Source organism: Hymenobacter pini (assembly GCF_020421205.1).
Classification (GTDB): domain Bacteria; phylum Bacteroidota; class Bacteroidia; order Cytophagales; family Hymenobacteraceae; genus Hymenobacter; species Hymenobacter pini.
Genome location: NZ_JAIZZH010000003.1, coordinates 975,254 through 1,023,215, shown reverse-complemented (window position 1 = coordinate 1,023,215; position 47,962 = coordinate 975,254). Strand labels below are relative to the sequence as shown.

Sequence of the window (47,962 nt, the reverse complement as noted above, 5' to 3'; positions counted from 1 at the left end):
CACAAGGAACTGATGGCCCAGGCGGCGCACATGGGTTCCTTCATTGTGCTCACGCGCGACCGGGACGGCGGCCACATCAGCGTGGACCGGCAAGGCGCTCCGCTGATTAATTACACGCTGAGCGAGTATGACCGGGGCCACCTGCTGCGGGGCGTAACCGCCGCCGCTAACATCCATGTGGCCGCCGGTGCCCGGGAAGTGCTATTGCCCCACGGCTCATTGCCGGTGCTGCGGGCCGAAAATGGCCGCGCCCTCAACCCGGAGGTACTCAGCAGCCTGCCCCATCTGGGCTGGAAGGCCAATCAGTTTGGCTTGTACAGTGCCCACCAGATGAGCTCCTGCCGCATGGGCGGCACAGCGGCTACGCACCCCACCAGTCCTACCGGCGAGCTGTACGAGTTGCGCCACCTGTACGTGGCCGATGCCTCGGCTTTCCCGGCCTGCAGCGGCGTAAACCCCATGCTCACCATTATGGCGCTGGCCCACCACACGGCTCAGCACCTGAAAGCTAGTTTGCCTAGTCGTACTGCTCCGGCCGAGGCAGTGGCCGCTTACAAACAATAAGGGGAGAGGTGTACCCGTTGGGCGGGTTTTCGCGTAGGCGCTACAACACGCCTTGTTCCTTTCCCGCTATGTACTCCCTGCGTTTTACCCTTACTGTGCTGCTGGCCACTAGTTTGCTGGCCGGCTGCGCCCGTCGTAATAAAGCTAAAATTCCCACCGCCACGGCCACTACCCCAACGGCTCCAGTGGTGGCACCCACCGCCGCCCGCGACCTGACCGATGTACTCACCGAAGAGCTAAACCTCACCAACGACCAGCGCGCCAAGGTGCGGGCCGTATTTACGAGTACCACCGAACAGGCCAACAGCGCCAAGCAGCGCTTGGGTAGCAACCGCCCCGCCCTGATGGCCGAGCTGAAGCGCATTAATGCTTCCTCTGAGCAGGAGCTGAAAGGGATTCTGACACCGGCCCAGTACCAGCAGCTCAAAACCAAGCAACGCCAGGTACAGGCCCAAATGCAGGCCCGCCGGGCGCAGTAACTCTGCCAGGCAACCCTTTGCTAGCAAGCTACATCTGACCTGCCACGGGACTGCTCACAGGGAGCCGGCCCGTGGCAGAATCTTTATTTCGGGTGTAGCATGAAAACGTACGTACTGGCTCTATTGCTGAGTGTGCCTGCCGCGGGCTGGGCGCAAACCATTTCGTCGGCTGCTCTGGCCCAGCGCCTCAATCAGCTGATGCGGGACTCCCAGGAGCCGGAAACGGAGGTGCGCGTGTCTTTCACAGATTGCCATTTCACGCAGGTAATCCGGAAATACCGCACCAAGCCCGCCAACGAGGCCACCGCCATTCAGGTCAGCCACCAGAAAAACGGTGCAGAGTGGGCGGTGAAGACCGATGACCGGGTAGAATTTGAGCTGAAACTGGGCTCCGACTGGGCGCAGGTGCAGGAGCTGACGTACGCGCCCGCCCACTGTGACAAAACCCACGAGCTGTACTACAAAATCAACATCCGGCGGCAGCAAAAAACGGCTCAGTCATCCAGCAATACCACGTTTGAGCTACCCCTCTACACCACAAACGAAGCGGAAGTGCAGCGGCTGGTGAAGCAGCTAAACCAGCTGCGCAGCAACTGCGGCGGCCGGTAAAAAAACATCCGGCCGTTGGCCTCGTTTGTAGCCTGTACCATTTTCAACCCTGGTGTATGGCTGCCAACGAATACACGCTGCGCTTCAACCCCAAACTCAGCCGCAACGCGGAGGGCGACGATGTGCGCGACGGGCTTTCGGCAGCGGTGCTGACGGGTGAAAACCTGTGGCTCTGCTGCGACGAAAGCACCACGCTGGAGCGGCTGCGGCGCACGGGCCCGCGCAGCTTTGGCAAGCACTGCCAGTATGCGTTGGCTGACTTAGTGAGCCTACCCGACAAAACCACCGAGGAAATAGACCTGGAAGGGATGGGCGAGGCCGAAAACTACCTGTGGGTAATTGGCTCACACAGCATCAAGCGCCGCAACGCCAAATCCGACGACCCTAACGTGGCCAAGCAAATTAAGAGGCTGGCCAAGGTGGAAGTAGCCCCCAACCGCTGCCTGTTGGCCCGTATTCCGCTGGTGCTCAACCCCCAGTCCGGCGACTATGAGTTGCTGAAAACGGCCTCGCACCCTACCGCGCCCGGCCAGAAATTGCGGGCCGCCCAACTGCGCAGCCGCAAAGTCGGTACCAACGAACTGCTGGACGTGCTCCGCCAAGATGAGCACCTGGGCCCGGCCCTGCAGGTGCCCGCCAAAGACAACGGCCTTGATATCGAAGGACTGGCGGCCTCGCCCGATGGACGGCTGTTTCTGGGGCTGCGGGGGCCGGTGCTGCATGGCTGGGCCGTTATTCTGGAAATCCGGCCCGAGGACCACAGCAAAGGCAAGCTACGGCTGGGACAGATGGAGGGGGGCAGCCACCCACTCTACAAAAAGCACTTTCTGGACCTGCGCGGCATGGGCATCCGGGAAATCCGGCAGCAGGGTACCGACCTGTTTGTTCTGGCCGGACCCACCATGGACCTAGATGGTACCATTGCCGTGTACCGCTGGCGCAACGGCCTGTTTCAAGCCCACGACAGCCTTACCCCCGCCGCGCAGCTGGAGCGGTTGTTTGACGTGCCGCACCTGCCGCACCTCGACCGGGCCGAGGGTATGGCCTTGCTCAGCAGCCAGGAAATGCTGGTGGTATTTGATAAGCCTGCCCCTGCCCGCAAGCCCCGCCCCCACACCATTCTGGCCAACACTTACCCGCTGCCCGGCTAATTGCGCACCTTTGCGCCCGTATCACCTGCCTTACCCTTATGGCTGCACCGCTCATCCGCACCCCCGAAACCCTGCACCGCATCCGCTTTCAGGATTGTGACATGCTGGGCCACCTCAACAACGCTCGTTTTTTTGACTACTTCCTGAACGCCCGGGAGGAGCAGGTGCTCCAGCACTACGCCCTGAATATGGGCGCTCTGGCCCGCGAGGCCCAGGCCGGCTGGGTAATTACCAAGCACCAGATTGCCTACCTGCGGCCCGCCAACCACGCCGAGCAAGTACGCATCCAAACCCAGCTCATTCATTTCGACAACTCCAACCTGGTAGTAGAAATGCTGATGCTCAGCGAGGATGGCCTGCGGCTGAAAGCGGTGCTGTGGTCGGAAATGGCTTTTGTAAAGATACCCGGCGGTACCCGCACCGAGCACTCCGATGAGCTGATGGACCTGCTGGAACAATTGGATGTGGAAGAAGTCGACTACGACCCTGATGGCTTTGACGAGCGGGTAAAGCGCCTCCGCAAAGCCCTCAAGCGGGAGCGAAACGAGCAGGAGTAGTCCCGAAAAGCCAAAATTCTGCCCTAACCGCCCGCGTCAAACCTCGTTAAAACAGAAGCGGTAGCCAGCCTGGCTACCGGTTTTTTTGTACCTGATTTCTACCAACTCACCCCTCTGTACTCATGAGTATCTTTGGAAGCGACGCCTTGAAAGGCAAGAAAATAGCCATTGTAGCTACCGACGGTTTTGAACAATCGGAACTGGAAAAGCCCAAGAAGTTCCTGGAAGGCGAAGGCGCCGAAACCCACGTAATTTCGCTGAAAAGCGGCTCGATTAAGGGCTGGGACGAAAAAGACTGGGGCGATAAAGTGGACGTGGACAAAGTAATTGGCGACGTGAAGGTGGCCGACTATGATGCCTTGGTGCTGCCTGGCGGCCAGATGAACCCCGACGTGCTGCGCACGAAGCCCGAGGTAGTTAGCTTTATCGGCGAGTTTGTGCGTTCTGGCAAGCCTGTAGCCGCTATCTGCCACGGCCCCTGGACGCTGATTGAGGCCGATGCCGTACGCGGCAAAAAGCTCACCAGCTGGCCCAGCCTGAAAACCGACGTGAAGAATGCCGGCGGCCATTGGGTAGATGAAACCGTGGTAGTAGATGGCAACATCATCACCAGCCGCAACCCTCAGGATATTCCGAACTTCAACGACAAGATCAAAGAAGCCTTGGTAGGCAAAAAGTAAGTCCTCGGCCGCCTGATAGGGCGGCTACTGGCATAACCGCCCCACCGGCCTTAGTTGCTGGTGGGGCGGTTTTTTGCGTTCAGGCGCAGCAGCTATGCCCCCGCAGCAAGCAGTTGCGCGGCGTACGGGTGATACAGCAAATACAGCCCAGTGTCAAACACGACTAGAAAAGCACCTTGCAGTACTACCGAGCGGCCGAAGCCCTCCAGGCGCTCGGGCCGGATGGCCGTGGTGGCCCGGCGGCGCAACCACAGGCCAAACAGCACGTACCCCACATCCAGGGCGGCATTCACCAGCAAAATCTGCTCGGTGCGGGCCTGGGCAGCCAGGCTTTCGGCCAGGGTAAGGCCGGCTACCTGCTGCGGATGGGCCTGCAGAATGCCCCACACGGCAATCAGGGCATTCACCATGTTCCACGCCACATTCATCAAGTGAAAGTGGTGGGCCACGCTGCGCCGGTCAGTACGCGCCACGTAGTAGCCGCTCACCAGTAGGTTCAGCAGGGCCCAGGCGCCCAGCACGCCCATGCCGCGCTCAATGAGTAGCTCTCGGGCATGGTTGATCAGGGGCAGAGTGGCGTCAGCTGTCATAGGGTGCGCAAACAAGGAGGTACACAAAAAAAGGAAGCCCCTCAGGACTTCCCTTTATGCAAGCAAGCGACGGGCTGCTTAGTTAGAAATGCCCAGTCCCAGGTATACCTGGAACATGCCGTTTTTGATGTTGTTAATGGCCGTTTGCCCGGTTTTCGACAGGTTCTGGTCCTTGATGATGTCGTTGAAACCAGCCGTGTAGCGGCCACCCAAACGGGCCGGGCCGATGCGGGCCTCCAGGCCAGCGGCGAGGCCGTAGTCGAGGCTGTTGTAGCTGTAGCCGTAGGTGTTGTTTTCGTCGGCAATCTTGCGCTCCTTATCACCTTCCTTCACTTTCGTCAGCAGCGAAACCTGGGGGCCTACGTGCACGCTCACGTTGTCGAGGAAGTTGTACACCAGCAGCACCGGTACCTGAACGTAGTCGAGGCGGGTGGTGAAGGTGCCGGAGGGGGCTGTAGAGGCCGGGCTGTCGCCTTTGAAGCCTTGGCGGCTATACAGAATTTCGGGCTGCAGCGAGAAGCTGTTGTTGAAGCCAAACTGCGCGTAAGCACCCGCGTGGAAGGTGTTGTAGATGCCTTCGTTGCCGAAGTTTTTCTTGTCGTCGCCGCGGAAGTTGGAAGCCGTGAAGCCGCCTTTAATGCCGAAGCCGTTGTTGCGCGAATCGGAGGTGCCGGAAGCGTAATCAGCCGAGGAGGGAGTGCCGCTTGGGCCGTTGGTTTGAGCCACAGCCGTAGCGCTCAACGCGCAGCCAGCCAGCAGGAGTGCAAAGTGTTTCATGGGGTGGTAACGGTGATGCAGATGGGAGAAAGCACTGCCGCGGCCGACTGGCGCAGCATCTGTATGCCGCTATACTTGCCCGCGCTCAGAAGGTTACAGCGGGCCCTGGGGCAAGGCCAAAATCTTATGAATCCCGGAAACGTGTAATCAGCCCCGAAAGGCTATATTTGTCTCTTTACGGCCGCCGCCAGCCGGTTTTGTGCGGGGTGTTAGCTCAGCTGGTTCAGAGCACTACCTCGACAAGGTAGGGGTCATCGGTTCGAGCCCGATACGCCCCACCAGCAAAACCACCCGAATCCGAAAGTAACCGCCCCAACCGGCGGTTATTTTTGTGTGCTGCCCAGCTGTTGCGGCCCGTGCTGCGTAGTTTGCCCGTATGCTTTCTGTTGCCTGGGCTCCGCTGTACGCCCACCCTCTGCCAGCCAACCACCGCTTTCCGATGCTCAAATATGAGCTGTTGCCCGAGCAGCTGCTTCGGGAAGGCATTGTGCCGGAAAGTGCCTTCTTCGTGCCCGTTGCGCCATCAGCGGCGGATGTACTGCGCGTACACTCGGCCGATTATTACCACCGCCTGCAAGCGGGCCAGCTTACGCGCCAGGAGGAGCGGGCCACCGGCTTTCCGTGGAGCCCGGAGCTGATAACGCGCGAAGTCACCATCTTAGGCGGTACGCTGGAGTGTGCCCGCCGGGCGTTGGGCACCGGCGTAGCCTTCAATATTGCGGGCGGTACCCACCATGCCTTTCGAGACCGGGGAGAGGGTTTCTGCCTGCTCAACGACCAGGCCGCCGCGGCTGCCATGCTACTGGCCGAACCTGCGTTGGGCGTCAGGCGGGTGCTGATTGTGGATCTGGACGTGCACCAGGGCAACGGCACGGCCAGCATTTTCCAGGATGAGCCCCGGGTATTCACGTTCAGCATGCACGGGGCCCGTAACTACCCGCACCGCAAAGAGCATTCTAGCCTCGACCTGGCCCTGCCCGATGGTACCGACGATGCTACGTACCTGCAGCTACTGCGTGATACGCTGCCCCAACTGCTAGAGGAGTTTGCCCCCGATTTTGTGTTTTACCTGAGCGGCGTCGATGTGCTGGCTACCGATAAGCTGGGCCACCTGAGCCTCACGCCCGAAGGCTGCCGCCAGCGCGACGCCACAGTGCTGGACCTGTGCCACCGGCACGGGCTCCCGGTAGTCGTGTGCATGGGCGGCGGCTACTCGCCCCGCATTGCCGATATTGTAAACGCCCACGCCGCCACCTTCCGCGTAGCGGCCGATTTATGGTCGTGAGTACCGTGGGCCGGATGTAGCGCGGCTGTACCAGCGGGCCGAATGACCACTTGCCAGCGGAAGGCCCAGCGCCAGCGGAGCTCGTACTGCTGAACTCCGGCTTGGCGCAACAATCCTTGCCAATCGGCGCGAGTGAATGCCCGCGCTACTGATAAAGGTGCATCGTGCCGCACAAGGCGGGAGCCACCCAATAGCCGCGTCAGCCACTGAATGCTATAGTAGGCCATCGGGTGGCGGTGCAGGTCGTTGATGATGACGGCAACGCTAGCCTGCTGCTGCCACTGAGTAAGTAAGCTGGCCAACTCCGCGTCCGTGAAATGGTGGCAGAACAAGCTGGCTGTGACGATATCAAAAGGCTGTTGCTGAAACTCGGCGGAAAATATATCGGCCTGCACAAACCGGATTTCGGGATACTGCTGGCAGCGCGCAGCGGCGTAGTCCAGCATGAATTGGTTGGCATCGACGCCAATTAACTCCACCGCCACGCCGCGGCGGCGGGCCCAGCGGGCAATCTGGCGCAGCGTGTCGCCACCACCACTGCCTAAGTCGGCTAGGCGCAGGGGGCGGCCAACCGGGAAATGTGCCTGTAGCCGGGCCAGTGCCTCAAGTACCGGAGCATAACCCCCCAGCCACGTATTAATGGTTTCCAGCTCCTCCAGATTCTGCCGTAACTCCGCCGAAGCCAACGTCAGGTCATCCATCAGCTCTGGTTGCGTGGAGCGGAGGCTAAAATCGGGCATGGCAAGGAGGGCAACAGGCAGGTAAGATGCGGGAGAAATTGTCTAGGCGGTCAACGCTGCTAAGCTTATTTCTTCCACTGTATTTTCTTCCGCTACTTCCTGCGCCTGTTCGTAAGCCACCGTCAGCAGCATAGCTTCCAGCGTAAGGCCGGGGCCAAAAGCGAAGCTGAGTACCGGCTGCCCGGCGTCAGCGGGAGTGAGGGTTTGTAGCAAAGCCTGCAGCACGTACAGCACCGTCACCGACGACATGTTGCCGTAGTCGCGCAGTACCTGATAGGCAAACCGGTTGTCGTGCGCCGTAATGCCCAGCGCCTGCTCAATGGCTTCCAGAATTTTGCGTCCGCCCGGGTGAATGGCAAAGGCCCGTACATCGGCCAGCTGCACCGGCAAATCGGCCAGCAGGCGTTGCGTAAGCTGGCCAATGCCCTGTTGAATCATGCGTGGCACGTACGAGGAAAGGGTCATCTCAAACCCAAAATTGTTGATGTGCCAAGCCATATCGGCGTGACCATCGGGCTCCAAGTCACAATGAAAGGCCGTCAGCGCCAGGCTTGGTCCCTGTTTGGCGGGCTGTCCCTGCACCAGCACCGCCGCCGAGCCATCCCCGAACAAAGCGTTGGAAACCAGATGGTCGTCTTCCAGGCTTTTCTGAAAATGCAGCGTGCATAGCTCCGTGCACACAATCAGCACCCGCGCTTCAGGGGTGGCCCGGCAAAAGGCGTCGGCCAGCTTCAGGGCATTTACGGCCGCGTAGCACCCCATAAAGTTTACGCAGGTTCGCTGCACGTGGCCCGGCAGCCTCAGAGCCGCCACCAGCTCAATATCTAGGCCCGGCGCGTACATACCGGTACAGCTCACCGTAATCAGGTGGGTAATGGAGCTGGGCTCTACTTCCGGCATCTGCTCAAAGCAAGCCTGCGCCGCCTGCACCGACAGCGGCAGGGCGTGGCGGCGGTATTCGGCCATACGCTGGCCCACGCTGGGGAAGGGCTCCAGACCCGGGGTATTCGGGAAGAAGGAGAACTCGCCGTTTGCGCGGCCGTAGTCGGGCAGCACGGTGTAGCGTTGCCCAATGCCTGAAACACGGTACAGGGCGCGGAGCTTGCGGGTGCCAGCCTCATCCAGTTCCAGGGCCTGGGCCATGAAATCGGCAATCTGGAGTTGCGGAATACGGTGGGGCGGATTGGCCGTGCCAATGGCACATAAGTAGCTGCTCATTGGGGCAGTTTACGTAAAAAACCAGGGTGCAGGGTTACAGGTTTTAGGGCTCCGGCGTGAAAGCTCAACCACAGCCATAACAACACTGGCGAAAAGCATATTTTCAGGCCACGGCGCTGCCTTGCCGGCCTGCTTAAAATGGCACGCCATGCGTGCGCCGGATGATTTGCCGTACTGCCGCTGGCCACAGGCGCAAGCTGTTTACTACCAGCTCACTGAGCACGGGCTGGCCAAATAAGCGCTGCACGGCCCGGCCGGTTTGGAGGCGCCGACCAAAGTGCTGGCGCCAGCCGGCGGTGTACCCCGCTTCCAGTATCGCACGTGTGCAGTGGTTGCGCAGAAAAATATCGGCGTGGGCGGCCGCCAAGCTCGCCCCGTGCATGGCCATAGCCATACCGTTACCGCAGAGGGGCGTAATCAGGCCGGCCGCGTCCCCGCACATGAGCACGTGGTTTTCCACGCAGGATTTCGGGGCGAAGGATATTTCGTTGATGACCTCGGGTTGCGGGTATAGCACCTCAGCGTGCTCTAATATGTGACGCAGGTGCGGGTTGCGGGTCAGTACTTGCTGCTCCAGCTGCGCAATGGTGCCATGAGCCTTCAGGTTGCGGCGGGTGGTGAGGTAGCAGAAGCAGGCCTTGCCGTCTTCGATGGCTGAAAAACCAGCGTAGCCATCCGCAAAATTGTGCAGCGCAATTACGTGGGGCTGCAAGTGCGCGTACCGCACATGGTATTTCACGCCCAGGTAAGGAGAGCGTTGCGTAAAAAACGGCCGTTCCAGCTGGCGGTCCAGGGTGCTGCGCTTGCCGTACGCGCCCAGTACCACCCGGGCCTGCAGCTGCTGTCCATTGGCTAGCGTTACCCGGTGTTCATTGGCAGCCGCATCGAAGATAACGGCTGTAACGGTGGTTTGCTGCCGTATTTCTACTCCCGCCTGCACGGCCCGCTCATACAGGAAATAATCCAACGCGTAGCGGCTCACGCCAAACCCACCCAGCGCTAGTGGGGCCCGCAACAGCCGGCCAGCCGGCGAGCTAAGCTGCAGCTCATTGATATGCGCCGTGCCCAGCTCTGCCAAGTCAACTCCCAAGCGGTGGAGGTAGGGCAGCACCTCGTTGGAAATGTACTCACCACACACCCGGTGAAACGGATAGTGCTGCCGCTCCACCAGCACTACGGCGTGGCCGCGCTGCCGCAGATCCAGGGCCGCGCACAAACCAGCCAAGCCTCCCCCAATAATGACAACGTCCAACTTATTTTATCGGGTAAAAGGGTGAGAAAGAAGATGAAATGAGTTGTTTTATCGAAGATGCGTTATATTCCGCTGGCTAACTCCGCTACATCCGTATTTTTGCAAACCTAAATCATTGCCCGCCGTTATTAGATATTCCGTTCGGGCATATTTCCTCCCACCTCTTACGTATTCTATGATGCAACGCTTACGCTTTTTCTCTTTACTGTTACTTCTTGCCACCGGCCTGCACGGCAGCCCCCGGCCAGCGGTGGCGCAGGGAACGGCGGCCGTAGCGCGGCCCATAGCACGGCCGGGCGGCGAGGAACGGGCTCTGCTGGTATACCCCAACCCGAGTACCGGTATAGTACACGTTTCCATCAACGGGTTCGAAGGCCGCAAAATCGAACTGAGCGTGCTAAACGTCATTGGTACGGTGATGTACCGCGAAACGCTATCGGAGCTGAATGACCGGTACACTCGTACGCTGGATTTGAGCAAGTTCGCCAACGGCCTCTACTACGTAAAGCTGGAATCGGACAACACCAGTGAAATGCGCAAGCTGGTAATTCGCTAGAGCATCTTACACCGTATAACCCATATAAGAGTAGCCCCAGGCTGCTCTTTTTTGTGCACGAAACTGCCGGAATGCAAAAAAATACCCTTGCCCCACGTAAATAGGGCAAGGGTGATGAGACAAGGCAAGGCGCCAGACTTAGCGGCGGTTACGGACCCGTACGGGTACCGGCTTCAGCTCGGCTTTCAGATTACGCAGAGCATCGAAACCCAGCAGCGTAGTGGCCAGAGCAATTCCAAAAAAAAGAACGAGTGTCATACGAAAGGAAATAACGAAAAAAGAAAAATAACCGGCCCGTTGCCGGGTGCTACCCGGTAGCGGGCGGTTACTATTATAAACCACGACAACAACGCCGAAGTTGCAGTATAATTATGGGGTTTTCTATAACTGCTCTTTTAGTGGCCAGTAGCAGAATTATTCTGGAAATTCTGTTCGTAACTGCGCAATAGTGGCCTCTATCAGTTGCCGTACCTGTTGCACCAACTCCGTTAGGTGTGGCCACGTAACAGCTTCAGGGTTGTGACCAGCGGCTTCCAGCTCACGCAGAACGGGGCGCAGGGCCTGCACCTGCAAGCCATCAACGGAGCTTTTGAGGTGATGCGCAGCAGCACTTAGGGCCTCCAGCTGCTGCCGGGCCACATGCTGCTCCATTTCGGCCACCACCGGAGGGGTTGTAGTGATGAACAACGTCACCAACCGCCTGACAAACGTCTCATCGTTGTTGGTCATGTTGCGCAGCGAGGTCAAATCGTACAGCGGCGAGCCGGAGGGCGTGGGTTGCGTTTGCAGCGGTGCTACCGGAGCAGGCACAGGTGGGGTCACAATGGGCTGGTGTTTCAGTAAGTCCGCAACCGTCCGGAATAGGTCTTCTTCCCGGAACGGCTTTGATACATATGCGTTGAGGCCCGCCTGGCGGTAGCGTTCCGCCTCACCCTGCATGGCGTGGGCCGTAAGGGCTACCACGGGCGTGGCCGCCTTTTCCTGATTGGGGTGCTGCCGCAGCAGCTGCGTAGTAGCCACCCCATCCATACCCGGCATCTGAATGTCCATTAGCACCACGTCGTAAGGATATTGCCGGAATAGGGCCAGGGCTTCGGCTCCGGAGGAGGCCGTATCTACGTGCATGCCCCAACCTTTCAGCATCACCTGCACCAGCAGCTGGTTTACGGGGTTGTCTTCGGTGAGCAGCACCCGGTAGCCCTCCAGACGGAACTGGGCAGTGGCTGGTACCAGCGGCAGTGCCGGGGGCTGCGCGCCCACAAAAGTAAGTGTGAACCTGAAGGTGCTGCCGTGGTGCAGGCGGCTTTCAGCGGTGAGCTTGCCGCCCAGCAGTTCCACCAACTCCCGCGAGATACTCAGGCCCAGGCCGGAGCCACCGTACTCGCGGGCCGTGCTGGCCGACGCCTGCATAAACGGCTCGAACAGCTGCTGCAATTGCCCGCTGGGTATGCCAATGCCGGTATCCATCACCGAAAACTGGTATTGCCGGCTACCATTGGGGGACGTCAGCTGGCGACACGTCAGGAGCACTTGGCCCTTTTCGGTAAATTTGATAGCATTGCTGAGCAGGTTCAGCAGCACCTGCCGCAGGCGGTATGGGTCGCCCAGCACCCAAGTGGGGCCGGGCTCATCGGGGAGTTGCAGCCGCAGGGTAATTCCCTTTTCGGTGGCTTTGGGCATCAGGGCCTGGCAGCTGGCTTTCAATACTTCCTGCAACTCAAAGGGCACTGTCTCCAGCCGAACACGGCCCGCACCCAGCTGGGCCATGTCTAGAATGTCGTTGATGACGACCAGCAGGTTATCGGCGGAGTAACGAATGTGGTGCAAATACTGCTGCTGCTCATCAGACAGCGGCGTTTTGGCCAGCAGCTCCGCCAAGCCCATAATCCCGTTCATAGGCGTGCGGATTTCGTGGCTCATGTTGGTTAGGAAAGTTTGCCGGGCCTGGGCGTTCTGCTCGGCGGTTTCCTTGGCTTGCTGCAGGGCCTTTTCGGTGTGCTTCAGCTCCGTAATGTCGTTATCTACTCCCAGCACCTGCACGGTGCCGTCGGCCTGCACGAAGGGCCGCTTCACCGTCCGGAACCACCGGAGCTGGTTGTATGCGTCCACAAACGTGTCCTCCAGGTCCACTTCCTTGCGGGTGCTGAGCACTTCCTTGTCTTTGCTGTGATGCCTTTCCAAATCCGGAAACCGGCGCAGCAGCTCATCGGCCGGCGTTTGCAGCAGGGCTTCGTTGGACAGGTTGTAGAGCTGGGCCGTGGCTTGGTTGGCCAAGATGTAGTTGCCCGCCGCGTCTTTGAGGTAGATGGGGTTTGGAACGGTATCGATAACCTGTCGGAACAAGCGGTTTTGCTCGGCAAGGCGCCGGTTGGCGGAGCGCCGCTGCTCATCGGCAATTTTCCAGCGGGTAATGTCCTCCGCTGAGCCCACAATCTGGGTAACGCGGCCCTGCTCGTTGCGGGCAAAAGGCGTGTTGCTGATGCGCAGCCAGCGAATGGAGCCACTGCGGTGGTAGAGCGAGTACTCCAGGTGCCGTACCTCGTCATCCTGGCAGTGAGTTACCTCTTCAAAATGCTGTCGCAGGCGCTGGCCTTCCGTTTCTGAGGTTAGCGTATGGATCATACTACCGCCCATCTGCTGTAAATCAGCGGCGGTATAGCCCAGCATGGTTTCCACGAACCGGTTGCAGTACACATTGGTCTGTGTATCCACATCGTAGATGTAAATCAGGTTGGGCGTGGTGTTGGTGATGCGCTCCACAAACAGTCGGCTTTGGTGCAACTGCTCCTCGGTTTCGCGGCGTTCCGTCACGTCTGTGGCGGAGCCTACCAATTGCCACACCCGCCCGTTGGCGTGGCGCGTGAAGCAGGTAGTTTTCAAGCTCAGCCACCGCCACGAGCCATTGCGGTGCCGGAACCGGTACTCCGAGGCCAGTACCTCGCCGTCGTGCAGCACATGCCGGCGCCGGCTTTCCAACTGGGCCAGGGGCAGGTCGTCGGGGTGCACAATTTCCCGGATCATGTAGTTGCCCAGGGCCAGTACTTCTTCGGCCGTGTAGCCCAGTATGTTCTCCGTCTGCTTGTTGCAGTACTGCAGGGTTTCCGTCTGCAAGTCATAGATGAACACAATATTGGGGACAGTTTCGTTGATGCGGGCCGTAAAGAGTTGGTTGCGGAGCAGTTCGGCCTCCGCGTGGCGGCGTTCCGTGATGGTGGTTAGGTAGAGTGTGGCCTCCTGCTCGCGGGGCAGGGGCGCAATGGTCCAGAGGTAAAATTCCGCGCCCAGACGCAGCTCCACGGTACGGGTTTCACCCGCCAGCAGCGCCTGACTAATCTCGCGCTGAATCCGGCGGCGGCAGTTCAACTCCTCGGGCAGGGCCAGGGCCGCCAGCACGGGAGCCGCCGCCGGGTTGGCGTATAAAGCCTCGGCTTGCTCGTTGAACCGGATGATGGGCTGCGGGCATTGCTCGGCCAGCTGGCTGAATTCCCGCACCCGCCGCAATGCCAGCTGCTGCTCGGTTACATCCTCGTAGCTCCAGATGTGCAGTACCGTAGCACCGTCCTGCACCACCGGCAGGTAGTCCTGCTGCACAATGCGCCCGTCGCGGAGGGCAATAAGCAGCCCGCTGCTGCGCTGCTGCGCCGCCACTATCTGCAGGTTCTGGGCATGAATGGTAGCGGAGTCATCCAGCAGCTCGTAGCCATCCTGCACCAGTTGCTGAGTACGCTGCCCCATGTAGGCCGCCGCCGGCTTGGGCATGCAGAATAGGTCACACAGCCGCTGATTTATCAGGGTGATGATGCGGTCTTGGTTTTCGGCCAGAATAGCCGTGGTCATGGTCTGGAGCAGGGCGCTGGCCTGGGCCGCAGAGGCCTGCGCCCGCATCTGTAACCCGGCAAGCTGCTGTTGTGCCTCGTGGCAGGCCTGCTGGGCCTGCTTCCACTGCTGCTGCGCTTGGCGAAACCGCCGCTGCCAATGTCGCTCCTGAATAGACCCCATACGATACAATGCGAAGCCCTAAGCGCGGCACCGGTTAGCGTAGCCGCACCTCGTTGTTCTGAACCATTCGATAAATAGTTGATTTCCCGATTTGTAGCTTGGCGGCTACCTGCAAAATGTTGCCGTTATGGGCATCGAGGTAGCGCTGCACAATAGAGGCCGTCTGGGTACGTAACGACTCGTTGCCCGTCAGGGTTGGCTCGGCGGTGGGGGCCTGCGGGTGGCGTAACGGCAGGTCAGCGGGCTGAATCTGGTCGTTTTCGGCCATCACGGCGGCCAACTCCATCACGGCCTTCAACTCGCGCACGTTGCCCGGGAAGGCGTAGTGCAGCAGCTTCTGGCGGGCTGCTTCCGACAGCGCACAGGTAACCATGCTATTCTGCTTGCAAAACTCCTGCAGGAAAGAATCGGCCAGCAGCAGCACATCCTGGCCTCGCTCCCGTAGCGGTGGCAACTGAATGGGCAGGCCCAGCAGACGGTAGTACAAGTCCTCCCGGAAACGGCCCTCTTTTACTTCCTTGGCCAAGTCGCGGTGCGTGGCCACCATCAGGCGGGCATCAAACGGAATGCGGGTGTTGCCGCCCACGCGCACAACTTCCCGCTCCTGCAGTACGCGCAGCAACTTGGCCTGCAGGCTTAAATCCAGCTCCGAAATTTCGTCCAGAAATAGCGTGCCTTTGTGCGCTTCCTCGAACCGGCCAATCCGCCGGTTTACGGCACCCGTAAAGGCACCCTTTTCATGGCCAAACAACTCACTTTCCAGCAACTCCCGCGGAATGGCCGCCACGTTTACGGCCACGAAAGCCGCTTCGCGGCGTTCCGAGCGGAAATGAATGGCCTTAGCTACCAGCTCTTTGCCGGTACCGGTTTCGCCGCTGATAGAAACGGTGATGTTGGTGCGGGCGGCCTTATCGATAAGGGCGTGGAGTTGCTGAATTTGTGTGCTGTTGCCCAGAATAGCCCGTTGTGGGTCGAAGCGCTGCCCAATCTGCTCTTTCAGCCGGGCGTTTTCCTGCCGCAGAGCCAGCTGCTTCCGGATGTTGCCCACAGTATTCCACAGCCGGTCGGCGGTTTCTTCGTCTTTGACCAGGTAGTCGTACGCGCCCTGGCGCAGCAGGCCAATGGCCGTTCGAACATCTTCCTGCCCCGAAATGACAATTACAGCTACTTCCGGTAGGCGCTCTTTAATCTGGAGAAGCACTTGGTCGCCCTTACCGTCGGGGAGGGAATAGTCCAGGGTGATAATATCGGGGCGCTCCGACAGGTTGCTCAGGCAGGCTTGGGCTGTGGTAAAGCGGCGGATGCTGTAATCCGGGTTCTGGGCAAGTTTGTATTCCAGCAACTCGCCATACCAGGCGTTGTCCTCTACAATGAAAATGGTGATGGGTAATGCAGTACTCATAGCTCGAAATGGAACGGAAAGGGCGGAACAGTAGGCTGAAAAAATATAGCACAACACACCGGCTACCAGCAGGCCACGCTTTTTGTTTTTGGGAAAACAGCCCAGACTGCGAGTATAGCGGGGTTTTTTCTGGGATACTAGCAATTCTCTATTTAGGAACAGGAGTCTCTAAATGAGAATATATAGTGTTGTGCTATATTTTGTAAATAATTGTTTAACAATAACTTATGTCTAATAATTAAAACTGGCCATCATATTGCCTCTGGTGTACGCAGGTGCCAGCGCAGTGCGGGTACCTACTTTCTCAACACCTGTTTGCATATGAATCAGTTTTACTTTTCAGCCTCACGGCGTCTGTTTTCCACCGTTGCACTGGCTGTATTTGCCGGAGTGCAAGCATTCGGGCAGGGCAGTAGCCCCGCCATTTATTCCAACTCTGGGATATCTGGGGCCACACCCATCCGGGAGTGCAATACCGTCTTGAATGTTACCACCTGCTTTGGTTCAGTTGACAACCCCGGGTTTGCCACCGATGCCAGCTTTACTACTGCTGCCACCCTGAACGTACCCGCCAGCGTGCTGGTAACCCAAAGGCTAAAGCTGCGCATGGACATGGATGGGCTGGTACCAATTGGTCACCGGGCCGGTGTAGTGGTATCGCGCGGTAGCAACGTGCTGAATCTGCTGGGGGTGGATCTGGCTTCGGCCATCGTCATCCGCACGTACTTAAGCAGTAATTCGGGCCCATCACAGCTGCAGGAAACCAAAGTGATTGATGCCCGCTTGGCCGGCTTGCTGCTGGGTTCCGACACAGGGCCAATGCCGCTGGAGTTTATTGCGGGCAAGCAGTTTGATCAGATTGAAATTGAGGCGGCTTCGCTGGTCTCGTTGGGATACGCGCTGAACGTGCACTACGCCTACGGGCTGGGCGTAAACAACATCACGTCGGCCAGGGGATACGTTTCCCGGTTTGCCTCGCCCAGTGCCAGCAACTACAGCACGGCGGCCGTCGACAACAACATTACGGTGTGCGTGAACTCCAACGTGAGCCAGCCGCTGAATGCCGTTGACTCGGACCTGACCAACTACGCTACTATGGGGGCTCTGGTGGATCTGAGCTGCCCGACCTCCCTGCAAACGCAGTTGGAAGGAACGGCACCGGCCGGTTATTACGCCGGCTTTGTGCTGGGTAGTCAGGGGTTGCTGGATGCCTCCGCACTGTCCGGACTGCGGCTGACAACGTATCTGGGCTCTACGGTGCAGGAGGTGGGTACCGGTGCTGGCTTGCTGAGCCTGAGCGTGCTTCCCGGCGGCAAGTACAACATCCGCATGAACACCATCAAGCCCTTCGACCGGGTTGAAATCCGGCGGGTGAGCCTACTAGGCGTGTTGGACAATCTGCAGGTGTACTACGGCTTTGGCGTGGAGCCCCGCGTGTACCGTGACCAGAACGCCCGATTCTCTAACTTCTCCGACCCCACAGGCAATTACCAGCTGAACGGCAGCAGCCTGGCATGCGTGAACTGCGGCGTAACCTCGCCGGAACTGGCCGTTGATCAGAATCTGACCAGCAACTACGCCACTTTCAACTCGCTGGTAGCGGTAGGCGGCAGCACCCGCCTGAAAATGAAGCTGAACGGAACTGGTACAGGTGGCAACCGTGCCGGGGTAGTACTGGGGCTAGCCACAGGTTTGCTCGATGCGCAATTGCTTAAAAATGTTCGGGTAAAGACCTACATCGGAATTAACGGCGCGGAACTGGCCGAATCCATAACCGATGCCTCGTTACTTTCCCTGGAATTGCTTTCGAGCGGTAAGCAGGAACTGTCGTTTCGCACTACGCGTGACTTCGAGTGGGTAGAGCTGGAGATGCCTAACGGTGTATCGGCGCTGGCTGACACGCGCATCTACTATGCCTTTGCCGATGATACTCCCAGCGGATTCCCCTCCACCATCACGCCGCCCGTATCTGCTGCCGTAGCGCTCCAAAACCTGCGCGCCGTGAACGGTGATGGTTCCATAGACGTAAGCTGGCAGACCACTTCCGAGGCCAACAGTAGCCACTTTATTGTGGAACGCTCCTTATCGGCGTCGGGGAGTTTCCAAGCGCTGGGCCGCGTAAATGCCGCCGGTAACTCTGCCACCACCCGGCAATACTTGTTCCGTGACTACAACGGTATTTCTCAGAACGCCTCAACGCTGTACTACCGCCTGCGCATTGTGGATTTGAGCGGGCAAGAGTCGTACTCCAACGTGGTGTCCGTGACGGTACGCCCACCGGTAGTGGTATTCGATATGTACCCCAACCCGGCCTCGCAGGCACAGCCGCTGCGCATGCAGTTGCCCGCCAGCGACCGGCCTGGCAGTGCCAAATATGAGGTAGCTTTCTATGATCAGATGGGTAACGAGGTAAGCCGGCACACGGTGAGCAATAGCCGGGCGGTAGTATCGGCGGCGTCTTTGCGGCCGGGGCTGTATCAGGTGGCTCTGTTCGACAAAGCCGGACAGCGCATAGGTAAGAGCCGTGTGGTAGTGCAGCCCTGAACGGAGTTCTTATTTTATACTCAAATATCCACCCTATTAGTTTATTCCTCGTGAAATGAGGCCCTCATCGTTGCAGGTCGGTGAGGGCCTTTTCATGTTTAGTCAAATCCTGTGCTCAACGGTGTGGAGTGTAAAATTATGCTATTGGACACAGGCAATGAGAAGTAAATGGGCATTGCTGCGCTGTAAAGGATATTTTACAAGTTGCGGAATGTAGTAAGTGTCATATATAGAGTATGGTAGTAGGTGTTGGTTCTCAGAAAATTGTCATTTTAGCACAGTCTTCCCGAATTTGGAAAATGATAATGTTCCGGTAACATCCAACTGAAAACAGGCGCTCATTTTTGCGGCCGCTAAGCAGCACTTTTCCTTCCTCAACCATCACACCCTCTTTCCATCATGCAGCGTACCCTACTCCGTATTCTCAGTCTGGCCACACTGGCTAGTCTGGCCGTTTCCTGCTCCAAAGATGCTGTTGCGCCCATAGGCACTCCCAGCGCCTCTTCGCAAAGCGCCGACGCCACCGCCACCCGCGACGGGAACATGGCCTTGGGTAACCCTAGCGGTGCTACTACCAGCACTACTAATTACACTAACTACCTTATGAACAAAACCCAGTACTCCATGTCGTATCACCGCGACCGGGGTATTCCTAACTGGGTTAGCTGGCACCTGAGCAGTGCCTGGCTGGGCAGCACGGCCCGGCAGGATAACTTCTCGGCCGATGCTTCCTTGCCCTCAGGATGGTACCGGGTAGGTAGCACCAGCTACAGCGGCTCGGGCTTCGACCGGGGCCATAACTGCCCCTCCGCCGACCGAACCGGCTCGGTGGCCGACAACTCGGCTACGTTTCTGATGACGAACATGATGCCCCAGGCCCCCAACAACAACCAGCGTACCTGGGCCAACCTGGAAAATTATTGCCGTACCCTGGTTGATGCCGGCAATGAGCTGTACATCATTTGTGGCTCCTACGGCAAAGGCGGCACGGGCTCGGCGGGTTACAAAGAAACCATCGACGGCGGCCGCATAACGGTGCCGGCCCGTTGCTGGAAGGTAATTGTGGTGCTGCCCGTAGGTACCGGCGACGCCGCCCGCGTAACCACCAGCACCCGCGTTATTGCCATCAACACGCCCAATGATAACTCGCTGAGCACTACCTGGGGCTCGTACCGCACCACGGTTGATGCCATTGAAGCGGCCACCGGGTATGACCTGCTGTCGGCCGTGTCTGCCTCGGTGCAGGCTACCATTGAAGCGCGCGTTGACAACGGCCCTACCAGCTAAGCGTCATCAGGCTTGCCAGAAATAACACGGGCCCGGCATGTATCGGGCCCGTGTTGTTAGTACGAGGCACGCCGTTGGTCGAGCATAAGCTGGCAGTCAAGTTTACTTTTGTGTTACTTGGTAGAATACTCCCCCTGAAAGTACCTGAGGTAGTGTAATTTTGCCGCGTGAGTTGAGTGATAGACTTCAGGTGGGTAGATAAGTAAGAAGCCGCGCTGCAACGCGGCTTTTTTTATGCGGAGCTGTTAGCAGGCATAACAGTTTCATAATTGGCCCATAACGCACGGCTAATATCTGCTTTGGAAGTTTGGGAGGAGGAGTCAGGCTATGTTATGAGGCTGGCTCCGGCATTCTATGGCATTACTTTCCAACTCAGTTCCGGGGCTGACAGCTGCCGCCGGTGCGCGCACTTGGTCGCCCCTGCGCCCGTTGTGGCAATGGCTGACGCAACTGCGCGACTTGCAGCAGCTCTATGACCGGCACTGCCACCTTACGGGCCGCGAGTTTATTGGGCAGCTCCTGCGGGACTTACAGATTACCGTACAGTACACCCCCACCGATTTGCGCCGCATCCCCACGCACGGGGCCTTTATGGCCCTGGCCAACCACCCATGCGGTATGCTGGATGGGCTGGTACTGCTGTACGTGCTGGGTGAAGTGCGGCCCGATTTTGTGGCCGTAGCCAACGAGATACTGGCGCCTCTGCTGCCCAACCTGCCCACGCAGTTGACCCTGGTGAGCCCGGAACGGCAGGATGCCGGCCGCAACACCCCTAAGGTGCGGCAGCTGCTCCGGTACCTGCACAACGATGTGCCACTGGGTTTCTTTCCGGCTGGTGAAGTAGCGCACCGCACCTCCGCGCTGCGCCCCGCCACCGACTCAGAATGGCACCCCACGGTGGGCCGGCTCCTGGAAGCGGCCCGGGTACCCGTAGTGCCCGTGTGGATTAGCGGGCAAAATAGTGTGGCCTTTAGCTTGCTGGGCGCCGTGCACCCGCTGCTGCGCACGGCCCGGCTGCCGGCTGAGCTGCTAAACAAGCGGGGCCAAACGGTGCGCGTCCGAATCGGCCAGCTGATTCCGGCCACCGAGCTTGGCCAACTACCGACTTCTGACCGACTGCCCTACATCCGGGCGCGGGTGCACGCGCTGGGCTCTGCCTGGCAGCCCGCCGGGGAATTTGCGCTACCCACGCTGCCGCCAGCTGCCATTGTGCCGCCCGTAGCCCCCCAGTTGCTGGCCACCGATATTGAGCAGCTTCGGCGCAGTAGCTGTTTGCTGCGGCACCAGGAGTGGGAGGTGTACGTAGCCAAGAAAGCAGAGCTGCCGCACATTCTACCCGAAATTGGCCGGTTGCGCGAGGTGTCATTTCGGGCAGTGGGCGAAGGCACCAGCCACGAAACGGACCTCGATCAGTACGATGAGTATTACCGGCACCTGTTCCTGTACAACCGAGCCACCGGGCAGGTAGTGGGGGCGTATCGTATTGGGCGGGGCCGAAGCATTGTGCGAGAGTTTGGGAAGCGCGGGTTTTACCTGCATTCCTTGTTCAGGATGAGCAAAGAGCTGCTGCCGTTGCTGCGCGAATCTCTGGAATTGGGCCGGTCCTTTGTGCGACCGGAATTTCAGAAGCACCCGCTGCCGTTGCTGCTCCTGTGGAAAGGCTTGGCCGAGTACATTGCCCGGCACCCGGAGTACCGGTACCTGATTGGGCCCGTAAGCATCAGCAACCAGTTTTCAACGGTGTCCAAGCAGGTAATGATGGGCTTTTTGCAGCAGCACTTCGCCGACGACGCTTTGGCGGGCCTGGTGAAGCCCCGTAAGCAGTACAAGTTCCGGCCTCTGCCCAACACTGATGCCGAATTGCTGCAGCGGAGGCTGCACAGCCTAGAGGACCTGCAGCAGCTGGTGGCGGAGCTGGAGCCCATGGGTATGGGTATCCCGGTGCTCTTACGCCATTACCTGCGGCAGAATGCCCGGATTATTGGCTTCAACCTCGACCCTGGTTTCAGCAATACCCTCGACGGCTTTATGGTGGTAGATGCCCGGGAGCTACCCGCCCGCACGCACCGGCTGCTAAGCCGGCTCTAGCGTCTGAAACAAAACAACCGCCCCAGCGGGCCAGGCACTACTTGACCAACCAAGGCGGTTGTTGCAGAAAAAACTCGGGAGCGGCTAGTTCTCGGCGCCGGCCCCAACCTGGCCCTCGGCGGGCTGGCTGTTCATGTAGGAGCGGAAGGACATGGCTACTTCGCTGGCAATAGAGTTAGCCTGAGCGGTGATGCGCCGGTCGTTTCGCATTTTATCGTTGCCCCGCTCCGCCTGTAGCTGCGTGCGGTAGTCATCTATGGAGACCAGCTGGGTAGGCTGTTTGTCATCGGGCATCACCTGAAACGAGCCCACCGTGTACGTGTAGTTGTTATCGGTGCTTTGGAAGGTGAAGTCGAATAGCACTGTAACCGGCTGGTCTTTGCCTTTATTATCCACGCGCTTCACAGTGCCAGTACCCGAAATGCGGATAGTGCCAGCCGCTTCGTTCGCCTTCAGGCCGGAGGTGGGTTTGTAGGAAAATTTGTTCTGCGCCCAGCTCAATGCTCTGTTGTACAGCATAGTGCGGCCAGAACCTTCGGCGGGCACGCGCTCAGTATACTCAATGGGTGCGAGTGGGGTAGCTTGAGCCCATGCCCCGGCGGGTACTACTGCCATCATGCCGCACATCAACAAACCAAGTAGCACTTTCTTCATAGCGGACAATGTGAGGGGGTGAAGAGAAGAAAAGAAAAAATCGTGACAGCAAAAGTAACGCGTGGCTGTCGGATTGAATAAAAGCCAGCGCATTATGAATATGTTAAGCCGAATTGGCTAACCCTGTTGGGCACCCACACCTACGGAAGCAGAACAGTATCTGGATCCGTGCATCTGTACTTTCTTTGGCCCGCAGTAAATGCCGATGCTATATATAGTGTGAATTAGCAATTTATTTTGTACATTTTCAATAGAAGGGCATTCGGGTTATGTTAATGATCAGCGTATTTTTGTGCAGTCAGTAAGCGAATCGCGGCATTACCATAAAAGTTATTTTATGGTGTAAAGTTCCTGATAGTGCTGCTTTTCAATAAGATATAGTGAGTACTCGTGGTTGTGCTTAATGCAGAAAGACACAGTAGGTGATAACATTTTGGTAACACAAAGTTAATCTTGGTTCTGTTGTTATAATTGGATGAAGTAGTACTTTTGCGACGTGCTTCACTTCAATCAAATTGCTCTGATGAAGCGTGGGACCTTTTACAAAAGCGTCCTGCGAGATGACCGGAAGGTTGTCTCCCCTGCCGACTCTTCTGTTTTTTCGGTTGTTAGCCCGTTCGCCGCTTCGGTTTTCGAAGCGGTTTTTTTGTGCTCTGCCGGTTCGGCGGACGTAGCTGAAAGCAATCTTCACCTGCACATTTCTTGGCCTTTGTATAACCACCATACCGGACCACCCCTGCACGCCACTACCCCGGCTCAGCAGCTAGTAGCTGCCACCCGGCACGCAAACACGCATACGGGTCCGGCGCATGGTCTTTAACTAGTTTTCATGTTGCCGATTCTCAGCTGAGCGCGTGTCGACAATTGGCAACTCACAATCAAACAACGAGCAACCCGTTCCCACCCAATGCGGCAACGGGGCGGGGTGGTGCAAGGAGCGGGGTGATAGAAAATCAGGGGGGATTCTGACATACATGTCAGTCCGCAAATTGACCACCCCGCGTGTTCGGGACCTTTCATAATAACGTGCAGCTAGCCGGGCTTCGGCCCCGGGAGCTTTTTACCTGGTTTTGCTGGTTGTTGAAGCCGCAAACGGCTGGAGTGGCCACAAAACCATAGCATTTACCACCTATGCAACTCGGAACTTTCACACTGCAGAACCCCGTATGCTTGGCCGCCGCCTCGTGGCAGCTTGAGGGCACGGGCTACGAGCGGCTGGGCGCAATTTTTACCCGCACCGTGACTATGGAGCCCAAGCCCGGGCTCTACGAAGAAGGCATCTGGCAGGTAGCCGATCAGACCCTGCTCAATGCTACGCACATGCGTACCGAAAGCGCCGAAATTCTGGTGCAGGAGTATTTGCCCGCGCTGTGCCGGTTTGGAGTGCCCGTTTTTGTAAGCATTACGGCCCCGGGCATTCCCGGCTTCCGCAAAATTGCCCGCTTTCTGGCCCGGGAAGCCGGAGCGCTGATTGCTGGGGTAGAAGTGTACATGTCCCAGCCCGACACCGAGAAAGGGGAGGAGCTGAACGCCAAATTTGTGCGCGAGGCCACCCAGGCAGTACGCAACGAGCTACCCCCCGAGGCGGCCGTCATAGTGAAGCTGCCGCCGTGGCCGGAGCATATTCGGGCGCTGGCCCTGGGGGCGCAGGAAGGCGGCGCTACTGCCCTGGCCGCTACCAACCTGCTCAAAGCCCTGCACCTGCCCGACGACGCTACTGCCGCCCCGGTAGTAGGCGGCCTGTCCGGCGAGGCGCTGCGGCCCGTGGCCCTGCGCTGCGTGTGGGAGCTGGCGCACGATGAACGCCTCACGCTGCCTATTTTCGGGACGGGCGGTGTGTTTACGGCCGGCCACGTGGCCGACTACCTGCGCTGCGGGGCCAGCGCCGTGCAAATTGCCAGCGGCGAATGGCTGGAGCCCGGCCTCACGGCCAGGTTAGCCACCGAATGCGGACATTTAGTATCGGCGAGCCTGTAGAGTAGCGCGTGGCGCTTCTGCGGCACAGCATCCAACAGCTGTTTTACCTCTCCTCCTACCTTCCCACCCATGCAAAAGCTCATTTCCCGCGTTCAGATAGCCAACTCCCTGCTCTGCGTCGGCCTCGACCCCGTGGGGGATGATGCCCAGGTAGAACGTCGCCTGGCTGAGGTCATCGACCAGACCAGCGCCTATGCCGCTGCTTTCAAGCCTAACCTAGCTTTCTTCCTGAGCCGGGAGAATGGCGTGCAGCTGCTGCGCAATACGGTGCAGCGCATCCCGGAAAGCATTCCGGTGATTCTGGACGGTAAGTTCGGCGACATTGCCAACACCGCTGATCACTACGCACGCTTCGCCTACGACGTGGTGGGGGCCGATGGCGTGACGGTGAACCCCTATATGGGCGACGATGCCATTGTGCCTTTCGCCCGGCCCGATAAGCTGGTGTTCGTGCTGGCCAAAACTTCCAATAAGCCCGTGCATTCCCTGCAGGATGTAGCCCTCACCCGCGGCGGCACTCTTTCGGATTGCGCCGCCAGCGTAGCCCGCAAGCTGGATGCCCAGCACGGTAATATTGGCCTGGTGGTAGGTGCCACCAACGCCGAAGCCGTGGCCCGCATGCGCAGCCTTACGCCTGAACAGTGGTTCCTGGTACCCGGCGTAGGCGCCCAGGGCGGCGACCTGGCGGCCACCCTCAAAGCCGGCCTACGCCCCGATGGTGCAGGCCTCCTGATTAATACCTCACGCGCCCTGTGGCAAGCGGCTGATGCCGGTGCCGCCGCGCGGGAGCTGGTAGAGCAAATCAACCAGTTCCGGTCGGTAGCGGTGTGAAAGTGTCAATGCTAGCCAACTACAAACCAGTTCAAGGACGATTCAGTGTAATAGACAGCTTTGCTATTCCACGACGCAATGAGTTTTATCTGATAGGACAGATTGCGGAAGGAATGATACAGGAAGGCTGGTATGCACATATTTCCCTAAACGCCTCACTCGCATTATCCATGAGAATCGAACGGATAGAATATGCGTTGATGAAAGCACGGGAAGAATATCCAGTGCTGGTTATTGCGGCTGATGATGAGGAAGTGAACTTGTTACTGTCACTTTCAATTGGTTCCGAACCAATAATGATTTCCACTGAAGGACCCGAATAAACGCTTAATGACTTCTCCCCAAACCACCCTCACCTCCGAAACCCTGGAGCAGCAACTGCTGCAGGAAGACGCGCTGCTGCGCGGGCACTTCCGGCTGTCCTCCGGTCTGCATTCCGACACCTACGTGCAGTGCGCCCGGTTTCTGCGCCGGCCCGATCTGGCGGCGCCGGCCGCGGCCGAGCTGGCCCGTCGGATTCAGGAGGCAGGGTTGCAGCCCGATGTGGTGGTGGGCCCGGCCATGGGCGGTGTGGTGATTGGCTACGAGCTGGCCCGGCAGCTGGGAGTACCCGGCATCTTCACGGAGCGCGACGATTCGGGGCAGATGACGCTGCGCCGTGGCTTTACCATTGAGCCCGGCCAAAAAATTGTTATTGCCGAAGATGTGGTGACTACCGGCAAGAGCACCAACGAAGTAGCCCGCGTGCTGGAGGGCCTGGGGGCAAAAGTTTTGGCCGTGGCCAGTTTAATTGACCGCACGGGTGGGCAAGCCTCGCTTTCTTTTCCGAACTTTGCCCTGCTGCCGGTAACGGCGGCCACCTACGCACCCGATGATTGCCCGCTTTGCCGGGCAGGTATTCCGGTGGTGAAACCCGGCAGTCGGCCGGAAAAAGCGTTTTCTTAAACCTACCGCGGCGGCAACCGGCCCCGGCGGCAAGGCATTTTCGGCGTACCCCCGCGTGGGGTGTGCTTCCCACGCCCGGCGGCGCGGACCCCGAAAAATAGAAAATCAGTCAACAGCTCTCTTTTGGAATCCAGCCAAAGAACCATTCAGCTTCTGCTCAAGCCCGGCCAACATGATGGCGAGGGCCACCGTGTAGCCGAAGCTGCCCAGCGCCACCTCGGCCTCTCGACGGGCCGGGTGCAAAGCACCACCCTCTACACGGTGCGCTACCCCGTGAGCGACGAGCAACTGCGCGACTTCGCCACCCATTGCCTGCAGGACCCCGTGCTGCACGAGGTAGCCCTCGACGAGTTCCGCCACGGTGCCGAGTACAAAAGCTACATCCTGGTGGCCAAGCTGCCCGGCGTGACGGACGACGAAGGTATTTCGGCGCAGAACGCCCTCGGCGACTTCCTGAACCAGCCGCTGGACACGCATACCCAGCACATCTTCAGCAAACGGCTCTATTTCCTGGAGCACGAGCTGCCGGAGAGTAGTCTGCGCCGCCTGGCCGAAGAGCTGCTCGGCAACAAAATGATTAACCGCTTCGAGGTCGGCCCCATAGCCCAGATACGCGACTACACGCCGCGGCCGGGCGGTGGGGCCGAATCCATTACAGACACGGTGCGGTTGGTGGGGCTCTCGGACGAGGAGCTGCTGAAGCTGTCAAAAGACAACCTCTATGCCCTGAACCTGGAGGAAATGCGCGCCGTGCGCGACCATTACACCAGTATTGCCGAGGAGCGCCAGGCTGCTGGCCTACCCCAGGACCCCACCGACTGCGAGTTGGAAATCATAGCCCAGACCTGGTCGGAGCACTGCAAGCACAAGGAGTTTTCGGCCGTTATCAAGTACCGGGATGCGGACACGGGCGAGGAGTTTGAAGTGGATTCCTTGTTCAAGACCTACATCAAAAACGCCACCGCCGAGGTAGACCGCCAGCTGCGCGCCAACGGCAACGACTGGCTGATTAAGGTATTCAGCGACAACGCCGGGGCTGTGCGCATCAACCCTGAATCGTTGTTTGTGTGGAAGGTTGAAACCCATAACTCTCCCTCGGCCATTGACCCCTACGGCGGAGCCATTACCGGCATTCTGGGCAACAACCGTGACCCGCTGGCTACCGGCATTGGAGGCGCGCGGCTGCTATTCAACACCAACGTGCTCTGCTTCGGCAACCCCGAGTTCAACGGTACCCTGCTGAGCAACCAGCTGCACCCGCGCCGCATTTTCGAGGGCGTGCGCAAGGGTATTGAAGACGGCGGCAACAAGTCGGGCGTGCCCACGGTGAACGGCGCCATTGTATTTGATGACCGGTACGCCGGCAAGCCGCTGGTGTATTGCGGCACCGGGGCTGTAATGCCCATGCAGCTGGCCGGCCTCGACTCGTGGGAAAAGAAGATTGACGCTCAGGACCGCATCATCATGGCTGGTGGCCGGGTGGGCAAAGACGGTATCCACGGCGCTACCTTCTCCAGCATCGAGCTGGACGAAACCTCGCCCGCCACGGCCGTGCAAATTGGCTCGCCCATCACCCAGAAGCTGGCCATGGACTTCCTGATCCTGGCGACCCGCCGCGGCCTGATTAAGTGCAGCACCGACAACGGCGCGGGCGGCTTGTCCTCGTCCATCGGCGAGCTGGCAACCATCAGCGGCGGGGCCGTGGTGGAGCTGGAGAAAGTACCTTTGAAATACCCGGGCTTGCGGCCTTGGGAAATCTTCGTGTCGGAGTCGCAGGAGCGTTTCTCCCTGGCCGTGGAGCCCGCTAAAATGGACGAGCTGCTGGCCCTGGGCCGGGAAATGGAAGTCGAGCTGACCGATATCGGCTACTTCACCGCCGACGGCAGCCTCGACGTGCGCTTCGACGGCAAGTCGGTGGCCCGCATCGACATGGAATTCCTGCACAACGGCGTGCCGCGCAAAGTGCTGGAAGCCGAGTGGCAGAAGCCTACGGTCCAGGAGCCCACGCTGCCCGCCGACCTGGATTATACCGACGTGCTGAGCCGCTTGCTGGGCAGCCTCAACATCTGCTCCCGCGAGTCGGTGATTCGGCAGTACGACCATGAGGTGAAGGGCCGCACCATTATCAAGCCCCTGATGGGCGCCACCGGGCAGGCTCCGCAGGACGCCGCCGTGGTGCGCTTCAACTTCGAGTCCTGGGAAGGCGTGGCCGTGAGCAACGGTATTCTGCCTCGCTTCGGGGATTTGGACGCCTACGATATGTCGGCTGGGGCCTTCGACGAGGCCGTGCGCCAGATTGTGGCGGTAGGAGGGAAGCTGCCCAACCTGAGTTACGGGGACGGCAACTTCTGGTCGGTGAACGACAACTTCTGCGTGCCCGACTCGGTGTACGACCCCGCCACCAACCCCGATGGCAAGCACAAGCTAGCTAAGCTGGTGCGCATGTGCCAAGCCCTGCGCGACGCCACGGCGGCCTACTGCATCCCGCTCACGAGCGGCAAGGACTCGATGAAGAATGACTTCAAAGCCGATGGCGTGAAGATTTCCGTTCCGCCTACGGTCCTGTACTCCATGACCGCCAAAATCGAGGACGTCCGCCGCACCATCACCTCCGACTTCAAGCAAGCCGACGACGTGGTGTACCTGCTGGGCGAAACCTACGACGAGCTGGGCGGGTCGGAGTTCTACCAGCTCTTCGGTGAGCTGGGCGCCAACGTGCCCAAGGTTCGGTTCGAAGAAGCCAAAGCCCTCTACACGCTGATGGGCGAGGCCAATGAGCAAGGCCTCATCCAGTCCTGCCACGATTTGTCGGATGGTGGCTTGGCCGTTGGCTTGGCAGAAGCTACGTTCGGCAACGGTTTCGGGGCCGAAGTGGAGCTGCCGGCAGGCTTACCGGTGCCGGTGCAGCTGTTTTCCGAGTCGCACTCCCGGTTTGTGGCCACGGTGGCCCCCGAGGATGTGGTGGCTTTCGAGCAGCACTTCGGCCGCCGTGCTACCCGTTTGGGCGTGGTAACGCAGAACGGCCAACTCACGGTGCGGCAGTCGGGTAAAACCATCATTGCGGCCAGCACGGCGGCCCTGCGCCACGAGTGGACCAACGGCCCGGTAAACCGCATCATCGGCTTCGGCCAGCACGAAACCGCACAGTAAGTATGAACGAGAAACCATTGTTTCCTGATTTGAACTCGCCGCCCAAGCCGCAGCGTGACGAAACAGGCCCCGCGCAAACCAACGCCGATGGCACGGTGACGGTGCTCGGCTACAAGAGCATTGATGGCGGCCACGAAAGCACCGAGCCCCTAAAAAGCCTGGAAGAACAAGCTGATAACCGGCAACTGGTAACTGGCAACTCAAAAGTCCGCGCCCTCATCTTGACGGGCTTCGGTATCAATTGCGAAGAAGAGTTTGCCGCCGCCTACAAGCTAGCCGGCGCCGAGCCGACCATCGTGCACCTGAACCAGGTGTTGCACGGCCACGTCAGCATCCACGACTTCGACATCCTGAACTTCCCCGGCGGCTTCAGCTTCGGCGACGACCTGGGCTCGGGGGTGGTGCTGGCCAATAAGCTGCGCTACCGCAAAAACGTCGAGGGCCGCACCCTGCTCGACGACATCAAGCAGTTCATTGCCAACGGCAAGTTTGTGATGGGCATCTGCAACGGCTTCCAGGTGCTGGTGAAGCTAGGCCTGCTCCCTAACCTGAGCGGCACCGTAACGCCGGAAGTAACCCTGACGCACAACGCCTCGGGCCGCTACGAAGACCGGTGGGTGCGCCTGAAAGTCAACCCCAAGTCGAACTCGCCCTTCCTGAAAGGCATTGATACGCTGGAAGTGCCCGTGCGCCACGGCGAAGGCCGCCTCATCATCAAGGGCGAAGAAACCCTGCGGGAAATTGAAGCCCGGGGGCTGAACTGCCTGGCCTACACCGATTTCGACGGCTCACCCACGGACGTGTACCCCTTCAACCCCAACGGCGCCGATCTGAACTGCGCCGGCCTGACCGACACCACCGGCCAGGTATTCGGGCTGATGCCGCACCCCGAGGCCTTCCTGTCCCTCTACAACCACCCCGACTGGGCCCGGCGCAAGCGCCAGAACCCCGGCCTGAGCGAGGAAGGGGATGGCCTGCGCCTGTTCCGCAACATTGTGGAGCATGTGCAGAGCCAAACTGCCGCCGTTCCGCAGGAAGCCAGCCAGTTTTCATCCTAGACACCTCCGCCGCCTGCAGCCTCGTGCCGGCTGCTACCTCGTCGTATGAACACCCTTAACAACTTCGATACTCCCCAGCTCGAACTTCTGCACCGCGGCAAAGTGCGCGACTCGTTTCGCGCGCCTTCCGGCCAGCGGCTCATCGTGGTAACCGACCGGCTGTCGGCCTTCGACTCGGTGCTGGAAACGCCGGTGGCCCACAAAGGAGCGGTGCTGAACGGGCTGGCCGCTTTCTGGTTCGATAAAACCCGGCACATCATCCCCAACCACGTTATCAGCCTGCCCGACCCGAACGTGACGCTGGCCCAGGAAGCCGAGCCAATTCGGGTGGAGATGGTGGTGCGCAACTACCTCACGGGTTCCATGTGGCGGGGCTACCAGCAGGGCCAGCGTACTTTCTCGGGCGTGACCGTGCCGGACGGCCTGACCAAGCACCAGAAGTTTCCCGAGCCCATCGTAACGCCCACTACCAAGGAAGAATCGGACCGCGAGATTACGCCGGAAAACCTGGTGGCGGAAGGCTGGGTAACGGCGGAGCTGTACGAGCAGATGCGGGTGAAGGCCCTGGAGCTGTTCAATTTTGCCTCCCAGTGGATGGCGGAGCGCGGCATCATTCTGGTGGATACCAAGTACGAGTTTGGCCTGCTGGATGGGGAGCTGATTCTGATTGACGAAATCCACACGCCCGATTCCTCGCGGTTCTGGAGCGCCGAGGACTACGCCAAGAATCCCGAAGGCGTGGAGCAGATTGACAAGGAATACGTGCGCCAGTGGCTGATTGCCAACAAGCAGAACGGCCAGTACCCCCGCGCCCTCACCCCCGAAGTTTCCGCCGAAGCCACCCGCCGCTACCTCGATATTTACGAGCGTATCACGGGTAGCCCACTGGTTACCGGCAATGAGGCTGCTGACGACGACGTGCAAAAGCGGATTGTGGATAATCTGGTGCGCGCTGGTATCGTGCAGGAAGCCTAGACACAGCCCATGGACGCTGCCAAACAGAAGCAACTCGTGCAAGACTACATCGAAGCGTACAACCGCTTCGATGTGGATGGCATGTTGTGCCATCTGCACGAGGAAGTGGTGTTTCGCAACATCTCCAACGGCGAAGTAAATCTGACCCTAACGGGCAAAGAAGCTTTCCGCCAGCAGGCACAGCAGGCGTTGCAGTACTTCTCCCAACGAGAGCAGCGCGTCACGGATTGGCAGCTAGATGCCGATACAGTGGAAGTGCTGCTGGAGTATTCCGCCGTAGCGGCTATGGACTTCCCCAATGGCCTAAAAGCCGGTGACACGCTGCACCTGCAGGGTAAATCGGTTTTTGAGTTTCAGGGTGGCCATATTGCCTCCATCACCGATATCAGCTAATGCCAGTGCCCTTCACTATTCGCCGCCTCCAACCCGCCGATGCTCCGGCTTACCGCCAGTTCCGGCTGGCGTGCTTGGCGCAGTATCCGGCCAGCTTTGGCTCGTCGGCGGAGGAGGAAGGGCAGCAGGAGCAGCTGGCTTTTGAGCAGCATATTCTCACCAGCAACCCCGATGCCTTCATGATAGGAGCTTTTGAAGATGCGACACTGGTAGGCATTTGCGGTTTTGTGCGGGCCACCCGGCAAAAGGTGCGTCACCAGGGCGACATTCGGCAGGTATGCGTAAGCCCTAACCACTCGGAACGTGGTATTGGCCGCGCGCTAATGGCAGAAACGCTACGCATAGCCTTTGACCTTCCAGGATTGGAGCAGATTTCTCTGGGCGTAATAGCAAATAATACTACTGCTGCATACCTCTACGAAAGCCTGGGTTTTGTGGAGAACGGGTTTCAGAAGCAGTATTTAAAGATTGATAATCAGTATTTTGATCATCGGTTGATGGTCTTGTTTCGTTCCGATTACCTGGCCACGCTTTAGCATGAACGCACCTTCTTCCCCCATAGTACTCCTCGGCGGCGGGGCCCGTGAACACGCCATGGCGTGGAAACTCACCCGCGACGGGGCCACTGTGCACGTGCTGCCCGGCAACGCGGGCATCCCCAACAGCCACCCCGAAATTAGCGCCACCGATTTTCCGGCCATTAAGCGCTTCTGCGAAGCCAACGGCGTGCAGCTGATTGTGGTGGGGCCGGAGGCTCCGCTGGCCGCGGGCGTGACCGACTTCTTCCAAGGCTCCGACATCCGGGTATTTGGCCCTGGCCGGGCCGGCGCCACGCTGGAAAGCTCCAAGGTGTGGAGCAAGGACTTTATGCGCCGCCACGGGGTAGCCACGGCCTTATCGTGGCAGTACCGCAGCGACAAACTGGACGATGCCCGCGCCAAAGCCACCGAGCTGCATGGGCAGGTAGTGGTGAAGTACGACGGGCTGGCGGCCGGCAAAGGCGTGTACGTGTGCTCTTCAGTGGAAGAAGCCCACTCCGCGCTGGATGAGCTGGCCGCTTTGCACACTGGCTGGTTTAGTTTCCTGCTGGAAGAGAAACTAACCGGCCCCGAAATCAGCATTATCGGCATCACCGATGGGAACCGCATCCGGCTGCTCAGCCCTTCCCAGGACCACAAGCAGTTGCTGGCCGGCGACCAGGGCCCCAACACCGGCGGCATGGGCGCTTACTGCCCCGTGCCCTTCGCCGACGACAATGTACTGGCCGCCATTCGCACCAGCATCGTGGACCCCACGCTGCGCGGCCTGCAGAATGAGCAATTTGATTTCAACGGCTTTATCTACTTCGGCATCATGCTCACGCCCCAGGGCCCCAAGCTGCTGGAGTACAACGTGCGCCTCGGCGACCCGGAGGCCGAAGTGCTGCTGCCCGCCATGGAAAGCAGCCTGCTCGAACTTATCGAAGCAACCCTGGATGGCAAGCTGCAGCAAACGGTAGTGCGCCAGCGCCGCGGGCATTACGTGGGCGTGGTGCTGGCCTCGGGCGGCTACCCGGCGGCCCAGTTCCCAACGGGTTTCCCCATTACTGGCCTCGACCAATTGCATCCCAGCATTCTGGCCTTCCACGGCGCAACCAAGCGCACCGAAGCGGGCGAGCTGGTGACCGACGGCGGCCGGGTGCTGGTGCTGGTGGGCCACGGCGAAGAGCTGGAAGACGCGGTAAACCACGTGTACCGCGAAGCAGAAAAAGTTAACTTCAAGGATGCCTACATCCGCACTGATATCGGCCAGCGGCCGGAACCTACCCTTGCCGGAAACTGGTAACCATAGCACCCAAAAAGCACGCCTGGCCATTTTGCTGTCGGGCCGAGGCTCCAACATGGTGGCCTTGGTAAACGCCGTGCAGCACGGTGTGCTGCGGGAGTTGGCTGAGGTGGCCGTGGTGTTCAGCAACGTGCCCGATGCACCGGGCTTGGCCACGGCCGCCGCCATGGGTTGCCCCACGGCCAGCCTCAGCAGCCAGAGCCGCAAGCGGGCGGAGTTTGACGCCGACGTGGTGGAATTGCTGAACCAGTATCAGCCCGATTACGTGGTGCTGGCCGGCTACATGCGCATTCTGTCGCCCACGTTCATCCGAGCGTTTGCGGGGCGCATCCTCAACATCCATCCCGCCGATACGCACCAGCACCAGGGCCTGCACGCCTACGAGTGGGCCTTCGAGAACCAGCTGCCGGAAACCAAAATCACGGTGCATCTGGTTGACGAAGGCCTGGACACCGGCCCCATCCTGGCCCAGCACCCGGTTGACCTGCGCGGGGCCGACACCTTGGCCGAAGTGGAGCGCCGCGGCCTGGCCGTGGAGCACCGCGTGTACGCCGAAACCCTGGCCCATTTAATCAAACAAGCACAGCCCGCTGAGCACGGCGCACTATAGTACCTCCCACCACCCCACCGCAGCGGCCTGGTAACGGGCAACTGGCAACTGACAACTGAAATGTGCGGAATAGTAGGTTTTTACGGTCCCGATGACGTTGCCCACGACATCGTATTTGGCTTGACGGCGCTGCAGCACCGGGGCCAGGATGCGGCCGGCATAGCCACCTTCGACGACAACTTCCACCTGTGCAAAGGCAACGGCCTGATTTCCGACGTGTTCCGCCCCAAGCAGCTCAAAAAGCTGAAGGGCAACATCGGCATCGGGCACGCGCGCTACACCACCCAGGGCTCCAATGATGCCGAGCTGGCTCAGCCGTTCACCACCAGCTACCCCTTCGGGCTGGCCATGGTGCACAACGGCAACGTCATCAACTTCCGCTCGGCCGCCAAGCGCCTGCACGAGAAGTACCACGTGCTGCCCAAAACCAGCAACGACCTGGAGCTGATCATGTACACCTTCGCCTCGGAGCTGCGCCTGAAAAACCTGGATGCGCTGTCGGTGGTGGATATTTTTGACGCTGTAGAAACCACCCAAGAGCTGGTGAAGGGTGCCTACGCCACCGTCACCATCATTGCCGGGCATGGGTTGCTGGCCTTTAACGACCCGCTGGGCATCCGGCCGCTGGTGCTGGGCCGCCGCGAAACGGAGCGCGGCCCCGTGTACGCCTTCGCCTCCGAAAGCACCTGCTTTGATTACCTGGGCTTTGAGTTCGTGGAAAACGTGGGCCCGGGCCAGGCGGTGTTCATCGACAAGGACTTCAAGGTGCACCACAAAAACCAGCAGGAGAAGCCCAAAAGCTTCTGCGTGTTCGAGCACATCTACTTCGCCCGCGAAGACTCCACCATTCACGGCCGCTTGGTGGCCCGGGAGCGGGTGCGGCTGGGCAAGATGCTGGCCAAGAAGGTTATCGAGTCGGGCATTCAGCCGGATATGGTGATTGACGTGCCATCGTCGGGCTACTTCTCGGCGTCGGGGCTGGCCGAGGCCATTGGCGTGCCCTACCGCCGGGCCCTGGTGAAGAATAACCACATGGGCCGCTCCTTCATCGTGAGCAGCCAGGCCGGCCGCGAGGACATCGTGAAAAAGAAGCTTAACCCCATCCGCGAGTTTGTGGAAGGCAAAAAGGTGGCCGTGGTGGATGACAGCATTGTGCGCGGCACCACCTCCCGGCGCATCGTGCGGATTCTGCGTGAGGCCGGGGCCGCCGAGGTGTACTTCATCAGCAGCGCGCCGCCCATCATTTCGCCCTGCATCTACGGCATCGATATGGCCATGAGCACCGAGCTGATTGCCGCTAATTACACGGAGGAGGAAATCTGCCGCTACATTGAGGCCGACCGGGTTATCTACCAGTCGATTGCCGACTTGCAGGAGCTGTTTTCGGAGGAGCGGGGCCACGGCGGCTCGTGCTTCGCCTGCTTCACCGGCCAGTACCCCACCGGCGACGTAACCAAGTACCTGGGCCACATCCAGGAGGAACGCCAGAGCCACCGCTCCGATAAAGACAAAAAAGACCAGCCCACGTCCGTCAGCGCCAAAGCCCCCGAGCCTACCGAGCATTAATAGAGAGTTCAGCAGATAGAGGATTGCCTATTCCGCCAACATGCTCATTTAGGCCACTTATGAGACATAAAAAGCTACTGTTGCTATTGGCTAGCTTGAGCTATTCTGTTGTTGTAAAAGCTCAGGAACGCATTCCGTCTAAGTTGATTGAAGCAGATGTACCTAATGTAACTGAGGCGCTGCGCGGGTCAGCTAACCCGAGGTATAAGGTTTTAAAATGGTTTACGCCGATATACCTGCAGCCAGCTGATACCGCAAGTGGTCATCCTGCTTTAAGGCTTTAGCCAAACACAAAGGTTTACCTGCGAGAATACGTTGCTGATGGGTTTCTGATTGACTTTACTGGTAGTGATAGACGATATTATTTGCCAGCGAAGTCGATAATGGCTCTGCCAACATTTGTAGAAATTTAGATAATCTACCATCCCAATTTCTGCCCAACTCGTCAGGCTCCCCCTCTCCCGGAGGGGAGGGAGCCGGGGGGAGGGGTCCAACACATGAACAACGACTTCAAAGCCACCGCTGGCTACTCCATCGAAGAAGGCAACGCCGCTTCCAAGAACGCCTTCCACTGGGCCCAGAAAACCTTCAGCACCCGCGCGGGCAAGCCCGGCGAGCCGGCCCAGGATTTGGCCGGTGGCTTCTCCAACGAAATCCGCTTTGGCAATGAGCGGCTGGGCATTGGCTCCGATGGCATCGGGACCAAGATTGAGGTGGCCGAGCGCCTGGACCGCTACGACACGCTGGGCTACGACCTGATTGCCATGGTGGCCGACGACCTCATCGTGGCCGGCTTCGTGCCCACCAACCTCTCCAACATCATCGACGTGAACACGCTCAACTACGAGGTGGTGGACGAGTTGATGCGCGGCCTGCACGACGCGGCCCAATTCAGCCAGATTGCCGTAACGGGCGGGGAAATTGCCGAGCTGGGCAACCGCATCGGTGGCTACCCCGGGGCCAAAATGAACTTCAACTGGTGCTCCACGGCCGTAGGCGTGCTGCACCCCAGCCTAGAGCGCCCCCTGAGTGGCGCCAACGTGCGCGCCGGACAAGCGGTGGTAGCACTTCGCTCACCATCCTTTCGCTCCAACGGCTACTCCCTGGCCCGCCGCGCCCTCACCAAAGCTTTCGGTGAGAAGTGGCACGAACAGCCGTACGAGCAAAGCGGCGGCGCTCAATCAACAATCAGCAACGAGCAACTGACAACCGAAAACGCCACCACCTGGGGCGAGGTAATGCTAGCGCCTTCGCTCATCTTCTCGCCCGGCGTGGCGGCGGTGCTCGATGCCGGTCTGCCTTTGCACGCGGCGGCGCACATCACCGGCGGCGGCATTGCCGATAACTTCAAGCGCGTGCTCAAAAACGGTGTGGGTGCCGAGTTGGACAACCTATTCGAGCCGCTGCCAGCCATGGAGCAACTGGCCAAGCTGGCCGGCATCACGCCCCAGGAAGCCTACCTCTACTGGAACATGGGCAACGGCATGCTACTGGTAACCGATGAGGCCCAGGCCGAAGCCGTAGCCGAAACCCTGCGCCACCACGGCTACCAAGCTCAGGTAGCCGGCCGCATCATCCCAGAGCCCGGCGTGACGCTCCGCGTAGGAGCCGGCGAGCTGCGCTACGAGGGATAGAGCCTTAAGCAGGAGTAAAAAAGAACGTCATGCTGAGCTTGCCGAAGCATCTCTACCGCACTGGATTGTCAGGTAGAGATGCTTCGGCAAGCTCAGCATGACGTTCTTTTTTACTAGCAGTTACGCCGCTACCGGCTCAATGTCAAACCCGGCCTGGGATACGGATTTTATAATCAATTCCGGAATTGGATTGGGGCCTTCCACCGTCAGAATCTTATCGGGGTTGTTGGTATCCACGTTCCACTTTTCCACGCTGGCTTCGGCATCGAGGAACGGAGTGACAGCCCGCACGCAGTTGGCGCAGTTGATGCTGGTCTTAAATTTCAGAGTTGACATAAGCAGTAATGGTTGAAGCTGCTACCCAGCGGCCGGCAGCTGATGATGACGCTATAACAACGTAGCGTAACAAAAGTAGTCGGCTATACGCAGGCAGGGGGTACAGGCTTTGGCCGCAGGAGTGCAGAGTTTTGCCGTATTTCGGGCTTATTACCGTACCTCTGATACAATGGATAAAGAGCAATTCTGGCAGATAATTGAATCGGCAAAAACCGAGGCCCAGGGCGACCAGCAACGGCAGCAGCAGTTCTTGATTGACGACCTGGCGCAGCTGGAACCCGAGCAGATTATTGAGTTTGAGTGCATCCTACGGGAACACCTGCTGGAGGCCGACCATTTCGACATCATGGCGGCGCAGAAGATTATCGACGGTTACGTGTCCGATGACCCCTATCTGTACTTCCGGTGCTGGCTGGTAGGGCAGGGTAAAACTGTCTTCACCAATGCGCTGCAGAACCCCGATACGTTGGCGGCGGTGCTGGATGCCCCGTACCAGGATTTTGAAGAGCTGCTATACGTGGCCACCTTCGCCTTCGAAAAGCGCACAGGCAAAACCGACGAGGATGAAACATTCCCTCGAAGCGTGGCCGAAGCCCGGGGCCTCGATTATGATTCCGGCTCCGAAACCAAGGGCGAAGACTGGACGGAGAATCAACTGCCGAAAAAGCTACCGAAGCTCTGGAAAAAGTTTGGGGTAGCCTAAATGCAAAAGGCCCGACTGCATCAGCAGTCGGGCCTTTTGCATTTAGGCATACTAAGCCGGGCGCACGGGGCGCTTTTCCAGAATCAGTTGGGTGCGGAAGGTGTTGAGTGACTCTTCCAGACCCACGGGGTAGGTGTGGGGGTTGAGGAAGCGGCGGATACTGGGGTCGAGGCTGAGCACTTCGCGGTGGGCCCGGGCCCGGCTTTCCTGCAGCGTGGGCAGCTGATGCACCAGCTCGCCTCGGCGGAAAATGGGCTCCAGCAGCTCCCGGTACGAAGCGTCGGCCCGCACGGCGCGGCGGCGGGTGGCATCCAGCGGGTCGATGATGGTGAGCTGCTCGGGCAGGGGCTCGGCCACGTTGTAGAGCATATCGGCGCGGGGTTGGCCTTTCTCGGTTTCGTAGCGGCGCACCTGCAAGATGCCGGGGATACTGGTTTTGGCCAGCTGCTCCGAGAGCTTGATGGTGAAGTCCCAGCCTGAGTCGTCGGGTTTGCGCAGGGCGGCTAGCTTGTACACGCCGCCCAGGGCCGGCTGGTCGTAGGCCGTCACGAGTTGGGTGCCGATGCCCCAGGTATCAATTTTGGCGCCCTGCAGCTTCAGGCTGGTAATGAGGTTTTCCTCCAGGTCGTTGCTGGCCACGATGCGTACATTCTCAAAGCCGGCCTCATTGAGCAACGCCCGGGCCTCGCGGCTGAGGTAGGCCAAGTCGCCCGAGTCCAACCGGATGCCGCCCAGCTCGTGGCCGTTGGCGCGCATCTCGCGGGCTACCTTAATAGCATGGCGCACGCCTTCCAGCGTGTCGTAAGTGTCCACCAGAAACACCGAGTCGTCGGGGAAGGCTTTGGCGTAGGCGGCAAAGGCCTCGGGCTCATCCTCAAAGGCCATAACCCAGCTGTGGGCGTGGGTGCCCTTCACCGGAATACCGAAGCGCTGCCCGGCCAGCACGTTGCTGGTGGCATCTACCCCGCCCAGGTAAGCGGCCCGGCTGGCCGACAAGCCCCCATCGGGCCCTTGGGCGCGGCGCAGGCCAAACTCCAGTACGGTATCGGCACCGGCCGCTTCCCGAATGCGGGAGGCTTTGGTGGCAATCAGCGTCTGAAAGTTCACCAGCGTGAGCAGGGCTGTTTCTACCAATTGTGCCTGTAGCAGCGGACCCTGCACCCGAATCAGGGGCTCGTTGCCGAACACTACCGTGCCCTCGGCCACGGCATCCACGTCGCAGCTGAAGCGCAGCTCCCACAGGTACTGCAGAAACTCCGGCGGGAACATGGCCGCGCCCTTACTGCTTTTCAGGCTGCCCAGATAGGTAAGGTCGACTTCCGAAAAACGCAGGTTCTGCAAGTAGTCAACGGCGTAGGCCAGGCCGGCCGCCACGGCATAGCCCCCGCTGAAGGGTGGCCGCCGGAAATACAGGTGAAACACAGCCTCTCGGTCCTGCAAACCCTGCTGCCAGTAGCCGTAGGCCATGGTTACTTGGTACAGGTCGGTGAGGAGGCTGAGGGAGGGGGCGTACAGGCCGGAAAGCGGAGCTGAATTCATGTAAGCAACGGTTGAGATGCCGTAGCTTACGCAGAATATTTCATTTCCGCCCAGTCTATGCCCTCCTCCGCTGCCCCCCGCCGCTTTTCTCCGTTGCACCGCGTTGCCCTGTGGCCCGCCTGGCGGCGGCTGGGCCTGGGGCTGCTGCCGGCGGCCGGGCTGTACATGCTGGCTCCCGGGCAATGGCCGGCGCTGCTGCGACTGCTGCTGGCCTGGGACGGGTTTACGCTGACCACGCTAGCCATTACCTGGGCTATTATTCTGCGGGCTGATGTGGCACATCTGCGCCAGATTGCCACCAAGGAAGACCCCGGCCGGGTACTGTCGTTTGTGGCGGTGCTGGGGGCGGCGGTAGCTAGCTTGCTGGCGGTAGTGCTGCTACTATCCAAGGCCGATGCGGATACCCACCAAACGGCGCGCGTGGTAGCCGGCGCCGTGGGTGTCCTCACGGCTTGGTTGCTGGTACACACACTATTCACGCTGCGCTACGCCCATCTCTACTACGCCGCCGACGGAAAACGGGCAGAAGGCGGGCTGGAATTTCCGGGCAACGAAAAGGAACCCGATTACCTCGATTTTGCCTACTTCTCCTTTGTAATTGGCATGACTGCGCAAACGGCCGACGTGGGCGTGTCAGACCGCCTGATTCGTCGGCTGGCTCTAGTGCACGGGTTGCTGTCCTTCGGGTTCAATACGGCCGTGGTGGCGCTTACCATCAACGGGCTGGCCAGCGTACTGTAGCTATGCGTTACGCGGTGGCCGGCTGCTGTCGTAACAAGGCGTGGGGGTGCTGGCAGTAGCGCTCCGCATCCAGCAATGAGGGTACCACGGGCGGGCACAGCGCCGTGGGCAGCTTGGCCATCAGTTGGTGCGCGTCGTCGCCGAGGTGGCAGAGTACCAGCGGAATCTGGCGCTGCCGCAACCGGCGGTAGTAGCGGGCCAGTACCCGCAGTGCCGCAAACGGCAGCCGGTGCAGCTGGCTACAATCAACCCATATGCTGGGCTTGCCGCTGCGGCTGGCCCGGCGCAGGGCGTACGACAACTGAGCTACCGTGGCCGGCGCGTTGTTGTCGGTCAGAATCAGCAGGTAGCTGTTGGGCAGAATTTCGCGGTAGACTTCCATAGAACGGGTGCGGTAAAGCCCGACGGGCGGTAAGTGGGAGAGTCGGGTCCGCTGGCAGGGGCGGGTGGGGAATGCAGATCTATACGCGGCAGAAGATAGATGGTTGAAAATATAACCAACTGATTTTTAGCCGCATAGTGTCGAGCTGCAGGTTGGGTAGTACATTGAAGCTGAGCCGGATAGTACCTCTCAGTAACGCGGCGATGCGGCGGCGGCCTAACCTGGGGCACTGGTGGCTGTTAACCGGATGGCTGCTGGTTACCGTATCTTAGTCGGGAGCTCATCAGCTCTGGTCAAGTGCTCCTACCGCAGCCAGCTTCCCGCGCGGCTGCACCGGAACCGACTGGCCGCCGTCAACCCACGCGTCCGGGCCAGGCCACTCGTTATTCTTTGCTTGAATTTATGATTCGTATTCTGCTGGCTGACGATCATGCCATTTTGCGCGACGGTATCCGAGCTCTGCTGAGCAAGGAACCCGATATGGATATTGTAGGAGAGGCCGCCAACGGCGAAATGCTGCTGGAGCTGCTGTCCCATACCCCCGCCGATGTGGTGATGATGGATGTGAACATGCCCGTGCTGGATGGCTTTGCCACTATGGCGCACCTGCGCGAGCGGTACCCCGAGGTGCGGGTGCTGGTACTCTCCATGCTGGAGCACGAAAACTACGTGTACCGCATGCTGGAAGCCGGCGCGTTGGGCTACGTGCTCAAAAACGCCGACATCACCGAAATAGCCCACGCCATCCGGACGGTGGCGGCCGGGCGCGAGTTTCTGTGCACCGAAATCGGCCTGAACCTGCTGCGCCGCGTGATAACCCAATTTGGTGCCTCGGCCGCGCCGGAACCCGTTTCGTTTGCCAAACGCCCAGAGGCCACCGCCGACTTATCAGGGCGGGAGCTAGAGGTATTGCGCCTCATTGCCGAGGGCATGACCAACCAGGAAATAGCCGACCAGCTGTTCACCAGCAAGCGTACCATCGAAACCCACCGCCAGAACATCATCGAGAAAACACAGGCCAAGAACACGGCCGCCCTCATCCGCTACGCCATGAACCAAGGCCTGATTCAGTAAGTGGTGAAATTGTGAGATGGTGAAGTTATGAGTAACCGTCTATTCTTCTACAACTTCACCTCTTAGCGCAAAAACGCCGTCAGCTCGCCGGTGTACGTGAGCGTGAGCTGGTGCATGGCGCGGGTGCAGGCCACGTATAGCATGCGCTGGTCTACCTCGGTGTGGTAGGTGCGGGCCGAGGCGAAAGGCACCAGCACCTCATCAAACTCCAGACCCTTGGATAAGTGGGCCGTGGTGATGATGACGCCTTCTTTAAACAACGTGGAATCGGCGGTGAGCAGGTGAACCCCGAGGTCCTCAACGGCCTGGTGCAGCTGCCGGGCCTGGCGGCTGGTTTTGCAAATGACCCCCATCGACTGCCGACCTGAGGTCTGAAAGTCCACCAACACCTGCCGGATTGCAGCGCGTTCCGTCTCCGCATCGGGACAGGCCAGCAGGGCGGGCTCGGGACCGTGGCGCTCCAAGGGCTCGATGCCGGGGGTGGGTAGGATACGCTGGGCCAGGGCCGTGATTTCGACGGTGGAGCGGTAGCTGCGCAGCAGGCGCACTACTTCGGCCTGTGGAAATACCCGCTCAATGGTGTCGGCGGAGGAGGCGCTGTACGGGTTTACCGACTGGCTAATGTCGCCGAGTATGGTTTTGCGGCATGAGAACAGCCGGGCCAGCACCGCGTACTGCACCGGCGTATAGTCCTGCATTTCATCAATGAGCAGATGTTTCACCTGTTCGTAGCCGCCTAGCCCCTCCAGCCGAATGCGCAGGTAGAGCAAGGCAAATACGTCGGCGTACTCCAGGTGGGCGCGGTGCGGGTCCAGCTTCAGCAACTCGGGGCGGCCCAGCCACTGGTAGAAGTCCCTGTATAACTCGGCCACGTGCCGGAAGCGGAACAGGCGTAGCAGGCTTTCCTCGATGCTGTTCTTTTCGCCGTTGGTAAGCTTGCGGCCCACGGCGTCGCGCACGTAGGCGCGCACATCCACGGCCACCAGGCCAAAACGCTTCAACAGCGGTACCCGGTGGTAGGTGCTGAACTTCTGGCGCAACACCGCCGCTGGCACCACCGTGCGGCCCACCCGAATATCCTGGAAGGTGAGGTAGTGGTTTTCGATGTGCAGCAGGTACTGGTTCAGCTGCCCCAAAAACTCCACCGACGACTTGTAGCGCAGCCGCTCCACAAATCCAGGGTCCGGGCCATCTAGCAGCCGGGCTACCTGCTCAAAAAACGTCTGGAAGGTGTAGTTGGGGCCCAGCAGCTCGGCGGCCAGCTCCTCCATGCCCATCTCCGGAATGTGCTCTTCACCCAGCTCGGGCAGTACGTTGGAAATGTAGTCGGCAAATACCTTGTTGGGGGAGATGATGAGTACATTCCGGGCCGCAATAGTGTCGCGGTGGCGGTACAGCAAAAAGGCCACGCGGTGCAGGGCAATAGAGGTTTTGCCCGAGCCAGCCACACCCTGAATCACCATCACCGAAGCCTCCTCGTTGCGAATCACCGCGTTCTGGTCGCGCTGAATGGTGGCCACGATGTTCTTCATCTTGTCGTCCGAGGACTTGGCCAGCTCCTGCTGCAGCACATCGTCGTGAATGTTCACTGAGCTGTCCAGTAGGTACTCCAGCCGCCCGTCGCGGATGCGAAACTGCCGCTTCAGGTCGATGCGGCCGGCCACGGTGCCACCGGCCGGTGTGGTGTAGGAAGCCGGGCCCAGCTCAAAATCATAGAACAGCGAGGAAATGGGCGCGCGCCAGTCGAAAATCACGTTCTGGCGCTCATCGGCAAAGGCGTACACGCCCACGTACACCGGCACCGACTTGCCACCCTTCGGCGTGAAATCAACCCGCCCGAAGTAGGGCGACTGGCTGAGCTTGAACAGGCGACGCTTGCGGGCCACTGAGGCCTCGCCCGTAAACGCCATGCGGTCGATGGACTGCCCGGCGGCCACCATATCAGCCTCATCCAAGCCCGACTGGTGCTCGTAGAGGTACTGCTTTTTCTGGCGCAATTCGGTGGAGTACTGGCGCACGGCGTCATCCACCCGCCGAATAGCTACGGCCAGCCGCTCCTTAATTTCCTCCAGATATGCCCGTTCTTCTTGTTCCGTTGCGTTTACCACGTGCCGCCTGTTAAGTAGCTCAGCTACTGCTATAACCTGAAAAATTGAAAACCCCGTTTTCAGACCGAAAACGGGGTTTTTAGTAGCCGCGACGGGAATCGAACCCATATCAAGCGTTTAGGAAACGCCTATTCTATCCGTTGAACTACGCAGCCCTGGCCAGTGCCTCTGCAAAGCTACGCCGAAAGGGTGGGCTGCCCAAACCAACTCTCGGCGTGCCCGCATATAGAAAGCTGTTAGCGGAAGGGTATCTTCGCGCTGCTTCCATCGTTTTTGCGCTTTCTCGGGTTCTATGGGTGTTTTGGATGAATTGCGGGCCCAGCGCCGGGCAGCCGGCTCCGCGTCTGCCTCCGCCACCAATGGCCAGTTGCCAGCCTTGCTGCTCATTCCGGATATCAGCGGCTTCACCCGGTTCATCGAGGAATCCGGCAACCCCCAGGCCCCGTTTCTAGTGGCCGATTTGCTGGAAATTCTCATCGAAGCCAATATCCTGGACCTGGAAGTCAACGAAATTCAGGGCGACGCTGTGCTGTTTTACCGGCTGGGCCCGCCGCCCTCGGCCGAGGAGCTGGCCAGACAGTGCCGCCGCATCTATCTGGATTTTCAGAACTACCTGCATTTAGTGGAGCGCGACACCGGCTCGGCCCTGGCGGCTTCTTTGCACGAGCTGGCCCTCACGCTCAAAATTGTGGTGCACTACGGCCACGTAAGCGTGGCCCGCATCCGGGAGCACACCAAGCTCATGGGCCGCGACGTAATTGTGGTGCACCGCCTGCTCAAAAACAACGTGGCCGGGTCCGAGTATATTCTGCTCTCGGAGGGCTACACCCACACCCAGCCCGCTGCCGAACTGGCCAGCGCGTTTTCCTGGACGCGGCTGTTGCCCGGTGCTACCTACTATGAGCATCTGGGCGAAATTCCCTACCACTACGCCCACCTCTCGCCGCTGCGGCTGCTGCTGGCCAGCCCCACCACCGACCCGCCCCGGCCGGGCTGCTCCCTGAAGGTGCGCCGCGTGCTGCCCGTGCCGGTACCCTACGCCCTGCGCATTGTAAGCAACTTCCGGCTACGCCCCCGCTGGATGGAAGGGGCCACTGCCGTGCACTACGATGTGAGCAAAGCCGGCCGCCTTGGCACCAGCTACAAAGTGGATGTTTTCAACGGACAGATTGATTTCCAGACGGTGCAGTGCCTGGAGGATGAAGACGGCTGGCTGCTGTACGTGGAGAAGATTTCCCACTTCCGGCTGTTCCCCAACGCGCTGCTCCTGTTTTGCCTGGAAGCCTCCGACGTGGACACCTGCCTGCTGACTCTGGAGTTGCGCTACGGCCACGTGGCCAGCAGCCACCGCCTCGTGCGCTTCGGCCAGCTGCGCCGCGTCCACCGCTTCCTGGGGCGTTCCATTCAGCAGCTGGCGGAGATGTTGGGGGAGAAGTAACAGTAGCCCTAGATAAAAAGTCAACGCGCTGATGTGCCTCTATACAGGCTACGTCAGCGCGTTGACTTTTTACTTCTTCTCGTTGACTTACCGTCTACGCCTTATACAGCAGCGCAATACCGAACGACAAGGCCGTAAGGATGAGGCCGACCATAAAGATGGTATAACTCAGGCGCAGCAAGCGGTACTTCTTGGTTAGCACGTCGCCCAGGTAGTAGATGTCCGTCACCATATTGGTGTACAAGGCGTCTTTCTGGCCCATGATTTCCGTCATGCCCTGCTGGAAATTGTCGAGGCTAAGCTTGCTGAAGTTACCGAAGAACAGCAGGTTGACGCGGCGGTTGGTGGCAATTTCCGGGCTTTTCTTCAGCCACTTGAAACTGGTTACATCGGGTTGGGCGCACAGAATGGCGGTGATAACCGAGCCCAGGGCCGTGGCCAGCAAAATGCCCATGGGCACCGCAATAACCGGGTTCCGGATAAGCCCCACGTTATTGAGCGCCGCGGATTTGCTGCCTAGCTTGGCCCCGAAGTAGGTGATGATAAGCGACATGAGCACCGCATTCAGCGAAATCATCATGTTGGCCTTTTTATCGGCCATGTCTGAGAGCTTCATGTGGTTGCTGTACATCGTCCGGAACATGGTTTCGATGCCCCGCTTTGGCTCAGCAAAGGTGCCCGCTTCTTCCTGCTTCTTCTTTTTCTTCTTTTCTACCTTCTTCAGCAGCTTGCGCTGGTCCTTGATGTTCTCTTTGAGCTGCTCCTCGTACCGCTCCCGGGCTACCTTGGTGTAGTACTTGCCCTCGCAGAGGAACGCCAGCTGTGTTTCGGCCCAGTCAGGGTTGGAGTAGGTTTTACCCAGGGTGGCTTCCCACTCGGCTCGCAGCAGCTCACCGTTGGCGAAGAAGTCGTCGCGGCCCATATTGCTCATGTCGGCATCCACCAGCAGCTGCTCCAACTCGGTTTCACGCTCGGAGTCGCGGTGGGTGGCTTTGATGAGCTGCTGCACCAGGGCCACGCGCTCAGCGGGGTAGCCCTGCTGGGTCAGCCACTCACCGGCCAGCTCGGCGCTTCGGAACTCGTGGCCATCGTAGGTATCAATGTAGCCTGTGTCGTGAAACCAGGCGGCCAATAATAAGGCTTCCTGGTCGGCCTCATCGAGGCCGGCGGCTTCGCCCAGGGCCCGGGCCTCTTTGGCTACCGTAGCCGTGTGAGTGGGGGAGTGATAGACGAGCTGAGCCGGCAGCTTTTCTTCCAGCAGGGTTTGTACGTAGGCTTTGGCCTGCTTAAGAATTTCGGACTTCGCCGGTTTTTTAGTAAGAATAGGCTCCATCAGGGTAGAGAAACGGAAAGATGGCAGCAACGGGCTGTGCCGCTTACAACGCGTTTTCAGGCGTCGGGTTGTTGTGTAAAGCGTTTTGAGTACGAGTGCCGGGCGAAGCACGAGTGGCAAGTCGAAAACCATGGCTTACCGGGATAAAATATTGCCCGGTTACCTTTGGCCCCGCCCGCACCGGTGCCCCACTAGCCCAACCGTACACCGGCAATTTGCGTACGGCAGCGCACGGCTCGGTGGCAGTTATGGAAAGTTAGCCATTACAGGCTTTTTATCGTACTGCCAGCTGATGTGGTTTCGGGTGCCGGAGCGCCGGGCCCGCCTGCCTTCGTGCTATTTTCCCCTCTGTTATATGAGCAGAAATTTTCTGTCGTGTTGCCTGCTGCTGTCATTGCTCGGGGCCGCTACTTCCGCGGTTCAGGCCCAGCAAAAGGCGAAAGTGCAAACGCCCCACCCCACCCGCCCCAATTACCGCAAGGGCGGCGAAAACTGGGAGTCGAAAACCCCGCCGGATAGCACCCATATCCGCTATACCGTGTTCCTGATTGGCGACGTGGGCAAACCGGCACCCGAGGCCGAAGGCGGCGAACCGTCGTTGAACTACCTGCGCAAGCAAATTCTGACGGCCGGGGCCAAGAGCACCACCATCTACCTCGGCGACAACATCTACGAGTACGGCCTGCCCGAGGAGAAGGCCTACGACCGGAAAGTATCGGAGCAGCGCATTATCGACCAGCTGAAGGTACTGCGCGACTACCAGGGCGAGAAGTACATGATTCCCGGCAACCACGACTGGAAGCAGGGCCTGCGCGGGGCCGTGGACCAAGTGAACCGGGAGCAGTTTTTCGTGGAAAGCTATCTGCAGAGCGACTCGGCGGCTTTTCCCTACACCGGCGACTTTTTCCTGCCC

42 protein-coding genes and 2 tRNA genes (1 of these 44 only partly in view) are annotated in these 47,962 nt (G+C 59.5%); 30 read left to right on the top strand and 14 right to left on the bottom strand.

The genetic code is table 11. The features are described from left to right. The 6 genes from LF252_RS15795 to LF252_RS15770 form a co-directional block, all read left to right on the top strand. Window positions 1-564 (top strand): GMC family oxidoreductase (locus LF252_RS15795; protein ID WP_226270537.1); only part of this gene is annotated, 564 nt, incomplete at its 5' end. Window positions 565-632: 68 nt separating this feature from the next. After that, on the top strand, window positions 633-1,043 hold the full coding sequence (locus LF252_RS15790) for a hypothetical protein (protein ID WP_226270536.1): 411 nt from the start codon (window positions 633-635) through the stop codon (window positions 1,041-1,043). Window positions 1,044-1,142: 99 nt separating this feature from the next. Then, entirely contained in the window at window positions 1,143-1,652 is a 510-nt protein-coding gene (locus tag LF252_RS15785; protein ID WP_226270535.1) for a hypothetical protein, read from the top strand. A gap of 56 nt (window positions 1,653-1,708) precedes the next feature. Beyond that, on the top strand, window positions 1,709-2,803 hold the full coding sequence (locus LF252_RS15780) for a DUF3616 domain-containing protein (protein WP_226270534.1): 1,095 nt from the start codon (window positions 1,709-1,711) through the stop codon (window positions 2,801-2,803). 38 nt (window positions 2,804-2,841) lie between these two features. After that, the gene (locus LF252_RS15775) at window positions 2,842-3,360 is read left to right on the top strand and encodes an acyl-CoA thioesterase (protein WP_226270533.1); all 519 of its coding nucleotides are present in this window, start codon (window positions 2,842-2,844) and stop codon (window positions 3,358-3,360) included. 122 nt (window positions 3,361-3,482) lie between these two features. Further along, window positions 3,483-4,040 carry a type 1 glutamine amidotransferase domain-containing protein gene (locus LF252_RS15770; RefSeq protein WP_226270532.1) on the top strand — a complete coding sequence of 186 codons (558 nt, stop codon included), beginning with the start codon at window positions 3,483-3,485 and terminating at the stop codon, window positions 4,038-4,040. Between the two features lie 92 nt (window positions 4,041-4,132). Here the strand turns inward: LF252_RS15770 and LF252_RS15765 are convergent, their stop codons facing one another. Then, a complete protein-coding gene (locus tag LF252_RS15765; protein ID WP_226270531.1) occupies window positions 4,133-4,630 on the bottom strand; it encodes a DUF6992 family protein in 498 nt (165 codons plus the stop codon). 78 nt (window positions 4,631-4,708) lie between these two features. Next, window positions 4,709-5,407, bottom strand: a complete 699-nt coding sequence (locus LF252_RS15760; protein WP_226270530.1) for a porin family protein — start codon at window positions 5,405-5,407, stop codon at window positions 4,709-4,711. A 203-nt stretch (window positions 5,408-5,610) separates the two neighbouring features. Here LF252_RS15760 and LF252_RS15755 point away from each other — a divergent pair. Together LF252_RS15755 and LF252_RS15750 are read left to right on the top strand one after the other, a co-directional pair. Then, a tRNA-Val gene (locus tag LF252_RS15755) sits at window positions 5,611-5,688 on the top strand. A gap of 95 nt (window positions 5,689-5,783) precedes the next feature. Beyond that, window positions 5,784-6,692 (top strand): histone deacetylase family protein, encoded by a 909-nt coding sequence (locus tag LF252_RS15750; protein ID WP_226270529.1) that lies wholly within the window; start codon window positions 5,784-5,786, stop codon window positions 6,690-6,692. On the opposite strand, the gene LF252_RS15745 is transcribed toward LF252_RS15750, so the two are convergent. The 3 genes from LF252_RS15745 to LF252_RS15735 all read right to left on the bottom strand — a co-directional run bounded on the left by LF252_RS15745 (window position 6,617) and on the right by LF252_RS15735 (window position 9,902). Further along, complete coding sequence (locus LF252_RS15745) at window positions 6,617-7,432, bottom strand: methyltransferase domain-containing protein (protein WP_226270528.1); 816 nt, start codon at window positions 7,430-7,432, stop codon at window positions 6,617-6,619. The genes LF252_RS15750 and LF252_RS15745 overlap by 76 nt on opposite strands. A gap of 42 nt (window positions 7,433-7,474) precedes the next feature. Beyond that, window positions 7,475-8,650 (bottom strand): type III polyketide synthase, encoded by a 1,176-nt coding sequence (locus tag LF252_RS15740; RefSeq protein WP_226270527.1) that lies wholly within the window; start codon window positions 8,648-8,650, stop codon window positions 7,475-7,477. 133 nt (window positions 8,651-8,783) lie between these two features. Then, window positions 8,784-9,902: an NAD(P)/FAD-dependent oxidoreductase gene (locus LF252_RS15735; RefSeq protein ID WP_226270526.1), complete on the bottom strand. Its 1,119-nt coding sequence runs from the start codon at window positions 9,900-9,902 to the stop codon at window positions 8,784-8,786. A 175-nt stretch (window positions 9,903-10,077) separates the two neighbouring features. Here LF252_RS15735 and LF252_RS15730 point away from each other — a divergent pair, with 175 nt between their 5' ends. After that, window positions 10,078-10,458: a T9SS type A sorting domain-containing protein gene (locus tag LF252_RS15730; RefSeq protein ID WP_226270525.1), complete on the top strand. Its 381-nt coding sequence runs from the start codon at window positions 10,078-10,080 to the stop codon at window positions 10,456-10,458. A 414-nt stretch (window positions 10,459-10,872) separates the two neighbouring features. On the opposite strand, the gene LF252_RS15725 is transcribed toward LF252_RS15730, so the two are convergent. Both LF252_RS15725 and LF252_RS15720 read right to left on the bottom strand, forming a co-directional pair. Then, window positions 10,873-14,457, bottom strand: a complete 3,585-nt coding sequence (locus tag LF252_RS15725; protein WP_226270524.1) for a PAS domain-containing hybrid sensor histidine kinase/response regulator — start codon at window positions 14,455-14,457, stop codon at window positions 10,873-10,875. Window positions 14,458-14,491: 34 nt separating this feature from the next. Next, the gene (locus LF252_RS15720) at window positions 14,492-15,859 is read right to left on the bottom strand and encodes a sigma-54-dependent transcriptional regulator (RefSeq protein ID WP_226270523.1); all 1,368 of its coding nucleotides are present in this window, start codon (window positions 15,857-15,859) and stop codon (window positions 14,492-14,494) included. Between the two features lie 321 nt (window positions 15,860-16,180). Here LF252_RS15720 and LF252_RS15715 point away from each other — a divergent pair, with 321 nt between their 5' ends. From LF252_RS15715 to LF252_RS15705, 3 genes are all read left to right on the top strand, one after another. Further along, on the top strand, window positions 16,181-18,403 hold the full coding sequence (locus LF252_RS15715) for a hypothetical protein (RefSeq protein ID WP_226270522.1): 2,223 nt from the start codon (window positions 16,181-16,183) through the stop codon (window positions 18,401-18,403). Between the two features lie 399 nt (window positions 18,404-18,802). Further along, window positions 18,803-19,690 carry a DNA/RNA non-specific endonuclease gene (locus LF252_RS15710; protein WP_226270521.1) on the top strand — a complete coding sequence of 296 codons (888 nt, stop codon included), beginning with the start codon at window positions 18,803-18,805 and terminating at the stop codon, window positions 19,688-19,690. 354 nt (window positions 19,691-20,044) lie between these two features. Next, window positions 20,045-21,778, top strand: a complete 1,734-nt coding sequence (locus tag LF252_RS15705; RefSeq protein ID WP_226270520.1) for a lysophospholipid acyltransferase family protein — start codon at window positions 20,045-20,047, stop codon at window positions 21,776-21,778. Window positions 21,779-21,862: 84 nt separating this feature from the next. Here the strand turns inward: LF252_RS15705 and LF252_RS15700 are convergent, their stop codons facing one another. After that, window positions 21,863-22,432 (bottom strand): DUF4468 domain-containing protein, encoded by a 570-nt coding sequence (locus LF252_RS15700; RefSeq protein ID WP_226270519.1) that lies wholly within the window; start codon window positions 22,430-22,432, stop codon window positions 21,863-21,865. A 1,131-nt stretch (window positions 22,433-23,563) separates the two neighbouring features. On the opposite strand from LF252_RS15700, the gene LF252_RS15695 reads away from it, so the two are divergent. The 13 genes from LF252_RS15695 (at window position 23,564) to LF252_RS15635 (ending at window position 37,395) form a co-directional block, all read left to right on the top strand. Next, entirely contained in the window at window positions 23,564-24,409 is an 846-nt protein-coding gene (locus LF252_RS15695; protein WP_226270518.1) for a dihydroorotate dehydrogenase, read from the top strand. Between the two features lie 69 nt (window positions 24,410-24,478). Beyond that, entirely contained in the window at window positions 24,479-25,240 is a 762-nt protein-coding gene (gene pyrF, locus LF252_RS15690; protein WP_226270517.1) for an orotidine-5'-phosphate decarboxylase, read from the top strand. An 8-nt stretch (window positions 25,241-25,248) separates the two neighbouring features. Further along, on the top strand, window positions 25,249-25,563 hold the full coding sequence (locus LF252_RS15685) for a hypothetical protein (RefSeq protein ID WP_226270516.1): 315 nt from the start codon (window positions 25,249-25,251) through the stop codon (window positions 25,561-25,563). A 7-nt stretch (window positions 25,564-25,570) separates the two neighbouring features. Then, window positions 25,571-26,185 carry an orotate phosphoribosyltransferase gene (gene pyrE, locus LF252_RS15680; protein WP_226270515.1) on the top strand — a complete coding sequence of 205 codons (615 nt, stop codon included), beginning with the start codon at window positions 25,571-25,573 and terminating at the stop codon, window positions 26,183-26,185. A 123-nt stretch (window positions 26,186-26,308) separates the two neighbouring features. Continuing rightward, the gene (locus LF252_RS15675) at window positions 26,309-29,335 is read left to right on the top strand and encodes a phosphoribosylformylglycinamidine synthase subunit PurL (protein ID WP_226270514.1); all 3,027 of its coding nucleotides are present in this window, start codon (window positions 26,309-26,311) and stop codon (window positions 29,333-29,335) included. Window positions 29,336-29,337: 2 nt separating this feature from the next. Continuing rightward, window positions 29,338-30,393 carry a phosphoribosylformylglycinamidine synthase subunit PurQ gene (locus LF252_RS15670; protein ID WP_226270513.1) on the top strand — a complete coding sequence of 352 codons (1,056 nt, stop codon included), beginning with the start codon at window positions 29,338-29,340 and terminating at the stop codon, window positions 30,391-30,393. Window positions 30,394-30,438: 45 nt separating this feature from the next. Next, window positions 30,439-31,368 carry a phosphoribosylaminoimidazolesuccinocarboxamide synthase gene (locus tag LF252_RS15665; protein ID WP_226270512.1) on the top strand — a complete coding sequence of 310 codons (930 nt, stop codon included), beginning with the start codon at window positions 30,439-30,441 and terminating at the stop codon, window positions 31,366-31,368. Between the two features lie 9 nt (window positions 31,369-31,377). Beyond that, a complete protein-coding gene (locus LF252_RS15660; RefSeq protein ID WP_226270511.1) occupies window positions 31,378-31,761 on the top strand; it encodes a nuclear transport factor 2 family protein in 384 nt (127 codons plus the stop codon). A gap of 5 nt (window positions 31,762-31,766) precedes the next feature. Next, a complete protein-coding gene (locus tag LF252_RS15655; RefSeq protein WP_226270510.1) occupies window positions 31,767-32,297 on the top strand; it encodes a GNAT family N-acetyltransferase in 531 nt (176 codons plus the stop codon). A gap of 1 nt (window position 32,298) precedes the next feature. After that, window positions 32,299-33,585 carry a phosphoribosylamine--glycine ligase gene (gene purD, locus LF252_RS15650; protein WP_226270509.1) on the top strand — a complete coding sequence of 429 codons (1,287 nt, stop codon included), beginning with the start codon at window positions 32,299-32,301 and terminating at the stop codon, window positions 33,583-33,585. Further along, complete coding sequence (gene purN, locus LF252_RS15645; protein ID WP_226270508.1) at window positions 33,524-34,195, top strand: phosphoribosylglycinamide formyltransferase; 672 nt, start codon at window positions 33,524-33,526, stop codon at window positions 34,193-34,195. The genes purD and purN overlap by 62 nt, the downstream gene beginning before the upstream one ends. 60 nt (window positions 34,196-34,255) lie before the next feature. Continuing rightward, window positions 34,256-35,761, top strand: a complete 1,506-nt coding sequence (purF, locus tag LF252_RS15640) for an amidophosphoribosyltransferase (protein ID WP_226270507.1) — start codon at window positions 34,256-34,258, stop codon at window positions 35,759-35,761. Window positions 35,762-36,258: 497 nt separating this feature from the next. Then, on the top strand, window positions 36,259-37,395 hold the full coding sequence (locus tag LF252_RS15635; RefSeq protein WP_226270506.1) for an AIR synthase-related protein: 1,137 nt from the start codon (window positions 36,259-36,261) through the stop codon (window positions 37,393-37,395). A gap of 120 nt (window positions 37,396-37,515) precedes the next feature. Here the strand turns inward: LF252_RS15635 and LF252_RS15630 are convergent, their stop codons facing one another. Next, a complete protein-coding gene (locus LF252_RS15630; RefSeq protein ID WP_226270505.1) occupies window positions 37,516-37,731 on the bottom strand; it encodes a heavy-metal-associated domain-containing protein in 216 nt (71 codons plus the stop codon). Window positions 37,732-37,900: 169 nt separating this feature from the next. Between LF252_RS15630 and LF252_RS15625 the strand changes: the two genes are divergently transcribed. Continuing rightward, window positions 37,901-38,434 carry a DUF4240 domain-containing protein gene (locus LF252_RS15625; protein WP_226270504.1) on the top strand — a complete coding sequence of 178 codons (534 nt, stop codon included), beginning with the start codon at window positions 37,901-37,903 and terminating at the stop codon, window positions 38,432-38,434. A 51-nt stretch (window positions 38,435-38,485) separates the two neighbouring features. Here the strand turns inward: LF252_RS15625 and LF252_RS15620 are convergent, their stop codons facing one another. After that, window positions 38,486-39,973: a nicotinate phosphoribosyltransferase gene (locus LF252_RS15620; protein WP_226270503.1), complete on the bottom strand. Its 1,488-nt coding sequence runs from the start codon at window positions 39,971-39,973 to the stop codon at window positions 38,486-38,488. Between the two features lie 57 nt (window positions 39,974-40,030). On the opposite strand from LF252_RS15620, the gene LF252_RS15615 reads away from it, so the two are divergent. Continuing rightward, window positions 40,031-40,714, top strand: coding sequence for a DUF1345 domain-containing protein (locus LF252_RS15615; protein WP_226270502.1), 684 nt, complete (start codon window positions 40,031-40,033; stop codon window positions 40,712-40,714). Between the two features lie 7 nt (window positions 40,715-40,721). Here LF252_RS15615 and LF252_RS15610 read toward each other — a convergent pair whose 3' ends face one another. Continuing rightward, window positions 40,722-41,096, bottom strand: a complete 375-nt coding sequence (locus tag LF252_RS15610) for an STAS domain-containing protein (RefSeq protein WP_226270501.1) — start codon at window positions 41,094-41,096, stop codon at window positions 40,722-40,724. Between the two features lie 402 nt (window positions 41,097-41,498). On the opposite strand from LF252_RS15610, the gene LF252_RS15605 reads away from it, so the two are divergent. After that, complete coding sequence (locus LF252_RS15605) at window positions 41,499-42,170, top strand: response regulator (protein WP_226270500.1); 672 nt, start codon at window positions 41,499-41,501, stop codon at window positions 42,168-42,170. A 62-nt stretch (window positions 42,171-42,232) separates the two neighbouring features. On the opposite strand, the gene LF252_RS15600 is transcribed toward LF252_RS15605, so the two are convergent. Together LF252_RS15600 and LF252_RS15595 are read right to left on the bottom strand one after the other, a co-directional pair. Continuing rightward, window positions 42,233-44,278, bottom strand: a complete 2,046-nt coding sequence (locus tag LF252_RS15600; RefSeq protein ID WP_226270499.1) for a HelD family protein — start codon at window positions 44,276-44,278, stop codon at window positions 42,233-42,235. Window positions 44,279-44,361: 83 nt separating this feature from the next. Then, window positions 44,362-44,433 (bottom strand) — tRNA-Arg (locus LF252_RS15595). A 137-nt stretch (window positions 44,434-44,570) separates the two neighbouring features. On the opposite strand from LF252_RS15595, the gene LF252_RS15590 reads away from it, so the two are divergent. Further along, entirely contained in the window at window positions 44,571-45,716 is a 1,146-nt protein-coding gene (locus LF252_RS15590; protein ID WP_226270498.1) for a DUF2652 domain-containing protein, read from the top strand. A gap of 94 nt (window positions 45,717-45,810) precedes the next feature. Here the strand turns inward: LF252_RS15590 and LF252_RS15585 are convergent, their stop codons facing one another. Then, window positions 45,811-47,049, bottom strand: a complete 1,239-nt coding sequence (locus tag LF252_RS15585) for a Pycsar system effector family protein (protein ID WP_226270497.1) — start codon at window positions 47,047-47,049, stop codon at window positions 45,811-45,813. Window positions 47,050-47,404: 355 nt separating this feature from the next. Here LF252_RS15585 and LF252_RS15580 point away from each other — a divergent pair, with 355 nt between their 5' ends. Continuing rightward, window positions 47,405-47,962 carry the beginning of a metallophosphoesterase gene (locus LF252_RS15580; RefSeq protein ID WP_226270496.1) on the top strand. Its footprint extends 3,354 nt past the window's final position, so the window shows 558 of its 3,912 coding nt (coding positions 1-558); the start codon lies at window positions 47,405-47,407; its stop codon lies beyond the right edge, outside the window.

Excerpts from the sequence above, each read along its gene's own strand:
- LF252_RS15790 (WP_226270536.1), top strand. The coding sequence starts at position 633 with ATGTACTCCCTGCGTTTTACCCTTACTGTGCTGCTGGCCACTAGTTTG.
- LF252_RS15785 (WP_226270535.1), top strand. The coding sequence starts at position 1,143 with ATGAAAACGTACGTACTGGCTCTATTGCTGAGTGTGCCTGCCGCGGGC.
- LF252_RS15780 (WP_226270534.1), top strand. The coding sequence starts at position 1,709 with ATGGCTGCCAACGAATACACGCTGCGCTTCAACCCCAAACTCAGCCGC.
- LF252_RS15775 (WP_226270533.1), top strand. The coding sequence starts at position 2,842 with ATGGCTGCACCGCTCATCCGCACCCCCGAAACCCTGCACCGCATCCGC.
- LF252_RS15770 (WP_226270532.1), top strand. The coding sequence starts at position 3,483 with ATGAGTATCTTTGGAAGCGACGCCTTGAAAGGCAAGAAAATAGCCATT.
- LF252_RS15765 (WP_226270531.1), bottom strand. The coding sequence starts at position 4,630 with ATGACAGCTGACGCCACTCTGCCCCTGATCAACCATGCCCGAGAGCTA.
- LF252_RS15760 (WP_226270530.1), bottom strand. The coding sequence starts at position 5,407 with ATGAAACACTTTGCACTCCTGCTGGCTGGCTGCGCGTTGAGCGCTACG.
- LF252_RS15750 (WP_226270529.1), top strand. The coding sequence starts at position 5,784 with ATGCTTTCTGTTGCCTGGGCTCCGCTGTACGCCCACCCTCTGCCAGCC.
- LF252_RS15745 (WP_226270528.1), bottom strand. The coding sequence starts at position 7,432 with ATGCCCGATTTTAGCCTCCGCTCCACGCAACCAGAGCTGATGGATGAC.
- LF252_RS15740 (WP_226270527.1), bottom strand. The coding sequence starts at position 8,650 with ATGAGCAGCTACTTATGTGCCATTGGCACGGCCAATCCGCCCCACCGT.
- LF252_RS15730 (WP_226270525.1), top strand. The coding sequence starts at position 10,078 with ATGATGCAACGCTTACGCTTTTTCTCTTTACTGTTACTTCTTGCCACC.
- LF252_RS15725 (WP_226270524.1), bottom strand. The coding sequence starts at position 14,457 with ATGGGGTCTATTCAGGAGCGACATTGGCAGCGGCGGTTTCGCCAAGCG.
- LF252_RS15720 (WP_226270523.1), bottom strand. The coding sequence starts at position 15,859 with ATGAGTACTGCATTACCCATCACCATTTTCATTGTAGAGGACAACGCC.
- LF252_RS15715 (WP_226270522.1), top strand. The coding sequence starts at position 16,181 with ATGAATCAGTTTTACTTTTCAGCCTCACGGCGTCTGTTTTCCACCGTT.
- LF252_RS15710 (WP_226270521.1), top strand. The coding sequence starts at position 18,803 with ATGCAGCGTACCCTACTCCGTATTCTCAGTCTGGCCACACTGGCTAGT.
- LF252_RS15705 (WP_226270520.1), top strand. The coding sequence starts at position 20,045 with ATGGCATTACTTTCCAACTCAGTTCCGGGGCTGACAGCTGCCGCCGGT.
- LF252_RS15700 (WP_226270519.1), bottom strand. The coding sequence starts at position 22,432 with ATGAAGAAAGTGCTACTTGGTTTGTTGATGTGCGGCATGATGGCAGTA.
- LF252_RS15695 (WP_226270518.1), top strand. The coding sequence starts at position 23,564 with ATGCAACTCGGAACTTTCACACTGCAGAACCCCGTATGCTTGGCCGCC.
- pyrF (WP_226270517.1), top strand. The coding sequence starts at position 24,479 with ATGCAAAAGCTCATTTCCCGCGTTCAGATAGCCAACTCCCTGCTCTGC.
- LF252_RS15685 (WP_226270516.1), top strand. The coding sequence starts at position 25,249 with ATGCTAGCCAACTACAAACCAGTTCAAGGACGATTCAGTGTAATAGAC.
- pyrE (WP_226270515.1), top strand. The coding sequence starts at position 25,571 with ATGACTTCTCCCCAAACCACCCTCACCTCCGAAACCCTGGAGCAGCAA.
- LF252_RS15670 (WP_226270513.1), top strand. The coding sequence starts at position 29,338 with ATGAACGAGAAACCATTGTTTCCTGATTTGAACTCGCCGCCCAAGCCG.
- LF252_RS15665 (WP_226270512.1), top strand. The coding sequence starts at position 30,439 with ATGAACACCCTTAACAACTTCGATACTCCCCAGCTCGAACTTCTGCAC.
- LF252_RS15660 (WP_226270511.1), top strand. The coding sequence starts at position 31,378 with ATGGACGCTGCCAAACAGAAGCAACTCGTGCAAGACTACATCGAAGCG.
- purD (WP_226270509.1), top strand. The coding sequence starts at position 32,299 with ATGAACGCACCTTCTTCCCCCATAGTACTCCTCGGCGGCGGGGCCCGT.
- purN (WP_226270508.1), top strand. The coding sequence starts at position 33,524 with ATGCCTACATCCGCACTGATATCGGCCAGCGGCCGGAACCTACCCTTG.
- purF (WP_226270507.1), top strand. The coding sequence starts at position 34,256 with ATGTGCGGAATAGTAGGTTTTTACGGTCCCGATGACGTTGCCCACGAC.
- LF252_RS15635 (WP_226270506.1), top strand. The coding sequence starts at position 36,259 with ATGAACAACGACTTCAAAGCCACCGCTGGCTACTCCATCGAAGAAGGC.
- LF252_RS15630 (WP_226270505.1), bottom strand. The coding sequence starts at position 37,731 with ATGTCAACTCTGAAATTTAAGACCAGCATCAACTGCGCCAACTGCGTG.
- LF252_RS15625 (WP_226270504.1), top strand. The coding sequence starts at position 37,901 with ATGGATAAAGAGCAATTCTGGCAGATAATTGAATCGGCAAAAACCGAG.
- LF252_RS15620 (WP_226270503.1), bottom strand. The coding sequence starts at position 39,973 with ATGAATTCAGCTCCGCTTTCCGGCCTGTACGCCCCCTCCCTCAGCCTC.
- LF252_RS15615 (WP_226270502.1), top strand. The coding sequence starts at position 40,031 with ATGCCCTCCTCCGCTGCCCCCCGCCGCTTTTCTCCGTTGCACCGCGTT.
- LF252_RS15610 (WP_226270501.1), bottom strand. The coding sequence starts at position 41,096 with ATGGAAGTCTACCGCGAAATTCTGCCCAACAGCTACCTGCTGATTCTG.
- LF252_RS15605 (WP_226270500.1), top strand. The coding sequence starts at position 41,499 with ATGATTCGTATTCTGCTGGCTGACGATCATGCCATTTTGCGCGACGGT.
- LF252_RS15590 (WP_226270498.1), top strand. The coding sequence starts at position 44,571 with ATGGGTGTTTTGGATGAATTGCGGGCCCAGCGCCGGGCAGCCGGCTCC.
- LF252_RS15585 (WP_226270497.1), bottom strand. The coding sequence starts at position 47,049 with ATGGAGCCTATTCTTACTAAAAAACCGGCGAAGTCCGAAATTCTTAAG.